49 protein-coding genes, 2 tRNA genes and 1 pseudogene are annotated in these 57,671 nt (G+C 71.3%); 34 read left to right on the top strand and 18 right to left on the bottom strand.

Annotated features, from left to right (window positions below; all coding sequences use genetic code 11):
• Positions 1-85 precede the first annotated feature (85 nt).
• The 5 genes from AC07DW_RS03195 to pepN (AC07DW_RS03175) all read right to left on the bottom strand — a co-directional run bounded on the left by AC07DW_RS03195 (position 86) and on the right by pepN (AC07DW_RS03175) (position 5,757).
• Entirely contained in the window at positions 86-706 is a 621-nt protein-coding gene (locus tag AC07DW_RS03195; RefSeq protein WP_478855883.1) for a GTP-binding protein, read from the bottom strand.
• Positions 687-1,064, bottom strand: a complete 378-nt coding sequence (locus AC07DW_RS03190; protein ID WP_478855882.1) for a DUF742 domain-containing protein — start codon at positions 1,062-1,064, stop codon at positions 687-689. Before AC07DW_RS03190 ends, AC07DW_RS03195 begins: the two co-directional genes overlap by 20 nt.
• On the bottom strand, positions 1,061-1,468 hold the full coding sequence (locus AC07DW_RS03185) for a roadblock/LC7 domain-containing protein (protein WP_478855881.1): 408 nt from the start codon (positions 1,466-1,468) through the stop codon (positions 1,061-1,063). The genes AC07DW_RS03190 and AC07DW_RS03185 overlap by 4 nt, the downstream gene beginning before the upstream one ends.
• Entirely contained in the window at positions 1,465-3,015 is a 1,551-nt protein-coding gene (locus AC07DW_RS03180; protein ID WP_478855880.1) for a sensor histidine kinase, read from the bottom strand. The genes AC07DW_RS03185 and AC07DW_RS03180 overlap by 4 nt, the downstream gene beginning before the upstream one ends.
• A 180-nt stretch (positions 3,016-3,195) precedes the next feature.
• Entirely contained in the window at positions 3,196-5,757 is a 2,562-nt protein-coding gene (gene pepN, locus AC07DW_RS03175) for an aminopeptidase N (protein WP_478855879.1), read from the bottom strand.
• Between the two features lie 112 nt (positions 5,758-5,869).
• On the opposite strand from pepN (AC07DW_RS03175), the gene AC07DW_RS03170 reads away from it, so the two are divergent.
• The gene (locus AC07DW_RS03170) at positions 5,870-6,373 is read left to right on the top strand and encodes a DUF1203 domain-containing protein (RefSeq protein ID WP_478855878.1); all 504 of its coding nucleotides are present in this window, start codon (positions 5,870-5,872) and stop codon (positions 6,371-6,373) included.
• A 77-nt stretch (positions 6,374-6,450) separates the two neighbouring features.
• Here the strand turns inward: AC07DW_RS03170 and AC07DW_RS03165 are convergent, their stop codons facing one another.
• Complete coding sequence (locus AC07DW_RS03165) at positions 6,451-7,470, bottom strand: aspartate-semialdehyde dehydrogenase (RefSeq protein WP_478855877.1); 1,020 nt, start codon at positions 7,468-7,470, stop codon at positions 6,451-6,453.
• A gap of 166 nt (positions 7,471-7,636) precedes the next feature.
• Here AC07DW_RS03165 and AC07DW_RS03160 point away from each other — a divergent pair, with 166 nt between their 5' ends.
• The 5 genes from AC07DW_RS03160 to AC07DW_RS03140 all read left to right on the top strand — a co-directional run bounded on the left by AC07DW_RS03160 (position 7,637) and on the right by AC07DW_RS03140 (position 10,846).
• Entirely contained in the window at positions 7,637-8,158 is a 522-nt protein-coding gene (locus AC07DW_RS03160) for an RNA polymerase sigma factor (RefSeq protein WP_478855876.1), read from the top strand.
• 23 nt (positions 8,159-8,181) lie between these two features.
• The gene (locus AC07DW_RS03155; protein WP_478855875.1) at positions 8,182-8,955 is read left to right on the top strand and encodes a hypothetical protein; all 774 of its coding nucleotides are present in this window, start codon (positions 8,182-8,184) and stop codon (positions 8,953-8,955) included.
• A gap of 228 nt (positions 8,956-9,183) precedes the next feature.
• Positions 9,184-9,888, top strand: coding sequence for a hypothetical protein (locus AC07DW_RS03150; protein WP_478855874.1), 705 nt, complete (start codon positions 9,184-9,186; stop codon positions 9,886-9,888).
• Positions 9,889-9,946: 58 nt separating this feature from the next.
• Complete coding sequence (locus AC07DW_RS03145) at positions 9,947-10,471, top strand: hypothetical protein (protein WP_478855873.1); 525 nt, start codon at positions 9,947-9,949, stop codon at positions 10,469-10,471.
• Between the two features lie 3 nt (positions 10,472-10,474).
• The gene (locus tag AC07DW_RS03140) at positions 10,475-10,846 is read left to right on the top strand and encodes a hypothetical protein (RefSeq protein ID WP_478855872.1); all 372 of its coding nucleotides are present in this window, start codon (positions 10,475-10,477) and stop codon (positions 10,844-10,846) included.
• A gap of 81 nt (positions 10,847-10,927) precedes the next feature.
• Here the strand turns inward: AC07DW_RS03140 and AC07DW_RS03135 are convergent, their stop codons facing one another.
• Positions 10,928-14,248, bottom strand: coding sequence for a S8 family serine peptidase (locus AC07DW_RS03135; RefSeq protein WP_478855871.1), 3,321 nt, complete (start codon positions 14,246-14,248; stop codon positions 10,928-10,930).
• 273 nt (positions 14,249-14,521) lie between these two features.
• Between AC07DW_RS03135 and AC07DW_RS03130 the strand changes: the two genes are divergently transcribed.
• The gene (locus AC07DW_RS03130; protein WP_478855870.1) at positions 14,522-14,977 is read left to right on the top strand and encodes an NUDIX hydrolase; all 456 of its coding nucleotides are present in this window, start codon (positions 14,522-14,524) and stop codon (positions 14,975-14,977) included.
• 14 nt (positions 14,978-14,991) lie between these two features.
• On the opposite strand, the gene AC07DW_RS03125 is transcribed toward AC07DW_RS03130, so the two are convergent.
• Together AC07DW_RS03125 and pepN (AC07DW_RS03120) are read right to left on the bottom strand one after the other, a co-directional pair.
• Entirely contained in the window at positions 14,992-15,981 is a 990-nt protein-coding gene (locus AC07DW_RS03125; protein WP_478855869.1) for a hypothetical protein, read from the bottom strand.
• A gap of 327 nt (positions 15,982-16,308) precedes the next feature.
• The gene (gene pepN, locus AC07DW_RS03120; protein ID WP_478855868.1) at positions 16,309-18,858 is read right to left on the bottom strand and encodes an aminopeptidase N; all 2,550 of its coding nucleotides are present in this window, start codon (positions 18,856-18,858) and stop codon (positions 16,309-16,311) included.
• A gap of 162 nt (positions 18,859-19,020) precedes the next feature.
• On the opposite strand from pepN (AC07DW_RS03120), the gene AC07DW_RS03115 reads away from it, so the two are divergent.
• Positions 19,021-19,662, top strand: a complete 642-nt coding sequence (locus AC07DW_RS03115; protein WP_478855867.1) for a mycothiol-dependent nitroreductase Rv2466c family protein — start codon at positions 19,021-19,023, stop codon at positions 19,660-19,662.
• 124 nt (positions 19,663-19,786) lie between these two features.
• On the opposite strand, the gene AC07DW_RS03110 is transcribed toward AC07DW_RS03115, so the two are convergent.
• The 4 genes from AC07DW_RS03110 to AC07DW_RS03095 form a co-directional block, all read right to left on the bottom strand.
• Positions 19,787-20,431 carry a superoxide dismutase gene (locus AC07DW_RS03110; protein WP_478855866.1) on the bottom strand — a complete coding sequence of 215 codons (645 nt, stop codon included), beginning with the start codon at positions 20,429-20,431 and terminating at the stop codon, positions 19,787-19,789.
• A gap of 76 nt (positions 20,432-20,507) precedes the next feature.
• Positions 20,508-21,557, bottom strand: coding sequence for a glycerophosphodiester phosphodiesterase family protein (locus tag AC07DW_RS03105; RefSeq protein WP_478855865.1), 1,050 nt, complete (start codon positions 21,555-21,557; stop codon positions 20,508-20,510).
• 146 nt (positions 21,558-21,703) lie between these two features.
• The gene (locus tag AC07DW_RS03100; RefSeq protein ID WP_478856047.1) at positions 21,704-23,116 is read right to left on the bottom strand and encodes an amino acid permease; all 1,413 of its coding nucleotides are present in this window, start codon (positions 23,114-23,116) and stop codon (positions 21,704-21,706) included.
• Between the two features lie 162 nt (positions 23,117-23,278).
• A complete protein-coding gene (locus tag AC07DW_RS03095; RefSeq protein ID WP_478855864.1) occupies positions 23,279-24,664 on the bottom strand; it encodes an amino acid permease in 1,386 nt (461 codons plus the stop codon).
• Between the two features lie 254 nt (positions 24,665-24,918).
• On the opposite strand from AC07DW_RS03095, the gene AC07DW_RS03090 reads away from it, so the two are divergent.
• Complete coding sequence (locus AC07DW_RS03090; protein ID WP_478855863.1) at positions 24,919-25,503, top strand: biotin transporter BioY; 585 nt, start codon at positions 24,919-24,921, stop codon at positions 25,501-25,503.
• Between the two features lie 297 nt (positions 25,504-25,800).
• On the opposite strand, the gene AC07DW_RS03085 is transcribed toward AC07DW_RS03090, so the two are convergent.
• On the bottom strand, positions 25,801-27,234 hold the full coding sequence (locus AC07DW_RS03085; RefSeq protein ID WP_478855862.1) for an amino acid permease: 1,434 nt from the start codon (positions 27,232-27,234) through the stop codon (positions 25,801-25,803).
• Positions 27,235-27,383: 149 nt separating this feature from the next.
• Between AC07DW_RS03085 and AC07DW_RS03080 the strand changes: the two genes are divergently transcribed.
• Entirely contained in the window at positions 27,384-27,878 is a 495-nt protein-coding gene (locus AC07DW_RS03080; protein WP_478855861.1) for a ribose-5-phosphate isomerase, read from the top strand.
• Positions 27,878-28,687 carry an Fpg/Nei family DNA glycosylase gene (locus AC07DW_RS03075; protein ID WP_478855860.1) on the top strand — a complete coding sequence of 270 codons (810 nt, stop codon included), beginning with the start codon at positions 27,878-27,880 and terminating at the stop codon, positions 28,685-28,687. Before AC07DW_RS03080 ends, AC07DW_RS03075 begins: the two co-directional genes overlap by 1 nt.
• Here the strand turns inward: AC07DW_RS03075 and AC07DW_RS03070 are convergent.
• Positions 28,675-29,904, bottom strand: coding sequence for a GNAT family N-acetyltransferase (locus AC07DW_RS03070; RefSeq protein ID WP_478855859.1), 1,230 nt, complete (start codon positions 29,902-29,904; stop codon positions 28,675-28,677). The genes AC07DW_RS03075 and AC07DW_RS03070 overlap by 13 nt on opposite strands.
• 107 nt (positions 29,905-30,011) lie before the next feature.
• On the opposite strand from AC07DW_RS03070, the gene AC07DW_RS03065 reads away from it, so the two are divergent.
• Together AC07DW_RS03065 and AC07DW_RS03060 are read left to right on the top strand one after the other, a co-directional pair.
• Complete coding sequence (locus AC07DW_RS03065; RefSeq protein WP_478855858.1) at positions 30,012-31,157, top strand: SpoIIE family protein phosphatase; 1,146 nt, start codon at positions 30,012-30,014, stop codon at positions 31,155-31,157.
• Between the two features lie 11 nt (positions 31,158-31,168).
• Positions 31,169-31,624 carry an HD domain-containing protein gene (locus tag AC07DW_RS03060; protein ID WP_478855857.1) on the top strand — a complete coding sequence of 152 codons (456 nt, stop codon included), beginning with the start codon at positions 31,169-31,171 and terminating at the stop codon, positions 31,622-31,624.
• A gap of 31 nt (positions 31,625-31,655) precedes the next feature.
• Here AC07DW_RS03060 and AC07DW_RS03055 read toward each other — a convergent pair whose 3' ends face one another.
• Positions 31,656-32,753 carry an acyltransferase family protein gene (locus AC07DW_RS03055; RefSeq protein WP_478855856.1) on the bottom strand — a complete coding sequence of 366 codons (1,098 nt, stop codon included), beginning with the start codon at positions 32,751-32,753 and terminating at the stop codon, positions 31,656-31,658.
• 399 nt (positions 32,754-33,152) lie between these two features.
• On the opposite strand from AC07DW_RS03055, the gene AC07DW_RS03050 reads away from it, so the two are divergent.
• Positions 33,153-33,347: a hypothetical protein gene (locus AC07DW_RS03050; protein WP_478855855.1), complete on the top strand. Its 195-nt coding sequence runs from the start codon at positions 33,153-33,155 to the stop codon at positions 33,345-33,347.
• A gap of 67 nt (positions 33,348-33,414) precedes the next feature.
• The gene (locus AC07DW_RS03045) at positions 33,415-33,780 is read left to right on the top strand and encodes a cupin domain-containing protein (protein WP_478855854.1); all 366 of its coding nucleotides are present in this window, start codon (positions 33,415-33,417) and stop codon (positions 33,778-33,780) included.
• Between the two features lie 93 nt (positions 33,781-33,873).
• Here AC07DW_RS03045 and AC07DW_RS03040 read toward each other — a convergent pair.
• Positions 33,874-33,947: transfer RNA gene (locus tag AC07DW_RS03040), tRNA-Gly, on the bottom strand.
• A gap of 132 nt (positions 33,948-34,079) precedes the next feature.
• Here AC07DW_RS03040 and AC07DW_RS03035 point away from each other — a divergent pair.
• The 5 genes from AC07DW_RS03035 to clpX all read left to right on the top strand — a co-directional run bounded on the left by AC07DW_RS03035 (position 34,080) and on the right by clpX (position 38,731).
• Positions 34,080-34,156 (top strand) — tRNA-Pro (locus tag AC07DW_RS03035).
• A gap of 174 nt (positions 34,157-34,330) precedes the next feature.
• Positions 34,331-35,719, top strand: a complete 1,389-nt coding sequence (tig, locus tag AC07DW_RS03030) for a trigger factor (RefSeq protein ID WP_478855853.1) — start codon at positions 34,331-34,333, stop codon at positions 35,717-35,719.
• A gap of 267 nt (positions 35,720-35,986) precedes the next feature.
• Positions 35,987-36,592: an ATP-dependent Clp protease proteolytic subunit gene (locus tag AC07DW_RS03025; RefSeq protein ID WP_478856046.1), complete on the top strand. Its 606-nt coding sequence runs from the start codon at positions 35,987-35,989 to the stop codon at positions 36,590-36,592.
• Between the two features lie 59 nt (positions 36,593-36,651).
• Positions 36,652-37,311: an ATP-dependent Clp protease proteolytic subunit gene (locus AC07DW_RS03020; RefSeq protein ID WP_039946446.1), complete on the top strand. Its 660-nt coding sequence runs from the start codon at positions 36,652-36,654 to the stop codon at positions 37,309-37,311.
• Between the two features lie 136 nt (positions 37,312-37,447).
• Positions 37,448-38,731, top strand: coding sequence for an ATP-dependent Clp protease ATP-binding subunit ClpX (gene clpX / locus AC07DW_RS03015; protein WP_031070473.1), 1,284 nt, complete (start codon positions 37,448-37,450; stop codon positions 38,729-38,731).
• A gap of 75 nt (positions 38,732-38,806) precedes the next feature.
• On the opposite strand, the gene AC07DW_RS03010 is transcribed toward clpX, so the two are convergent.
• Positions 38,807-39,763 (bottom strand): hypothetical protein, encoded by a 957-nt coding sequence (locus tag AC07DW_RS03010; protein WP_478855852.1) that lies wholly within the window; start codon positions 39,761-39,763, stop codon positions 38,807-38,809.
• 140 nt (positions 39,764-39,903) lie between these two features.
• Between AC07DW_RS03010 and AC07DW_RS03005 the strand changes: the two genes are divergently transcribed.
• The 14 genes and pseudogenes from AC07DW_RS03005 to AC07DW_RS02940 all read left to right on the top strand — a co-directional run.
• Positions 39,904-42,525 carry a valine--tRNA ligase gene (locus AC07DW_RS03005; RefSeq protein ID WP_478855851.1) on the top strand — a complete coding sequence of 874 codons (2,622 nt, stop codon included), beginning with the start codon at positions 39,904-39,906 and terminating at the stop codon, positions 42,523-42,525.
• Between the two features lie 95 nt (positions 42,526-42,620).
• The gene (gene folC, locus AC07DW_RS03000; protein WP_478855850.1) at positions 42,621-44,129 is read left to right on the top strand and encodes a bifunctional tetrahydrofolate synthase/dihydrofolate synthase; all 1,509 of its coding nucleotides are present in this window, start codon (positions 42,621-42,623) and stop codon (positions 44,127-44,129) included.
• A gap of 8 nt (positions 44,130-44,137) precedes the next feature.
• Positions 44,138-44,473 carry a DUF4233 domain-containing protein gene (locus AC07DW_RS02995; RefSeq protein ID WP_478855849.1) on the top strand — a complete coding sequence of 112 codons (336 nt, stop codon included), beginning with the start codon at positions 44,138-44,140 and terminating at the stop codon, positions 44,471-44,473.
• 122 nt (positions 44,474-44,595) lie between these two features.
• Positions 44,596-45,009 carry a nucleoside-diphosphate kinase gene (gene ndk / locus AC07DW_RS02990; protein ID WP_478855848.1) on the top strand — a complete coding sequence of 138 codons (414 nt, stop codon included), beginning with the start codon at positions 44,596-44,598 and terminating at the stop codon, positions 45,007-45,009.
• 263 nt (positions 45,010-45,272) lie between these two features.
• A complete protein-coding gene (locus tag AC07DW_RS02985; RefSeq protein ID WP_344355825.1) occupies positions 45,273-46,292 on the top strand; it encodes a rod shape-determining protein in 1,020 nt (339 codons plus the stop codon).
• A 144-nt stretch (positions 46,293-46,436) separates the two neighbouring features.
• Positions 46,437-47,384, top strand: a complete 948-nt coding sequence (mreC, locus tag AC07DW_RS02980; RefSeq protein ID WP_478855847.1) for a rod shape-determining protein MreC — start codon at positions 46,437-46,439, stop codon at positions 47,382-47,384.
• Positions 47,385-47,386: 2 nt separating this feature from the next.
• On the top strand, positions 47,387-48,052 hold the full coding sequence (gene mreD, locus AC07DW_RS02975) for a rod shape-determining protein MreD (RefSeq protein ID WP_478855846.1): 666 nt from the start codon (positions 47,387-47,389) through the stop codon (positions 48,050-48,052).
• 19 nt (positions 48,053-48,071) lie between these two features.
• Positions 48,072-50,258 carry a penicillin-binding protein 2 gene (gene mrdA, locus AC07DW_RS02970; protein WP_478855845.1) on the top strand — a complete coding sequence of 729 codons (2,187 nt, stop codon included), beginning with the start codon at positions 48,072-48,074 and terminating at the stop codon, positions 50,256-50,258.
• Positions 50,259-50,263: 5 nt separating this feature from the next.
• Complete coding sequence (rodA, locus tag AC07DW_RS02965) at positions 50,264-51,463, top strand: rod shape-determining protein RodA (RefSeq protein WP_478855844.1); 1,200 nt, start codon at positions 50,264-50,266, stop codon at positions 51,461-51,463.
• A gap of 38 nt (positions 51,464-51,501) precedes the next feature.
• The gene (locus AC07DW_RS02960) at positions 51,502-53,010 is read left to right on the top strand and encodes a CYTH and CHAD domain-containing protein (RefSeq protein ID WP_478855843.1); all 1,509 of its coding nucleotides are present in this window, start codon (positions 51,502-51,504) and stop codon (positions 53,008-53,010) included.
• A 91-nt stretch (positions 53,011-53,101) separates the two neighbouring features.
• Positions 53,102-55,027, top strand: coding sequence for a TIGR03960 family B12-binding radical SAM protein (locus AC07DW_RS02955; RefSeq protein WP_478855842.1), 1,926 nt, complete (start codon positions 53,102-53,104; stop codon positions 55,025-55,027).
• Positions 55,028-55,097: 70 nt separating this feature from the next.
• Complete coding sequence (locus AC07DW_RS02950) at positions 55,098-56,072, top strand: hypothetical protein (protein WP_478855841.1); 975 nt, start codon at positions 55,098-55,100, stop codon at positions 56,070-56,072.
• Between the two features lie 123 nt (positions 56,073-56,195).
• Positions 56,196-56,978, top strand: coding sequence for a TIGR03936 family radical SAM-associated protein (locus AC07DW_RS02945; protein WP_478855840.1), 783 nt, complete (start codon positions 56,196-56,198; stop codon positions 56,976-56,978).
• Positions 56,979-57,161: 183 nt separating this feature from the next.
• Positions 57,162-57,671 (top strand): annotated as a pseudogene (locus tag AC07DW_RS02940) (hypothetical protein); the annotation flags it as partial.

Below are 57,671 nucleotides of genomic sequence, written 5' to 3'. Positions count from 1 at the left end.
CCGGCGGGTGGCCGCGCACCGACCGCCCACCCGCCGGGCGGATCTCACCCTCCGCAGGCCGGCGCGGTACGGGGGGACGGCCCCGTCACGAGGCCCGCGGGGTCACGGCGAGGGAGTGCAGGTAGCGCATCAGCGTCATCAGGACGTCACGGCTGGAGTCGCGCCGCCGGGCGTCGCACACGACGATCGGCACCGGATCGGGCAGGTCGAGGGCGGCCCGCAGCTCCTCCAGGGGGTGCTCGGGCGCTCCGGGGAAGGAGTTGACCGCGACGACGAACGGCACGCCGCGCTCCTCCAGCCTGCCGATCACGTCGAAGCTGACCTCCAGCCGGCGGGTGTCGACCAGCACCACCGCGCCCAGCGCGCCTTCGAACAGCCCGCGCCACAGGAACCAGAACCGTTCCTGGCCGGGTGTGCCGAAGAGGTACAGGACCAGCTCCTCGTTGATGCTGATCCGGCCGAAGTCCATGGCCACGGTGGTGGAGCTCTTGCGCTCCACGCCCGCCGTGTCGTCGACGCCGACCCCGGCCTGGGTCATCGTCTCCTCGGTGGTCAGCGGCCGTATCTCGCTCACCGAGCCGACCAGGGTCGTCTTGCCCACCCCGAAGCCGCCGACGATCACCACCTTGACCGCGGCGGTGGCCGTCTCCGGCAGGGCGTCCGCGCGGGACGGCCCGGCGGGTGGCTCAGAGCTTCTGAAGTCCATCGATCACTGCCTCAATCAGTGCCAGGTCGGGGAGTTCGGCACGGGCGACGGGCGCGCGTGCCAGTACGTCCCCGTCGGTGAGCAGGTCACCCACCAGGACGGTCACCACGCTCACCGGCAGGGAGAGGTACGCGGAGATCTCGGCCACCGACAGCGGAGCCTGGCACATCCGCATGATCGCCGCGTGCTCCGGCTGCATACCGGGTCTGGGCGCCGACCTGGCCACGATCAGCGTGACCAGGTCGAGCGGGGCCGACCCTAACGAACCACTGCGGCCACCGGTGATGACGTAGAGCCGCTCGGGACCGCCGTCGTCCCAGCCGTGGCCCTCACGGTGCCGGTGGTCCGGGTCGCTCACGCGGGCTGCCCGTCGCGGCGGGGCGGGCTGCTGAGGTGCTCTCCGATCCGTGCCACCAGGTCGCGCATCCGCTGGCCCATCAGACCGGCGTCGACGCCCTCGTCGGCCAGGACGGCGAGGTAGGCCCCGGCGCCGGCCGCCATCAGGTAGAAGAAGCCGCCGTCCATCTCGATCACGACGAGCCGCATCCGGCCCTCGCTGTGCGGGAGTTCGGCGGCGACCGCGCCCGCGAGGCTCTGCAGACCGGCGCAGGCGGCGGCCAGCCGGTCGGCGGTGTCGGTCTCGGCGCCGTACTGGGCGATGCGCAGGCCGTCGGCGGAGAGCACGATGACGTGGCGGGTCTGCGGAACGCTCTCGGCCAGGTCCTTGAGCATCCAGTCCATGTCGGGCCGCTGCTGACTCATGGCTGTTCCCCCTTGCTCGCCGGGACCGGCGAGGCGTCGCTGTTCTGGTCTGCGCCGGTCTGGCTTTCCCCGGACAGGCCGCTCTGGAAGGCGGCCAGCCACATGCCGGGCTGCACGTGGGGTGCGGGCTCCGGTTCGGTGGCCGCGGTCCGGGTGGTCGTGGTGGCGCCCGCGGGCTCGGCGGACGCGGTGGGTGCCGCGGGTGCCGTCACGCGGGTCTTGCGGCGCCGCTGCGGCAGGCCGCTGGGCGTCCGCTCGGTCACCGCGGGCGCGTCGGCGCCGGACGGGCCGCTGACCGGGCGGGACGGGCCGGAGGGCGTCCTGTCCGTGTCCCGGGCGGCCGGGGCCACGGCGCCACGGGGCCCGGAGGAGGTGCCGATGCCGTGGGCGATGCCCGTCGCGGCCGAGGTCGTGGTGATCAGGCTCTGCGGGACGACGAGGACGGCGCGGACACCGCCGTACGCCGAGGACCGCAGCGAGACCTGGAAGTCGTACGCCTGCGACAGCCGGCCCACCACGGCGAGGCCCAGGCGCGGCGTCTCGCCCAGGTCGTTGAGGTCGATGCCCTGCTGGGCCTGACGGAGCATGCGCTCGGCCCGGTTGCGGGCCTCCTCGCTCATGCTCACGCCGCCGTCCTCGATCTCGATGGCGATGCCCGCGTTCACGTCCACCGCGGTCAGGTGGACCCGGGTGCGCGGCGGCGAGTAGCGGGTGGCGTTGTCCAGCAGTTCGGCCAGGGCGTGGATGAGGGGTTCGACGGCGGGGCCGACGACGGCGACCTCGGAGACCGAGTGGAGCTCGACGCGCTGGTAGTCGATGATCCGGGACATCGCCCCGCGCAGCACGCTGTAGAGCGGCACGGCCCGGTTCCACTGCCGGCCCGGCCGCGCGCCGCCGAGCACGGCGATGGAGTCGGCGAGCCGGCCGATGAGCGCGGTGCCGTGGTCGAGCCGCAGCAGGTCGCCGAAGACGCTGGGGCTCTGGCCGTGCCGGTCCTCCATGTCCCTCAGTTCCTGGGCCTGTTGGTGCACGATGGCCTGGACGCGGCGGGCGATGTTCACGAAGGCGCGCTGCGCCGACTCGCGCAGGTCCTCCTCGGCGACCACCGCGTCCAGCACGGAGCGCAGCACCGCCCGGTGGGCCGCCCGGAACTCCGGGGTGAGCCCTGGCCCGTAGGTGTCCTGGGCCTCCAGCGAGGCGAGGACGTCCTCGGGGAACTCGCCCTCGCGCAGCCGCCGCACCACGTCCGGCAGCAGGGTGTCGGCGAGCCGTACCGTCTCGGCCTCCTGGCGCGCGAGGGCCGTCCGCTGCTCGGCCGCCGTCGCCCGCAGGCGCGCCAGTTCCCGGCCGCGCCGGGCCGCCGCACCGCAGGCGAGGGCGACCGCGACGCAGGCGGCGGCCCCGAGCCAGGCGACCGGGGTGCGGGCCGGTGCGGAGACCAGGGCCACGGCGACGGCGGTGCCCGCTGCGATCACGACGGCGGGCAACGCCCATATGACGGGTGAGGCGGGCCCTGGACTACCGGGCGACGATCCCTCTCGAACCATCAGAACCCTCAAACGATCGAAAGCGAAAGATCAAAGGACACAACGGCCCGGAAGCTTATCGGTTGTTGTGCACGCCTCTTGACATCGGGTCAGCATGCGGACCGGCACCGGACGGCCCTTGGCGCAAAGACGCCCCGGACCCGGTCGACCCGGGTCCGGGGCGTTGTCGCCCTGCCGTCGTTACGCGTCGGCCGCCTGCGCCCTGAGCGCGCGCTCGACGCCCGCCCGCGACTCCGACACCAGCCGCCGCAGCGCCGCGTTCGGCTTCGCGCTCGCGAGCCAGGCGTCCGTGGCCTCCAGGGTTTCCGGGGACACCTGGAGCGCCGGGTACAGCCCGACCGCGATCTGCTGGGCCATCTCGTGCGAACGGGACTCCCACACGTCCTTGACCGCGGCGAAGAACCGCTCCGTGTACGGGGCCAGCAGCTCACGCTGGTCGGTCTGCACGAAGCCGCCGATCACCGCCTCCTGCACGGCGTTGGGGAGCTTGTCCGAATCGACCACCGACGCCCACGCCTCGGCCTTGGCCTCCTCGGTCGGCCGGGCCGCCCGCGCGGTCGCCGCGTGCCGCTCGCCCGCCGCCGTCCGGTCCCGCTCGTACTCGGCGGCGATCTCCGCCTCGTCGTACACCCCCGTGGCCGCCAGCCGCTCCACGAACGCCCAGCGCAGCTCGGTGTCGACGGCCAGGCCCTCGATCGTCACCGTGCCCTCCAGCAGGCCCGACAGCAGGTCCAGCTGCTGCGGCGTACGGGCGGTCGCCGCGAACGCCCGCGCCCACGCCAGCTGGTGGTCGCTGCCCGGCTCCGCGGTGCGCAGGTGGGCCAGCGTGGCCTCGGTCCACCGGCCCAGCGCGCTCTCACGCCGCTCGGGCGCCGCGTACAGGTCCAGCGCCAGCTTCACCTGCCGGTGCAGCGACTGCACCACACCGATGTCCGACTCCTTGCCGATGCCGGACAGAACCAGCTCCAGGTACGCGTGCGTGGCCAGCTCGCCGTCGCGCGTCATGTCCCACGCCGAGGCCCAGCACAGGGCGCGCGGCAGCGACTCGGTGAAGTCGCCCAGGTGCGCGGTGACGTTCGCCAGCGACAGCTCGTCCAGGCGCACCTTGGCGTACGACAGGTCGTCGTCGTTGAGCAGCACCACCGCGGGGCGCCGCTTGCCGACCAGCCCCGGCACCTCGGTCCGGTCGGTCGCCGTGACGTCCAGCTCCAGCCGGTCCGTACGCACCAGCTTGCCGTCCTGGAGCTCGTACAGGCCGATCGCGATCCGGTGCGGCCGCAGCACCGGCTCGCCCTTCGCGCCGGCCGGCAGCGCCGGGGCCTCCTGGCGGACCGCGAACGAGGTGATGACCCCGTCGCCGTCGACCTCGATCTCCGGGCGCAGGATGTTGATACCGGCTGTTTCCAGCCACGCCTTCGACCAGGTCCGCAGGTCGCGCCCGGAGGTCTCCTCCAGTGCGCCCAGCAGGTCCGACAGGCGCGTGTTGCCGAACGCGTGGCGCTTGAAGTACGCCTGCACGCCCTGGAAGAACGCGTCCTCGCCGACGTACGCCACCAGCTGCTTCAGCACGGAGGCGCCCTTGGCGTAGGTGATGCCGTCGAAGTTGACCAGGACGTCGTCCAGGTCGTTGATCTCAGCCATGATCGGGTGCGTCGACGGCAGCTGGTCCTGCCGGTACGCCCAGGTCTTCATCGAGTTCGCGAACGTCGTCCACGAGTGCGGCCAGCGCGAGCCCGGCGCCGCGGCCTGGCAGGCGATCGAGGTGTACGTGGCGAACGACTCGTTCAGCCACAGGTCGTTCCACCACTCCATGGTGACCAGGTCGCCGAACCACATGTGAGCCAGCTCGTGCAGGATGGTCTCCGCGCGCACCTCGTACGCCGCGTCCGTGACCTTGGACCGGAAGACGTACTGGTCGCGGATGGTCACCGCGCCCGCGTTCTCCATCGCGCCCGCGTTGAACTCCGGCACGAAGAGCTGGTCGTACTTGGCGAAGGGGTAGGCGTAGTCGAACTTCTCCTGGAACCAGTCGAAGCCCTGCCGCGTCACCTCGAAGATCGCGTCCGCGTCCAGGAACTCGGCGAGCGACGGACGGCAGTAGATGCCCAGCGGCACGACCTGCCCGTCCTTCTCGTACGTGCTGTGCACCGCGTGGTACGGGCCGACGATCAGAGCCGTGACGTACGTCGACATGCGCGGCGTCGGCTCGAACACCCAGGTGTCGTCCTTCGGCTCGGGCGTCGGGCTGTTGGAGATGACCGTCCAGCCGGCCGGAGCCTTCACGGTGAACCGGAACGTCGCCTTCAGGTCGGGCTGCTCGAAGCTCGCGAACACCCGCCGCGCGTCCGGCACCTCGAACTGGGTGTAGAGGTACGCCTGGTCGTCGACCGGGTCGACGAACTTGTGCAGGCCCTCACCGGTGTTGGTGTACGCGCAGTCCGCGACGACCGTCAGCTCGTTGCGCCCCTGCCTCAGGTGCTTCAGCGCGATCCGCGAGTCCCGGAAGACGGCCGCGACGTCCAGCGCGTGACCGTTCAGCGTGGCCTTGTGGACGGCCGGGGCCACCAGGTCGATGAACGTCTCCGCCCCCTCCTCGGCGGAGTCGAAGCGCACGGTGGTCACGGACCGGTAGGTCGCGTCCTCCTGCGCGCCACTGAGATCCAGGTCGATCTCGTACGAGTCCACGGTGAGCAGTTCCGCCCGCCGCTGGGCCTCTTCACGGGTCAGGTTCGTGCCAGGCACCCGGTCATCTCCTCGTTGTGTGACGTTTCCGGTCATCCTTCCACGGCGGGCGGGGCACGCGATGACCGATTACCGCCAGCGCCGCCGGGTGCCGCGGCCCCACGCTGGTCGCATGACGACCACGTACACCGCACGGCCCATCGATCCCGTCGCCCTGGAGGACCTGCGCCGGACCGACGACGCGGGCCGCCCCCGCGTCCCGTACGCCGACCGGGAGGGCGGCTCCCCGCTGCGCTGCTGCCTGCGGCTCTCCACGCCGGGGGAGCGCGTCGCGCTCGTCTCCTACGCCCCGCTGCGCCGCTGGGCCGCCGCGACGGGGGCGGCGCCCGGCGCGTACGACGAACAGGGCCCGGTCTTCGTCCACGCCGAGGCGTGCGCGGGGCCCTCGGGCGGGGGTGACGGCTACCCCTTCGCGCGCCCCGGCGCCCTGCGCGTCGTCCGCCGCTACGACGCGGCGGGCCGGATCGTCGGCGGCCGGCTCCTGGAGATTCCCGAGGACGCCACCGACGGCTTCGACCGGACGTTCGCCGAGGCCTTCGCCGACCCGGCCGTCGCCCTGGTCCACGTCCGGGCCGTCGAGTACGGCTGCTTCCACTTCGAGGTGCGCCGGCCCTGAGGACGCCGGGCGCGGGGTACGGCGGAGGGCGGCCACCCCCGTCGGGGTGGCCGCCCTCCGTCACGTACGTACCGGTGTCAGGCGCTCCTGAGCTCCTCGGCCACCAGCTCCGCGATCTGCACGGCGTTCAGCGCCGCGCCCTTGCGGAGGTTGTCGTTGGACACGAACAGCGCGAGGCCGTTCTCGACCGTCTCGTCGGCCCGGATGCGGCCCACGAAGGACGCGTCCTTGCCGGCCGCCTGGAGCGGGGTCGGGATCTCCGAGAGCTCCACGCCCTCGGCGTCCTTCAGCAGCTCGTACGCGCGCTCCACGCTGATCGGGCGCTCGAAGCGGGCGTTGACCTGGAGGGAGTGGCCGGAGAAGACCGGGACGCGCACGCACGTGCCGGACACCTTCAGCTCCGGGATCTCCAGGATCTTGCGGGACTCGTTGCGGAGCTTCTGCTCCTCGTCCGTCTCGAAGGAGCCGTCGTCGACGATCGCGCCGGCCAGCGGCAGCACGTTGAAGGCGATCGGGCGCTTGTAGACGGCGGGTTCCGGGTACGCCACGGCCTCACCGTCGTGGGTCAGCTCGGCGGCCTTCTCGGCGACGGCCTTGACCTGGCCGTCCAGCTCCGCGACGCCCGCCAGGCCCGAGCCGGACACGGCCTGGTAGGTGGTGGCGACCAGGGCGGTCAGGCCCGCCTCCTGGTGCAGCGGCTTCAGCACCGGCATGGCGGCCATGGTGGTGCAGTTCGGGTTGGCGATGATCCCCTTGGGGCGGTCCTTGATCGCGTGGGGGTTCACCTCGGAGACCACCAGCGGCACCTCGGGGTCCCGGCGCCAGGCGGAGGAGTTGTCGATCACCACGGCGCCCTGCGAGGCGACCTTCTCGGCGAGCGCCCTGGAGGTGGCGCCACCGGCCGAGAACAGGACGATGTCCAGCCCGGTGTAGTCGGCCGTGGAGGCGTCCTCGACCGTCACCCCGTCCAGCAGGGTGCCCGCCGACCGGGCGGAGGCGAACAGCCGCAGCTCGTCGACCGGGAAGTTCCGCTCGGCGAGGATCCTGCGCATGACCGTGCCGACCTGACCGGTGGCTCCGACGATTCCGACCTTCACGGGGACTCCTCCGTACACATGTGCGAGCTGGCGGGCCTGGCTGCCCCCACCCATCATGCGTATGACCGGGGCCTCCTTGTCCAATCGATTGTCCAGGTGCCGGACGGGCGAACGTTTTCCCGGACTCCCACGTCGTAGGGGAAAGACAATCGTCGGGAGGCAGTCCTTGCTGACCAGAAATGCCCCGGATCCCGGGGATGACCCGCTGGACCCCTCGCAGGTGAAGAGGGTGTGTGCCGTCCTCGCGCTCGGCGGGGTGCCGCAGGCCGACGTGCAGGACGGCCTCCAGCAGGTCCGGCTCCGCCTGCTGGAACGCGGGGCCGGCGGTGGCGAGCCGCCACGGGACGTGGGGGCGTGGGCCGCCGTGGTGGCCTCGCACATCGCGGCCGACTGGCACCGGGCCCGCAACCGGCTGGAGCGCACGGCGGCCCGGCTCGGCCGGCTCGGGCTGTGGAACGAGCGGATCCCCGGGGAGCAGGAGGCCCGGCTGCTGGCGCTCGCGGTCGCCGAGGGACTGGACGCGCTGCCGGCCGCGCAACGGCAGGTCATGGTGCTTCGCTTCTACGCGGACCTGACCGTGCCGCGGATCGCCGCGGAGCTGGGCATACCCGAGGGCACCGTCAAGAGCCGTCTGCACGCGGCGGCCAAGGCGATGCGTGCCCGACTGCGTGTGGACGAGGTGGTGTGACCGTGCGGGAAGAGGAGGTCGGCGTGGACGGGAACGGAAGGGACCGCCGTCACGAGGGCGGGGGAGCGGTGGACCGGCGCGGGGAGGACGGGAGAGGTATGGGGCGCAGCGGCGTGGAGGCGGAAGGAGGGGACGTGGCCGGCGGCGAGCTCATGGCGGTCCTGCTCGGGGAACCCCTGCCGGAGGGTGCGGACGAGGGTGCGCGGGCCCGGTACGCGGCCGCGGCCCGGGACGTAGAGGTCCTGCGGGCGCAGGTGCGGCTGATCGGCGACGCGCTGGCCGGTGAGGCGCCGGCCCGTGAAGCGGGCGGCGCCGGGCCCACCGCCTCGGCCGCGGGGGCCGGGCCCGGCGCCAAGAGGTGGCGGCGCCGGAGGTGGGCGCTGGCGGCCTCGGCCGCCGTGCTCGTCTCCGCCGCGGGCGCCGGGATGCTCCGTCTCGCCGCCGGCGGGGCGGACGAGGGCGCGGCGAAGTTGTCCTCCGAGGGCATCGTGGCCTGCGCGCGGGTCATCGCCGAGGGAACCGTCGCCCGTACCGAGCCGGACGGCGACCGCACCCGCATCGTGCTGGCGGTCGACCGGTACATCAAGCCGGCCAAGGGGCCGGAGGAAACGGAATTCTCAGTGCCGCGCGAGGAATCCGCCGTTTATCGCACCGGTGAGCGGATACTGGTGAGTATTTCCCGTTTCCCGGCGGAACCGGTGCTGTCTTTCACCGGAGCCGAGGTGGCTTCCACCCGCGAATGGATGCGGGCCGCGCTGCCCGCATCCCGAGACGTGGTGTGCGATTCACCCGCTTGATGGGAACAGGATTTCGAAGAGGAAGTGGTTTTTCTGCCATATCGGCCGAAAGGTTATGGCGGAAAAGCCTATGTGCGGCCTGTGGGGACCCGCCTACTGTCGGTCATCAAGATCGATGGCGCGGAAAGGTTTTCCGCGCCTCATTCATGGTGGGGGGTACCCGTGCGGGTCTCGAGAACGAGCCTTGCCCGAAGAATCACCGTTTGCGCGGCAGTCGCCGGGATCGTCGTGGGGGCGGCGGCCTGGAGCGGCGCGGACGACGGAGGCCCGGCGGCGCCGCACCGCGACGCCCAGGCGGAGCGCGTTCTGCACGGCCGTGAGGTGTTCGACTTCAAAACCCTGAACGAGCTGCTCGCGACCTCGCCCGTGGTTGTTCAGGCGAAGGTCACGGACGTGCGGCCGGGGCGGAGCACCGGCAGCGAGGAGACCGGTGGCGTCGAGCAGGCCCGGGACGTCACGCTCCAGGTCACGGACACGCTGAAGAACTACCAGGGTGCGACGGCCACCCTGGTCATGGAGGAGTACGGCTGGGACGCCGACGGCAACGGCTACCAGGTGGAGAACGTCGCGTGGAGCAACGTCGGTGACAGCGGCTTCTACTTCCTGCGCAAGACGGACGACGGGGAGCGCTGGCGGCTGGTGAACACCCAGGGCAGGGCGCTGGACAAGGGCGGCTGGCTGCAGTCCTCCGCCGATCCCGGATCCGAACTCGCCGCCGCCCTGACCGGTTACCAGCCGGACGAGCTGGCCTTCCACATCAGGTGGCTGCTCGACAAGAAGAACCAGCAGGTGCTGACGCCCCTGGCGGAGCCCACCGAGGTCAGCGGCCCGGCCGCGGAATCCCCCGCACCGGACGGTGGCGCCGAGGAGCCGATCCCGGACGACTCCACGAATGACGGTTCGGAGCCCACGCCGTACCCGTCGTCCAGCTGACCGTCCGCACCCTCCGCCCGTTCCCGGGGAATCCAGAACCCCAGAAAGAGGCATCCGTATGCCCTCCACCTCGCTCCGGCTCTCCGGCGCCGTCGCCATGAGTGCCGTGCTCCTCATGGCCTTCTCCACCACCTCGTACGCCGGTCACGACGACAACGGAACAGACCCGGACAACAGGAATCAGGCCGTCAAGGGATTCAGCCTGACGGCCAATGGGACGTCCGCGATGAATCACGGAAAGGCCGAACTCGAGCGCAGCGTGATCAGCACGTCGTGGGGCGGCGGTGACATCGAGGTCTACGACGGGTCGTACGGTGACACCGGCTGGCACGGCCGCACCGACTGCACCAACTGGAACGCGCTGTGGACCTCGTGCGACATCGTCCGCGTCCGGCTCAACCAGAGCTACAGCAAGTCCGCTTCCCAGTGGAAGAGCCTGGGTTGCCACGAGTTCGGGCACACCGCCGACCTCGGCCACCGCGCCCGGAGCAACGACACGGACAACAACTCGTGCATGCGGGTGGAGATCTGGCCGACCCGCTACGACCAGCACGACCTGAACGCCATCAAGGCGGGCACCTGAGCCATGCGCAGATCAGCCATCGCCATGGCGGCGGGCGTCTCGGCCGTCGCGCTCGCCGTGACCGGATTCCTGGTGACGCGGGACTCGGAGGAGGAGGCGTTCAGGAAATCCGCGCGCCACACGGAGTTCTGCCGGACGGCCGCCCCCCTGGACCTCCAGCACAACGAGGAACTCACCCCGCACAAGCGGCAGCACATCATCGAGGACCTCGGCAGGAGCGCCCCGGAGGGCGTCGCCCCGGCGTTCGACCGGCTGACCTCCTGGTACGGCCACCCCGAGCCGGAGGACGAGAAAGCGGCTCGCGCGTCCAGCCATGAGGTCGGGCAGTTCATCGAGCGTGTCTGCGACATCAACATCGGCGGCATCCGCTCCTGAGAACGTCCCGAGGACACGGAAGAGGCGCAGGCCACCGGCCTGCGCCTCGTCCGTTTCAGCCGCGGGCGTGCGCGGCCACGGTCACGGAGTGACCTTCCCGATCACGACGCTGCCCGTGCCCGCGGCCGTGCCGCGCGCCGTCAGCAGCGACACCTCGCCGAAGAACTGCCGTCCCTCGGGAGCCGCGCCGTTCACCAGGACCTCCGCCGAGACCTGCGCCGTGCCGCCGCTCGCCAGGGCGACCGGCTTGGCCTCGTCGACCTTCAGGGTGCCGAGCGCGGACGAGAAGTACACGTCCTTGTAGTCGTACGTGGTCGTGCCGGACGGGACCGCGTAGCCGTCCACGACGATCGTGTACGTGCCGGCGGCGGGCTTGACCAGCGAGACCGCCTCCTCCGAGTCGCCGTCGGCGGAGGAGCCCACCACCTTGCCGTCCTTCTTGACCGTCAGGTCCAGGTCGGCGCCCTTGTCGGAGGTGTTGCCGATCACCACGTCCAGGCGCTCCACGCCCTCGCCGACCGTCACCGTACTGGTCTGCGACGCGTGGTTCGCGATCGTCGGCGCTGCGACCTTCGCGGAACCGAGGGAGCCGCCCTTCAGCCTGCCGTCGATCGCCGCGAAGGCGTTGGTGACCTTCCAGTCGACCGCCGCCGGCGTGCCGATCCTCGCCTCCGGGACCGTCTTCACGGCCGGGTCGAAGGCCGCGCCCAGCAGCGTGACGTCCAGCTTGTACGGGTTGTCCAGGTCGGGCGACGTACGGCGCGACTCGACCTCGATCTCCCAGACGCCCGGCGCCGGGTCGGCGTACGAGCGCACACCCGGACGGCAGGTGTTCGCCGGGTTGTAGTGCGGGTAGCACAGGTTGGACGCGGTGTCCTCGACGGCCACGCCGTACGGGTGGATGGAGATGAACCGGGTCTGGCTCTTCTCCTTCAGCCCGCCGATCGCGACCTCCAGCGCCTTGGCGCCCTCGGGCACGGTCACGAAGTACGACGTGTGGCTGTTGCGCTGCACGCTGCCGCTCGCCGAGAAGGTGTACGGGGCCTTCGCCAGGTCCTGCGAGACGACCACGGTGGCGAGGATCTGCTTGTCCACGCCCTCGGTGTCCTCGTCGTCCGCCTCCAGGATCGCGCTGTGCACGCCGGCGGAACCGGGCTTGGCCTGCACCTTGACGGTGACCGGCTTGTTCAGCGGCAGGTCCACCTCGTCGTCGCCGAGGATGCGGAAGGTGCCGTCGTTGTACTTCAGGTCCAGCTCGTGCTCGACCGGCCGGTCCGGCCCGGTCGTGCGCGTGATGGTGACGTCGTAGACCTTCTTCTGGCCGGCCTTGAGACCGCCCTCACGGTCGTAGATGCCGGTGCCGGGCTTGGTCAGGTGCTGGTCCAGCGCGGTGTCGACGGGAGCGGCGACCTTGTAGTCGTGCGCGGTCGCCCCGTCCTTGATCGATTCCCAGGCCTCGACGACGTCGATCAGGCCGGCGCCCTGCTCGTGCGCGGCCACTCCGGAGATGCGGCGCGCGGTGCTGGTCAGCGCGGTGCGCAGGGTCAGCGGCGACAGCTCGATCTTCTTCTGCCTGGCCGCCGAGATCAGCAGCGCGCTCGCGCCCGCCGCCTGCGGCGAGGACATCGAGGTGCCGTTGAGCATCCCGTACCCGGCGGGCAGCTTGTAGGTGGTCTCGGGCACGCCGGCACCCGCCATCCACAGCGGGATGGTGTTGACCGCCGAGCCGGGCGCGGAGATCGTCGGGGTGAACCCGCCGTCCTCGCGCGGGCCGCGCGAGGAGAACGGGAACATGGCGTACTTCTTCTCGACGACCGAGTTGTAGTTGGCCGCCCAGGTCTCCCGGGAGATGGCCGCGCCGACCGAGACGACCTTGTCGGCCAGGCCGGGGTCGCCGATGGTGTTGATGCCGGGGCCCTCGTTGCCGGCCGAGATGACCAGCTGGACGCCGTAGGTGTCGATGAGCCGGCCGTACAGCTCGGCGCGCGCGTTGTCACCGGAGTTGAGCGCCGGCAGACCGCCGATGGACATGTTGACGATGTCCACGCCGCGGTTGATGACCAGGTCGGCCATGCCCTCGGTCAGGGCGGTGTTGGTGCAGCCGCCGGACCAGGTGCAGGCGCGCGAGGAGACGAGCTTCGCGCCGGGCGCGGCACCGTTCATCCTGCCGCCGAACAGCCCGTTGGCGGCGGTGATGCCGGCGACGTGCGAGCCGTGGTCCGACTCGATGACGCCGATGTTGACGTAGTCGGCCTTGTCCCCGCCGGCGTTGTACTCGACGTCCTTGCGGATCTCGACCACGAACGGGATGCGCTCGGCGACCTCGGTCGCCGGGTCGTCCGTACCGAAGTGGCCGATCTGGAAGCCGTCCTTGTACGGCTTCATCGCCACGTCGTCGGTGAAGTCGGCGTTGTCGTTCAGGTCGACCCGGACGGTGCCCGCGGCCGCGTCGTACAGCACGCCCCACGCGTCGGTGGTGTCACCGTCGCGGTTCAGGTCGCCGGCCATGTCGCCGCCGCGCGTGACGGCCTCCTCGAAGCGGCTGTAGGCATGCTTGCCGGCCGGAGCGGTGAAGGTGCGCCCGCCGGCGGTGAACGTGGGCCCCTCCACGGCCACGTCCATCCGGCGCCAGGTGCCGTCCCCGTCCGTGACCGGGTCGGTCGCGGTGACCCAGTCGGTGATCTTGCGCTCGCCCGTGGTGGTCCGCTGGAGCGCCGGGTGGTCCAGGTCGACGCCCGAGTCCAGGATGCCGATGGTCACCCCCCGCCCGTCGGCCTTGGGGTGGTCCCGCACGAACTCGACCGCGCCCGTCTCGAAGGACGGGTTGTACGGGTTCTTCGCCGGGGTCTTCGCGCTCGGGCCCGGGTACGTGGTCGTCGTACCGGGGGCGGCGGGGGCGGCGTTCCGCGCGGCGGACTGGCCGGCGTCGGGCGACGGGTCGTCCAGCTCGATCTCGTACTGGAGGTCGATGCCCTTGACGGAGGGCAGCTTCGCGGCGGAGGCGAGCGCGGACTCGGCCTTCACGGTGGGCAGGATGGCGCGGACGTAGCCGAGCTTGTCGTAGGTCGTGCCCAGCGTGGCGCCGGTGACGCCGTCCAGTTGCTCGGCGACCTGCTCGGTCTGGCCGGGCGCGGTGGCCACCATGACGGTGACGGTCTTCCTGCCCGCGGCCTCCGCCTCGGCCAGCCGTTCGGCGTCGGCCTGGCCGAGCTTGTCCGCGGTGGCGGACGACGGGGCGGGCTTGGGGGGTGCGGGGTTCGCCGGGTCGGCGGCGAGGACCGGGGCGGTGCCGGCCGCGACGAGCGCGGCCACCAGGCCCGCCGCGGCGGCCACGCGGGCCGCCCGTCTGCGGCCGGGGGCCGGGCGCCCTGATATGGAGCCCGGGGATTCGAGGGTGGTCATCAGCATCCCTGTATGTGAAAGAGAGAGTCCGGAATTCGGTGCCGGATGACCGCTCACCCTGTCGCAAGTCATGGGGTTTTGTGGAGGGTTGCCGGACGCCGGGATGCGGTCATGGCGCACATCCGCCACCGCGCGACGTACGCCATGAGGAACGAAACGGGCTCAAAGCCCTCAAGGTGATGGAGCGTTCGGCTTTCAGCTCTCGGCCCGCTGCGCTGGTTCGCCCCGGAACACTCCCCGGCGAACCCGGCCCTGCCGCACTAACCTCGCCGCATGAACCAGAGGTTGAGAGTCGCCGCCTACGCCGTGTGCGTCCGGGACGGACAGGTCCTGCTGGCCCGGGGCACCGCCGACGACGGCACCAAGGAGTGGAGTCTGCCCGGAGGCGGCATGGACCACGGGGAGGACCCCCACGACACGGTCGTCCGCGAGGTGGAGGAGGAGTCCGGCTACCTCGCCGAGGTGGTCGCGCTCCTCGGCCTCGACTCGATACGGCGCCACCGCCCCCGCCGCCTCGGTGGCGGCACCGACCTCCACGCCCTGCGGATCATCTACGAGGGCCGGGTCACCGGCGGTGAGCTGCGCCCGGAGGTGGGCGGCTCCACCGACCTGGCCGCCTGGCACCCGCTGGACGCCGTCCCGTCCCTCGCGCGAACCGCGCTCGTCGACGCGGGGCTGCGGCTCTGGCGGGAACGGCCCGCCGCGGGGCGCCTCGCGGACGCCGGCTGAACGAGCCGCTGCGCCTACCGCGGCAGGACCACCACGTAGGCGGCCGGGGCCCGGTCCCCGGCCGCCATCAGGGCCGTACGCACCACGACCGCCTGTTGGTCCAGGCCGTCCCGGAGCTTGCGCGGCGTGAGGTGGACGACCGTGATGCCGAGCCGCTCCAGGTGCTCGCGCTTGCGGGCGTACTCCGACCACGTCGCGTCGTCGTCGTGGCGCGGCGAACGGGTGTCGAGCTCCACGGCGACCGAGTGGTCGGGCCAGTACGCGTCCACCCCGCCCAGGTGCGGCCCGCCCGGCAACCGGAGATCGACGTTCCACAAAGGTTCGGGCAGGCCGTGCGCGCGCACCATCCGGTACAGCCGCTCCTCGGCCAGCGCCCGGCCCTCGGCGAGCAGCGAGTCGACGGCGCCCACCACGTGCGGCCGGGTCAGCAGCCGGAGCCGGTTCAGTTCGCGCACCACCGCCGCCGGTTCGCAGTGCCCGCCGCGCACGGCCTCCGTCAGCAGCCGCCGTACGGTCGGGGCGTCGTCGATCCGCGCGACGGCGTCCGCCAGCGCGCGGGCCACCGGGGCGACCGGCAGGCCGGTGACCTCCACCGCCCTCGGCATCTCCTGCGCCGCCCGCACGATCCGTACGTACCCGGTGGACCGCAGCCGCCGGGTGCGCGGGACCAGGACGTCGACGCGGTCCAGCGACGGCAGCGGCGGCGCGGCCGTGAACCGGTACAGCGCGAGGGCGGCGAGCCCGGTGACCATCGCGTCGGACGGCCGCGGCTGCCGGTCCGCGTACAGCAGGGCGGCGCGCAGCCGCTCCCCGCCGGTGGGCGGACCGGGGTGGAGCAGGTACACGCCCGGCAGGACCTGCTGCCAGGCCCCGCCGGGCCGGCACTGCGCGGCGGCCTCGGCGGCGGACACGCCGTGCGCCCGCAACTGCGCGGCGGACATCACCCGGCCGCGCTCGGCGGTCAGGTGGGACAGGGGGCGGGGGGAGAGCGGGGTGTTGGTCATGCCCGGGGGGTTCCCGTCCGACGCCGTGGCGCTAACCGCTGTTACACGTCCGTCGACAATCCGGGACGACCCCGTCCTAAAGTACGGGCGTTCGAGTGCCGATCAGGGACCCCGATCACGCCTCCCACCTGCGCGGCGACCAGCCCTGCGGACGAATGTACGACCAGGGGACGGGCGCCCGAATCCGGCGCGCGCCCGCCCCCCGCGCCGGCCCGCGCCCCTCCGCACCCGCTCGCGCCGCCGCACCACCCGCGCCCCCGGGCGGCGGACCGCCGGGGGCCGGGCACACGACGGCGCGCGGGTGCGCACGGGGCGGCGCGCCGGGCGTCAGCCCGCCGACGCGTCGCGGGCCTGGGCGCGCAGGGCGCGGGCCAGGTCGTCGCGGGCCTCCAGGACCAGCCGCCGCAGCGCCGGGGCGGCCGACTCGTGGGCGGCCAGCCACGCGTCGGTGGCCTCCAGCGTGGCCGGGTCGTCCTGGAGCGACGGGAACAGGCCCCGCACCACGTCCATGCCGATCTGGATGGACCGCTCCGCCCACACCCGCTCGATCGCCGCGAAGTACTTCGGCGCGTACGGAGCGGTCAACGCCCGCTGCGACGGCTGGACGAAGCCCGCGATCGTCGCCTCCACCAGCGCGTTCGACAGGGAGTCCGACTCGACGACCTGCGCCCACGCCTGCGCCTTGACCGCCTCCGACGGGCGGGACGCCAGAGCGCGCACCTGGTGCCGCTTGCCCGACGCCGTGTCGTCACGCGCCAGCTCCGCCGCGATCACCGCCTCGTCCGCCCGGCCGTGCGCGGCCAGCGGCTCCAGGAACGACCAGCGCAGCTCCTGGTCGACGTCCAGTCCGCCGATCTTCGCCGTGCCGTCCAGCAGCCCCTCCAGGAGCTGGAAGTCCTCCTCCGAGGCGGCCACCGCGGCGAAGAACCGCGCCCACGTCAGCTGGTGCTCACTGCCCGGCTCCGCCGCCCGCAGCTCCCGCAGGGCGCCCCCGGCCAGCAGCCGGCCGCCCTCCTCGCGCCACTGCGGCGCCGCGTAGTTCACCAGCGCGGACCGCGCCCAGGCGTGCAGCATCTGGAGCACACCGATGTCCGACTCGCGCCCCGCGAAGGCCAGCACCAGGGCCACGAAGTCCCGCGCCGGCAGTTCCGCGTCCCGCGTCAGGTTCCACAGCGCCGACCAGCACAGCGCCCGGGCGAGCGGGTCCGTCAGGTCGCCCAGGTGCGCACGGAGCGTGGCCAGCGAGTCCTCGTCGAAGCGGACCTTGCCGTACGTGAGGTCGTCGTCGTTGACGAGTACGAGGTCCGCCCGCTCCGCCCCCGCCAGTTCCGCCACCACGGTCCGCTCACCGGTGATGTCCACCTCCGCGCGGGCGTACCGCGCCAGCTCCCCTCCGGGCGACAGCCGGTACAGGCCCACCGCCGCCCGGTGCGGCCGCAGTTCGCCGCCCTCCTGGAGCACGGCGAGCTCGGAGATCCGGCCATCCGCGTCATGGGTGACGACCGGCGTCAGGACGTTGACGCCCGACGTCTCCAGCCAGGAACGGGACCAGGCCCGCATGTCGCGCCCGGACGTCTCCTCCAGCACCGACAGCAGATCGTCCAGGCGCGTGTTCCCGTACGCGTGCCGCTTGAAGTACCGGCGGGCGCCCTCCATGAACGCGTCCCGGCCCGCGTACGCCACCAGCTGCTTGAGCACCGCGGCGCCCTTGGCGTAGGTGATGCCGTCGAAGTTCAGCTTGGCGTCCTCCAGGTCACGGATGTCGGCCGTGACCGGGTGCGTCGACGGCAGCTGGTCCGCGCGGTACGCCCACGCCTTGCGGCTGTTGGCGAAGGTCACCCAGCTGTTGGTGAAACGGGTGGCCTCGGCCAGTGAGAAGGAGCCCATGAAGTCCGCGAAGGACTCCTTCAGCCACAGGTCGTCCCACCACTTCATGGTCACCAGGTCGCCGAACCACATGTGGGCCATCTCGTGCAGGATGACGTTCGCCCGGCGCTCGTACGCCGCCTGCGTCACCTTGCCCCGGTAGATGTACTCCTCGCGGAAGGTCACCATGCCCGGGTTCTCCATGGCGCCCAGGTTGTACTCGGGCACGAACGCCTGGTCGTACTTCCCGAAGGGGTACGGGTGGTCGAAGTTGTCGTGGAAGAAGTCGAAGCCCTGCTTGGTGACCAGGAAGACGTCCTCCGGGTCGAAGTGCTTCGCCAGGCTCCTGCGGCACATCGCGCCCAGCGGGATCTCCAGCTCACCGCGCCGGTAGGTGTCCGTCACATAGTGGTAAGGACCGGCCACGACACAGGTGATGTACGTCGAGATCGGCGCCGTCCGGGCGAACCGGCGGACCTCGCCGTCCCGCGACTCCTCCACCCCGTTGCTCCACACCGACCAGCCCTCGGGAGCCGCCACCTCGAACCGGAACGGCGCCTTCAGGTCCGGCTGCTCGAAGTTGGCGAACACCCGGCGCGCGTCGGCCGGCTCGTACTGGGTGTAGAGATAGACCTCGCCGTCCTCCGGGTCGACGAACCGGTGAAGGCCCTCGCCGGTCCGGCTGTACGCGCACTGCGCGTCCACCACCAGCACGTTCTCGTCGGCGATGCCGTCCAGCGCGATCCGGGAGCCGTCGAAGACCGCCGCCGGGTCCAGCTCCCGCCCGTTGAGCGTCACCGCGTTCACCGACGGGGCGATCAGGTCCACGAAGGTGGCGTCGCCCGGTGCGACGCGGCGGAACCGGATCGTCGTCACCGAACGGAACGTGCGCCGCTCGGCCTCGCTCCCCCCGACGGCGGACCGCAGGTCGAGCGCGACCTCGTACCCGTCGACGGACAGCAGCTCGGCCCGCGCGCGGGCCTCGTCGCGGGACAGATTCTCACCGGGCACGGGCGGCACTCCTTCGTGGCTCGTTGGTACAGGAGTGATCCTGCCATGCGGAACTGACACCCGGCAGCACGCCCCGGAGCGCCCGGGAATGCCCCGGTGGACGCCCGCGTTGTGCCCGGGGACGAGCACGGCCGATCACTTGCGCAGACCATGAGGAGTGACATGTCCGAGAGCAGGACCACCGCCGACTTCTGGTTCGACCCGCTGTGTCCCTGGGCGTGGATGACCTCCCGCTGGATGCTGGAGGTCGAGAAGGTCCGCCCGGTCGACGTGCGCTGGCACGTGATGAGCCTCGCCGTCCTCAACGAGGACAAGCTGGACCAGGTCCCGCCGGAGTACCGCGAGATGCTGGAGACCCAGGCGTGGGGCCCGGTCCGGGTCGTCGTCGCCGCCCAGCAGCTGCACGGCGACGAGGTGGTCGGCAAGCTCTACACCGCGCTCGGCACCCGCTTCCACAACAAGGGCGAGGGCCCGACCCAGACGGCGATCCGCGAGGCGCTGGAGGACGCGGGCCTGCCGGTGTCCCTCGCCGAGTACGCCGACAAGGACACCTACGACGCCGAGCTGCGCGCCTCGCACCACGAGGGCATCGGCAAGGTGGGCCAGGAGGTCGGCACCCCGGTCATCGCGGTGCCCGGCGCGGACGGCGAGCAGATCGCCTTCTTCGGCCCCGTCGTCACCCCGGCCCCCAAGGGCGAGGAGGCGGCGCGCCTGTGGGACGGCACGCTGATGGTGGCATCGATCCCCGGCTTCTACGAGATCAAGCGGACCCGCACCCAGGGCCCGGACTTCAGCAACCTCTGACACCCGGAGCCGACGGAAGGCCCCCCGCGAGTCATGTCCTCGCGGGGGGCCTTCCTCCATCCGCCTGCCCGGTGAAGGTTGAGAAGACGATCACGAGCAGGACGTCTCGGGGGCGCCGGGTGCGTCAGGGCGCGATCAGCGGGGTGCGCTCCTTGGCCCGGGCGTAACGCTTCGCCACGTCCTGCCAGTTGACGACCTCCCACATCGCCTCGATGAAGTCCACCTTCTGGTTCTTGTACTGCAGGTAGAAGGCGTGCTCCCAGGCGTCGAAGACCAGGATCGGCACCGAGCCCTGACCGACGTTGCCCTGGTGGTCGTAGACCTGCTCGACGATGAGGCGGCCGCTGACCGGCTCGTACGCCAGGACGCCCCAGCCCGACCCCTGGGTCGTCGCCGCGGCCTTGGACAGCTGGGTCCTGAACCTGGCGAACGAGCCGAAGGAGGCGGCGATCGCGTCGGCGAGCTCGCCCACGCCGTCCGCCGCGAGCGGCTCGCCACCGCCGCCGTTCCTCTTGCCCGTCATGTTGTGCCAGTAGATGGAGTGCAGGATGTGGCCGGAGAGGTGGAAGGCCAGGTTCTTCTCCAGGCCGTTGATCGCGCCCCACTGCTCCTTGTCGCGGGCCTCCTCCAGCTGCTCCAGGGTGTCGTTCGCGCCCTTGACGTAGGCGGCGTGGTGCTTGTCGTGGTGCAGCTCGATGATCTGCGGGTCGATGACCGGCTCGAGCTCCGCGTAGTCGTACGGAAGTTCAGGGAGTGTGTAGATCGCCATGTCCGAGCCCTCCGACTGCTGCTTATTGCGAACCATATGCAAATGCAGGCTAGCAGCAGTAAGCCGGGGTTGTTGATCAGTCCTTCGTCCGGGGACGCGCGTCGCGGGCGAACACCGCCAGATCGGGGAAGTCGGTCACCACCGCGTCCAACCCGAGCGCGATGTGCCGGTCGTACTCGGCCAGGGCGTCCCCGAAGGCGTCCGGGTCGGTGCCGCGCCGCAGCTCGGCCGGCAGGTACCGGTTCTCGGCGCGGAAGGTGTAGGCGCCCACCTTGAGCCCCGCCGCGTGGGCGTCCGCCACCAGCGTCGAGGGCGGCACCAGGGACGACTTGTCGGGCCCGATCCACCGCGCGTAACGGGCGATCGCCCGCAGCCCGGCCGGGGTCGACATGTCCTGGTACGTCAGGGGGTGCCCGTACGGGCCGCCGGTGGTGCCGAGGGCCTGCCAGAGGGGCACGCCCAGCCCTTCCGCGGCGAGCCGCAGCAGGCTCGACGGCTCGAAGGACTGGATCACGCACTCGCGCGGCCCCAGCCGGTTGCGGCGCACGCAAGCGGCGAGGACCGGCTCCAGGGGCAGGCCGAGGGAGCGGAAGTACGCCGGGTGCTTGGTCTCCGGGAAGACCGTGACGGTCCGCCCGTGGCGCCGGGACAGCCGCCGCGCCAGGTCGACCACCTCCTGGAACGTCAGCACTTGCTGGTGGCCGTCGAAGACGGTGTTCCTGTTCCGTACCAGGGGCAGCCGCTCGACCGCCCGGAGGGTCTTCAGCTCCGCGAGCGTGAAGTCCTCGGTGAACCAGCCGGTGACGGCCCGTCCGTCGACGGTCTTCGTGGTGCGGCGCCCGGCGAACCCGGGGTGGCGGGCGACGTCCGTGGTGCCGGAGATCTCGTTCTCGTGGCGGACCACGAGGTGGTGGTCCCGGGTCGCGACCAGGTCGGGCTCGATCCAGTCGGCGCCGGTCTCGACGGCGTACGTGTAGGAGGCGGCGGTGTGTTCCGGGCGCCAGCCGGCCGCGCCCCGGTGGCCGATCACCAGTGGCCCCGGGGCCGCCGAGGCGCGGGCGGGGGAGGCGGACAGGGAAGCGGCGGCGGTGGCGCCCGCCGCGAGGAGTACCGAGCGTCGTCTCATGGCCCCGGACGCTAGGCCCCCGGCGGTGGCGCCACCGGGTCGGTTCACCCCCCGTGCGGCCAGGTTTCACCTGCCGTACCGCACCGGACCGCGCAAAAGGAGGAGCCCCGGCGCACGACGCGCCGGGGCCCTTCCCACCGTCACCGTCAGACCTTCGCGGACTCCTTGCGGGTCACCTGGAGGACGTAGCCGCCCACCGCGAGCGCCAGCGTCAGCGCGCCCGTGGCGTACAGCTGGTCGCGCGTGCCCTCCTCGCGGGCCATCAGCACGAAGACCGCCGCCATGCCCGCCAGCGCCGCGTACGTCAGGTAGGGGTACGCCCACATCCGCACGACCAGCTTCTCGGGCGTCTCGCGCTCCAGCCGGCGCCGCAGCACCAGCTGCGAGACCGCGATGAAGATCCAGACGACCAGGATGATCGCGCCGATCATGTTGAGGAGCCAGAGGAAGACGTCGTTGGGGCGCCAGTAGCTGAGCAGCACGCACACGAAGCCGATCACCGACGACATCAGGACCGCGACGCGCGGCACTCCACCGGAGATCCTGCCGAGGGCCTTCGGCCCCTGCCCGCGGGCCACCAGCGAGTTGGCCATCCGGGAGGCGCCGTAGATGTTGGCGTTCATCGCGGAGAGCAGGGCGACCAGCACCACGACGTTCATGATCTGGCCGGCGTAGGGGATGTCCAGGTGCTCCAGCGTGGCGACGTACGGGCCCTTGGCGGCGACCGCCTCGTCGGTCCACGGCAGCAGGGTGACCACCACGGCCATCGAGCCGATGTAGAAGACGCCGATCCGCCACATCGCCGTACGGACGGCCTTGGCGACGCCCTGCACCGGGTGCTCGGACTCGGCCGCCGCGATCGTGACCGTCTCCAGACCGCCGTACGCGAAGACGGAGGCGAGCAGGCCGACGATCAGGCCCTCGGAGCCGCTGGGCATGAAACCGCCGTGCCCGGTGAGGTTCACCGTGCCGGGGGCGTCCGTGCCGGGCAGCAGGCCCGCGATCGCCAGGACGCCGATGCCGAGGAAGATCACGATCGCGCCGACCTTGAGGGCGGCGAACCAGAACTCGAACTCGCCGAAGTTCCTCACGGCCGCCAGGTTGGTCGCGCAGAACACCACCATGAAGAGGGCCACCCAGGCCCACTCGGGCGTTCCCGGGAACCAGCCCGTCATGATCTTCGCGGCGCCGATGCCCTCCAGGCCCACGGCCACGCAGAGCAGGAACCAGAACGACCAGCCGGCGGTGAAGCCGGCCCACGGCCCGATGGCCCGCTCGGCGTGCACGGAGAAGGAGCCGGACGCCGGGTTGGCCGCCGACATCTCGCCCAGCATGCGCATCACCAGCATCACGAGCGCGCCGGAGACCGCGTACGCGAGGACGATCGAGGGCCCGGCGGCGGCGATGGCGGTGCCGGAGCCGACGAACAGGCCGGCGCCGATGACACCGCCGAGGGCGATCATCGACAGGTGGCGTTGCTTGAGGCCGTGCGTGAGCGGCGCGTCGGCCGGCGCCGGCTCGACCGGGGTCGAGTCGGCGGGCGCGGAGGTCCGAGACATGGGCATGCCCTGTTCAGTAGCTGAGACGGGGTGCGGTGTGAGGTAGCGCCCGACGGGTCAGGGCGCGGCCCACAGTCTGGGCGGGCGCACCGTTCACAGGGAACAGCCGCCCGCTATACGGACACCGTGCTCACACAAAGTGAAGGTTCGCGCACACAATCCTCACACGGTCCGGGTGCGGGCCTCCCGCGCCCACGCCACCGCCAGCACGGCCCCGGTGGCCGCCGCCGACCACAGCACCTGCGGCCGCGACACGTCGTCCAGCAGCATCAGCACCAGGACCGCCGCCATCGCCGCGAGCGCGGCCCACGTCAGATACGGGAAGCCCCACATCCGCAGCGTCAGCCGCCCGGGCGCCTCGCGCTCGATCCGCCGCCGCAGCCGCAGCTGTGACACCGCGATCAGGCTCCAGACGAACAACAGCACGGCACCGACCGCGTTCAGCATGTAGAGGAAGACCGAATCCGGCCACTTCAGATTGAGCAGGACGGAGACGAAGCCGAACGCCACCGACGCCAGCACCGCCCTGCGCGGCACCCCGCCCTCCGACACCGCCAGCAGCCCCTTGGGTGCCTCGCCGCGCTCCGCGAGTGAGAAGACCATCCGGGAGGAGCCGTACAGGTTGGCGTTGAGCGCCGACAGCAGCGCCACGAACACCACGACGTTCATGATCTGCCCGGCGCCCGGCACCCCGATCGCGTCCAGCACCGCGACGTACGGGCTCTGCCCCGGCCGCATCGACGTCCACGGCAGCAACGTCACGATGACCAGCATCGAACCGACGTAGAAGAAGAGGATCCGCCACACCGCGCTGCGCACCGCCCGCGCCACGTTGCGCGCCGGGTCCTCGGACTCGGCGGCCGCGATCGTCACGACCTCCAGCCCGCCGAACGCGAACACCACCGCCAGCACCCCGGAGACGACCCCGTCCCAGCCGCTGGGCAGGAAACCGCCCCGCCCGGTCAGGTTCGCCAGGCCCACCGGCTCCGTGTCCGGAAGCCATCCGCCGACGGCGAGCACCCCGAGGACCAGGAACAGCACGATCGCGCCGACCTTCAGCGCGGCGAACCAGAACTCGAACTCGCCGAAGTTCTTCACCGCGGCCAGGTTGGCGGCCGTGAAGACCACCATGAAGACCAGCACCCAGGCCCACTGCGGCACCCCGGGCACCCAGCCGTTCGCGATCCTCGCCGCACCGGTGGCCTCCACGGCCAGCACGACGACCAGCAGGAACCAGTACAGCCAGCCGACCGAGAACCCCGCCCACCGGCCGAGCGCCCGCTCCGCGTGCACCGAGAAGGCGCCCGACGCCGGCATCGCCGCCGACATCTCCCCGAGCATCCGCATGATCAGCATCGCGAGCGCACCCGCGATCAGGTACGACAGCACGATCCCCGGCCCGGCGACCGCGATCCCCGCGCCCGAGCCGACGAACAGCCCGGCGCCGATCACCCCGCCCAGGCCGAGCATCGTCAGGTGCCGCTGCTTCAGCCCGTGCGACAGGGGTTCGGGCGCCGGGGCGAGCGGCGGGGTCGGGGCATCGGGCATGGGGCACTCGTACTCTCGCGTCATTGGAAGGACCCCACAGTCTCTCCACTCGCGCCCCGCCGACGCAAAAGGGACCGTTCACCCGGCCTCCCCAGTGACGAGCATCACGCCGATCGGCGTGTATCCGGCCTCTTTGTGCGAACCCCACCAATGCCCCGTCGGTCGCTTGTGGTCGGGGGACGGTGATCGGGCGTTCACCCGTGGGCTACGGTCAGCCTGTTCCGTACCGCCCTTGAGCCCCCGCCGGAGTCCCGATGAGCACTGCCGCCGCCCCCGCCCGCCACGGAGTGGTCCTCGCCGACCTGCTCCCGGCCACCCGCGCCCGCGACATCGCGCTCGTCGCCGGTGGCGCCGTGCTCACCGGCATCGCCGCCCAGATCGCCGTGCCGGTCCCCGGCTCGCCGGTCCCGGTGTCCGGCCAGACCTTCGCCGCCCTGCTCGTCGGCACCGCGCTCGGCGCCCGCCGCGGCTTCCTGTCCCTCGCCCTGTACGCGGTGGCGGGCGTGGCCGGCATGCCGTGGTTCGCCCAGGGGACGTCCGGGTACGCCATGCCGTCCTTCGGCTACATCCTCGGCATGCTGCTCGCCGCCACCGTCGTCGGCGCCCTCGCGCGGCGCGGCGCCGACCGCTCCGTGGGGCGGATGGCCGGCACCATGGCGCTCGGCTCGCTGATCATCTACGCGGTCGGCGTGCCGTACCTGGCCCTGGCGACCGGTATGACGCTGCCGCAGGCCGTGGCCGCGGGCCTGACGCCCTTCCTGATCGGCGACGCCCTCAAGGCGGCGCTGGCGATGGGCGTCCTGCCCACCGCGTGGAAGGCCATCGGCCGGAAGGGCTGACGCCGTAGTTCCGCGTTCCGCGAGAAGAGGCTCGCCGGGTCCTGCCGCACCGTGACCCGGGCGAGCCTCTTCGCCGTTTCCGGGGCGTACGAGCCCGTCGTGGCCGCCCCGCCGCGGCAGAGCCCGGTCACCGGCCCGCGTCACCGGCCGCGCCGGGGAGCCCGGCCGGCTCCGGCGGCGTGCGGCGTCGCCGGGGCCGCACGCGGTCATGGAAAAGGCCCTCCGCGCACGCGGTGTGCACGGAGAGCCTCCGCCGGTACCCGACGCGAACCGCCGGGTACCGCGACCACTGTTCACTCAGCCCCGCAGCCGCGCCCCGCGCACGCGGTCGAGCACCACGCCGATGGCCACCACGACCGCCGCGACCAGCGTCGACAGCAGGACGACCTCGCGGTTGTCCTTGTCGTAGACCATGTAGACCAGCACGAAGGTGATCATCGCGGCGGTGGCCCACGTCAGGTACGGGAAGAGCCACATCCTCACCGTGAGCTTCTCGGGCACCTCGCGCAGCAGGATCCCGCGCATCCGCAGCTGCGTGAAGCAGATGACCAGCCAGACGAACAGGGCGACAGCGCCGGAGGAGCTCAGCAGGAAGTCGAAGACCGTGTCCTTGAAGGCGTAGTTGAAGTAGACGGCGGCGAACCCGAAGGCGACCGAGGCCAGGATCGCAGCGGTCGGCACACCCTTGGCGTTGGCCCTGGCGAACATCTTCGGCGCGTCACCGCGCTCGCCCAGCGAGAACGCCATGCGGGAGGCGGTGTACAGGCCGGAGTTCAGACAGGACAGCACGGCCGTCAGCACGATCACGTTCATGATCTGGCCGGCGTGCGGGATGCCGATGGAGTCCAGGGCGGCGACGTACGAGCCCTTCTCGACGATCGACTCGTCGTTCCAGGGCAGGAGCGTCAGGACGACGAAGATCGAACCCAGGTAGAAGACGGCGATGCGCCAGATCACGCTGTTGGTGGCCTTGGTGACCGCGCGCCGGGGGTCCTCGGACTCGCCGGCGGCCAGCGTGACGATCTCGCTGCCCATGAAGGAGAAGACGACCATCAGGACGCCGGTGAGGATGGCGCCCGCGCCGTTCGGCATGAAGCCGCCGGCGTCCGTGAGGTGGGCGAGACCCGCGCCCGGGTTGTCGGAGCCGGGCAGGAAGCCGAACACGGCCAGCAGGCCGATGACGACGAAGGCGCCGATGGCGACGACCTTGATGCCCGCGAACCAGAACTCGAACTCGCCGTACGACGAGACCGAGGCGAGGTTGGTGGCGGTGAGCACCACCATCACGATGAGCGCCCAGGCCCACTGCGGCACGGCCGGTACCCAGCCCTCCAGGATCACCGCGCCCGCGGTCGCCTCGACCGCCAGCACGACCACCCAGAAGAACCAGTACAGCCAGCCGATGGAGAAGCCCGCCCAGCGGCCGAGCGCCCGGTCGGCGTACGCCGAGAAGGAGCCCGAGTTGGGGCTCGCGGCCGCCATCTCGCCGAGCATCCGCATCACGAACACGACCATCGCGCCGACGAGCAGATACGACACGAGGATGGCGGGGCCGGCCTTGGCGATGCCGCCGGAGGACCCGACGAACAGGCCCGCGCCGATCACTCCGCCAATGGCGATCATGGACAGGTGGCGGTTCTTGAGCCCCGCCTTGAGACCGTCGGAGGACTGCGGAGTACCGGGTTCGCCGGCCGTCCCGCCTTCCTTATGCAGGGTCTGCTGCGTCGTCATGAACGATTCCTTACGTCTGGGGTGCACTCGGGTCACGAGCCCGTGCATGCAAACACGAGAACGGGAGAGGCCGAAAGACCCGATTCCGGATCGTGATGCGAGGGCCCCGCCGAACCGCCCCGCACCGCGCGCGTGCCACACTCGGACCCATGCGCGTGTACCTCGGCTCCGACCATGCCGGCTTCGAACTCAAGAACCACCTCGTCGAGTGGCTCAAGGCCCATGGCCACGAGCCCGTCGACTGCGGGCCCCACATCTACGACGCCCAGGACGACTACCCGCCGTTCTGCCTCCGCGCGGCCGAGAGGACCGCCGCGGACCCGGACAGCCTGGGCATCGTCATCGGCGGCTCCGGCAACGGCGAGCAGATCGCCGCGAACAAGGTCAAGGGCGTACGGGCCGCGCTCGCCTGGAGCGAGCAGACGGCGGCGCTCGGCCGCGAGCACAACAACGCCAACGTCGTCGCGATCGGCGGCCGCATGCACTCCGTGGAGGAGTCCACGAAGTTCGTGGAGACCTTCCTCAGCACCCCGTACTCGGGTGAGGAGCGTCACACCCGCCGCATCGAGATGCTCTCGGCGTACGAGACCACCGGCGAGCTCCCCGCGATCCCCGCCCACCACCCGCAGGAGCCGACCGCCTGATGCCCGAAGGGCACACGATCCACCGACTGGCCGCCGACCACCGGGAACGGTTCGGCGGCCGGTCCGTGCGCGTGACGAGCCCGCAGGGCAAGTTCGCCGACGCCGCCGCCCTGCTCGACGGCACGGTGCTGGAGGCCACCGAGGCCCATGGCAAGCACCTCTTCCTGGGCTTCGGCGGGGACGAATGGGTCCACATCCACCTCGGCCTCTTCGGCAAGGTCACCTTCGGCGGCGCGCCCGCCCCGCCGCCCACCGACACGGTCCGGCTGCGCATCGCCGCCCCCGACGCGTACATGGACCTCCGCGGCCCCACCACCTGCGCGCTGATCACCGATCCCGAGAAGGCCGCGATACACGACCGCCTCGGGCCCGACCCGCTGCGCGACGGTGACGACCCCGGCAAGGCGTGGCGGCGGATCTCCCGCAGCCGCACCACCATCGCCGCCCTGCTCATGGACCAGAAGGTCATCGCCGGCGTCGGCAACGTCTACCGCGCCGAGGTCCTCTTCAGGCACGGCATCGACCCCTACCGCGCGGGCGAGGACCTCACCCGCGACGAGTGGGACGCGATCTGGGCCGACCTCGTGACGCTCATGCGCGAGGGCGTACGCGCCAACCGCATCGACACCGTCCGCCCCGAGCACACCCCCGAGGCCATGGGCCGCCCGCCGCGCGTCGACGACCACGGCGGAGAGGTCTACGTCTACCGCCGGGCGAACCTGCCCTGCCACGTGTGCGGCGGCGCGATCCGCACCGCCGGCCTCGCCGCCCGCAACCTCTTCTGGTGCCCCGCCTGTCAGAAGCCGTGAGGCAGCCAGGGCGCGACCGCCGAGCCGAAGGCCAGTGACGCCTCCGCCAGCGCGCCCCGCCGCAGCTCCCGCACCAGACCGGCGCCCGCCAGCGACGCGAGCGACACCCCGCCCAGGTACGCCGCGCCCAGCTCCCGCACCGACAGGGCCAGGTCCGCGGCGTCGTCCGTACGCGAGCACGCCGCGCCCTTGGGATCGCCCGACAGCCGCCACCGCCCCGTGTTCCAGGGGCAGAAGGCGTCGTCCACCTCCAGGACCACGTCCACCGGCGCCCGGTACGCGCGTGCCTCCAGCGCGGCGGGCAGGTCCACCAGCCGCGCGTGCAGGCCGTCGCGCTCCCGCAGGTCGCAGCGCCGGAGGTCGGACACCAGGTGCTGCCACGGGTCGTCCACCGGGCAGTTGCCCACCTGGAGCGTCGAGGTCAGGTCGATCCCGCACAGGAACCGCCACAGCGCCGCGTACGCCACCGGGTCCAGCGCCCCCAGGTGCCGCAGCCGCACCGTCCCCTTCGGCCCCGCGGGCTCCCAGTCCGGCTTGACGCTGTACAGCGCGAACCCGGCCACCTCGCCGTCCCGCTCCGCCAGGACGCAGTTCAGCGGCGACCCGCCCTCCCGGCTCCCCGGCGGGTCCAGCAGCGGCAGCCGCTCCCAGCCGGGACGGCGGGCGATCATCCCCGGCCGCCGCGGGACCAGCCGCCCGTACACGGACTCGCACGCGGCGCTCGCGTCCTCCGGCGCCACGAGCCGCAGCGCCACGTCGTCCGTCCCGTCCGGTACGGACAGACGCACCCGATCCGTATCGATCTGCGCGCGCAACTGCCGGGTGGCGATCCCGTACCCGAACCGCCCGTAGATGCCCGGCTCCGACGCCGTCAGCACCGCCAGCGGCTCGCCCCGCGCGAACACGTCGTCGAGCTGACGCCGCATCATCGACGTGAGGATGCCCCGCCGCCGGTGCGTCGGCACCACGCCGACCATCGTCACGCCCGCCGCTGGTACCAGCGCGCCACCGGGCACCGACAGCCGGAACGAGAACGCCCCGGCCGTACCGACGCACACGTCCCCGTCCCAGACGCCGATCGAGCGCTCGCACTCGGTGAACGCGTGCCACAGCGCACGTTCCTCGGGCCCTTCCGGCACCCCGCCGAACGCCATCTCCAACTGCCCGTACCAGTGGTCCCATTCGGCCGCACGCAGCACGCGTAGGTCTGTCGTCATATGCCATGCGTACCAGGGCCTCCACCACCGGGGCGACCCAATTTCGAACGCAATGTCGCAGGGGTCCCCCTGCACGGGGCCCGGCCGGGTGGATAAGGTCCAGCCCAATGGCCCGAGACGCACGACTGGACGCGTACCCGGCCCGGCTGCGGAGGTCCGTCCGCCGGGTCAAGGTCGGCCTGCGCAAATCCGGCGTCGACTACTTCCGCGGCGACGGCTCCGACTGGATCGCCCTGGCCGGACTGCTCCTCACCGTCCCGGCGATCACGCTCCTGACCATCGCCAACCCCGTGTGGGCGGCCCCGGCCGCTCTCGTGCTGCCCATCGTGGCCGGTGGCCTGCTGCTGCGCCCGGCGAGCCTGCTCGCCCTGTACGCGGCGGCCGCCGGCGCCCTGATCGTCGAGTCCGCCGTCCTCGGCCCCTACCCGGAGGGCGCCGCCCGCGTCACGCCCGGCACCGTCCTGGTGGTCGCCGCGTGCGGGCTGTTCGGGCTGCTGATCGCCCAGTTCCGCGCCAGGGTCGGCGTGCCCTGGCGGCGGGGCGGGACGATGCTGTTCGACCTGCGCGAACGCATCCGGGTGCAGAGCGCCCTGCCCCGGCTGCCCAAGGGCTGGCACCACGAGATGGCGCTGCGGCCGGCGGGCGGCCAGTCCTTCTCGGGCGACTTCGTCGTCGCGGCCCGGACGCACGGCGGCCGCACCCTGGAGGTCGTCCTGACCGACGTGTCCGGCAAGGGCATGGACGCCGGCTCCCGCGCCCTGCTGCTGTCCGGTGCCTTCGGCGGGCTGCTCGGCTCGCTGCCGCCGCACGGCTTCCTGCCGGCCGCCAACGGCTACCTGCTGCGCCAGGACTGGGACGAGGGCTTCGCCACCTCGATCCACCTGGTGCTGGACCTCGACTCGGGCGATTACGAACTGCTGTCGGCGGGCCACCTCCCCGCGCTCCAGCTGCACGCCGGCAGCGGCCGGTGGGAGGAGAAGTCCGGCGAGGGCCCGCTGCTGGGCGTGTACGACCGTGCCGAGTTCCACCCGGTCAAGGGGGCGTTGCGGCCCGGGGACGTCCTGATGCTGTTCACCGACGGCCTGGTGGAGGCCGCGGACCGGGACATCGCCGAGGGCATCGACCGGCTCACCGGCGAGGCCGACCGCTGTGTGGCGTCCGGCTTCGAGGGCGCGGCCTGGCACCTGATCGAGGCGTGCGCGAAGGACGTCAACGACGACCGCGCGCTGCTGCTCATCACCCGCGAACCGTAGGGAGCGCCCCCATGCCGTACCTGACACCGGACGAGGTCGAGGCGATCGCCGTGGAGGCCCACGCGGGCCAGACCGACAAGGCGGGCCGCCCCTACGCCGAGCACCTCCGGGCGGTCGCCGAAGGTGTACGGGCCCGGGGCGGCGGCGACGACCAGGTGTCCGCGGCGTGGCTGCACGACGCGGTGGAGGACGACAGGCTGCCCGAGTCCTGGCTCCGGGCCGCCGCCCTGCCGCAGGCCGTCAAGGACATGGTGCTGGCGCTCACCAAGCGGCCCGGCGAGGACCTCGAGGCGTACACCGCCCGGGTCCTGGCCGTGCCGGGCGCCCTCCTCGTCAAGGAGGCCGACCTGGCGCACAACGCCGACCCGGACCGCCTGGCCGTCCTGGACGAGGCGACCCGGGCCCGGCTGGCGGCCAAGTACGCGCGCACCCGCGCCCTGCTGGGGCTCGGCGGCCAGGCGTATTGAGCCGCGCGATCGTTCACGCGGGTCGACACACCTAGGGCGTGCCCCGCCGGAAGGCCCACTCCAGCCGCGGCTCGGTCACCCACCGCAGCGCCCGCCGCACCGGCGGGGTGCACAGGGCCGTCACCGCGGCGGCGGCGACCACCGTGACGGCCACCCTGCCGAGCGGGGTGCCGAGCCCGTACCCGGGCACGAGCGCCCAGTAGTCCATGGCCTTGACCAGGAACCCGTGCAGCAGGTAGCCGCAGATGGTGCCCGCCCCGAGGACGGTGAACCAGGTCCGCCGGCGCGGCACCCAGGCGAGGAACGCCGCGGTGAGCACCAGGGCGCAGCCGAACAGCGCGAAGGTCATGACCGGCCCCGCCCACCAGGGCGCGCCCAGCTCCTCGGCGCTGGTGCTGCGGTAGAACCAGCCCATGCGGAGGTCCGGCGCGATCCAGTAAGTGAACGCCAGGGCGCCCAGCGCCACCGGTACGGCCGCCGCCCGGACCGCGCGGCGCCGCACGAGCTCGAAGTGCCCGGGCTCCAGCGACAGGCCCAGCACGAAGAACGGCAGGAACTGCAGCACCCGCTGGAGGTCCAGGTCCTGGCCGATGCCGGGGGTGAGCGAACCGAGCGCCGCGACGGCCAGGGCGACGGGGAGGGGGTGGCGCAGACCGCGCCACAGGGGCGTGGAGAGCCGCCAGACGAACAGGGCGATCAGGAACCAGGTGAGGTAGATCGGGTCGGTCAGGCTGATGGCCTGGTCGGGCGTGTGGCCGGCCCAGCGCCGGTAGAGCGAGTACGCCACCTCGAACACCAGGTACGGCACGACCAGACCGGTGACCAGGCGCCTCAGTTGGTCGGGCCGGCCGGTGAAGCTCCGCGAGAAGTACCCGGAGATCAGGATGAACGCCGGCATGTGGAACGTGTAGACGAACATGTACAGCGCCCGGGTGGCCCGGCTGCCGTCCATGACGGGCTCCCAGGCGTGCGCCATGGCGACGAGCACGATCGCCAGGTACTTGGCGTTGTCGAAGAACGCGTCCCGGCCGGGTCTGTCCGCCCCGCCTCCGCGGGCGCTCCTGGTGGTCTCGGGCTCCCTGACCGGGGGGAGCAGGGTCTGCTGATTTCCATGCGGCGCCTGGAACATCTGAGGCACCCTAGCCACGCCTCCGGCCATGCGTAAAACCCGGGGAAACCCCGCTGCATTCATATCTGACACCACCCTAGACCGCATGATATGCCCCGATTAATCCCCCACAAATAGGGCAAATTCTTATGCCGTCTTCGACGGAGAATTACTGGCCGGACACGCTGAGAATTTCCTGTGACCAATATGTGTGCGGCAAGGGACGGGTCCACTGAATTCACCGTCCGTCTTTCCGGACGCCCACCGGGGCGGCCGGAGCCCGTCCGCGAACTCGTGCGAACGATGTGTCAGCGGGCCCCACACGGGGAGATGTTGATGGCACGATGGACCGAACGGGGGGCGCCGAGCAGCGCACCCCGGGGCCGGCAAGGCGGACCGACCGAGGGTGTGTGATCAGTTGTGGCCATTTCACTGTCCGTGGTGGTGCTGTTGGCGGTCATCCTCGTGGTGCTGATCCGCGGCGGCTCCCTCAAGGCCGGGCCGGCGGTGGTCGCCGTGCTTTTCGGCTTCTTCCTCGCCTCGTCCGGCATGGCGCCGTCGATACAGCGATTCCTCGACTCGGTCGCGGCCACGATCAACCAGATCAGTTTCTGAGGGGGCTCCGGTCGCCGCGCCTCCCCGACCGGCCGAGACTGGAAGGGAACCCGTGCGAGGAGGAGCCATGACGGCGACGACACGCGCCGACACCCCGGTCGCCATCGAGGGCGGCGGCGTGGAACTGCGGATGCGGGAGGTCGGAGGCGACACGACGGCGGCCTTCGTCACCCTTCCCGGAGGCACCGACATGCGGCCGGCCCTCAAGGGCATGCCGGACGACCTGTGCCAGTGCCCCCACTGGGGCTACATGTTCAAGGGCCGGCTGCGGATGTACACCAAGGACGGCCACGACGACTACGAGGCGGGGCAGGCCTTCTACTGGCCGCCCGGCCACGCCCCCGAGGCCCTGGAGGACTGCGAGTACCTCGACATCTCGCCGAGCGGCGCGTTCCACGAGGTGATCGACCACCTCAAGGCCAACATGGCCTGACGCTGAGCCCCCGCTTCCGGGAGCCCGGAAGCCCCGCGCGCCGGAAACGGAGACGGCCCGGGGAGAGACGTCTCTCGCCGGGCCGCGGCCGGATGGAGCGGGCGACGGGAATCGAACCCGCGTAGCTAGTTTGGAAGACTAGGGCTCTACCATTGAGCTACGCCCGCGAGCAACGCACCGAGGGTCACCGACCCCGGCGCGAACGCATGGTCATCGTAGCGGGTCGGGCCCGGTCGTCGCACACCCCTCGATCGTGCCGACTCAGCGCCGTGGGGCATGTACCCTACGTGTCGCACCGACGGGGTGTGGCGCAGCTTGGTAGCGCGTCCGCTTTGGGAGCGGAAGGCCGTGGGTTCAAATCCCGCCACCCCGACCACACCGGAAGCGCCGGATTATGTGCGCTACCAAGATCACATTGTGGGCCTCATCCCGCTTGCGGTTACTATGCAAGCTGCGTGCCCGTGTGTCTCTCTGACCGGGCCGAATCGGCCGGAACCGCCGCAAGCGGCACCGGCAGAATCCAAGAATCAGCCACCAAGGAGACCGAACCGTGAAGAGCGCCGTGGAGACCCTGAACCCGACCCGGGTTCGGCTCACTGTCGAGGTGCCCTTCGAGGAGCTCAAGGACAGCCTCGACGCGGCGTACAAGAAGATCAACCAGCAGGTCACGGTCAAGGGCTTCCGCAAGGGCAAGATCCCGGCTCGTGTCATCGACCAGCGGTTCGGCCGTGGTGCGGTGCTGGAGGAGGCCGTCAACGACGCCCTCCCGAAGTTCTACACCGAGGCCGTCAACGAGGCCGAGGTCAACCCGCTGGGTCAGCCCGAGGTCGACATCACCGAGCTGAAGGACGGCGAGCTGCTGGCCTTCACCGCCGAGGTCGACATCCGCCCGTCGATCGAGATCCCGGACTACTCCGGCATCGAGGTCACGGTCGACGCCGTCGAGGTGTCCGACGAGGACGTCGAGAAGTCCGTGGAGCAGCTGCGCGACCGCTTCGCCTCCACCAACCCGGTCGAGCGCGCCGCCGCCGAGGGCGACGTCGTGACGGTCGACCTGGAGGCCAAGGTCGACGGCGAGGTCCTCCCGGACGGCGTCGCGAGCGGCGTGCAGTACACGATCGGCTCCGGTGAGCTCCTCGACGGCATCGACGAGGCCGTCACCGGCCTGGAGGCCGGCGGCGAGGCCACCTTCACCTCCGAGCTGAAGGGCGGCTCCGCCGAGGGCAAGGAGGCCGAGGTCACCGTCAAGGTCACCCAGGTCGCCGCCCGTGAGCTCCCCGAGCTCGACGACGACTTCGCCCAGATGGCGTCCGAGTTCGACACCCTCGAGGAGCTGAAGGCCGACAGCCGCAAGCGCCTCGAGAACATGAAGCGGTACGACCAGGCCACCCAGGCCCAGGAGCGCGTCCTGGACGAGCTGCTGAAGCTGGCCGAGGTGCCGATCCCCGAGAAGCTCCTCGAGGACGAGGTCAACACCCGCAAGCACAACCTGGAGCACCACCAGCTCGGTCAGATGGGCCTGACCCTGGAGAAGTACCTGGAGCTCCAGGGCAAGACGGTCGAGGAGTTCGAGACCGAGACCCGCGAGCAGGCGGTCAAGGGCATCAAGACCCAGTTCATCCTGGACGAACTGGTCAACAAGGAGAAGCTCAACGTCAACCAGGAGGAGCTCACCGAGCACCTCATGCGGCGTGCGGCCTCCTCCGGCATGAGCCCCGACCAGTTCGCCAAGGCCGTCGTCGAGGGCGGCCAGGTGCCGATGCTCGTCGGCGAGGTCGCCCGCGGCAAGGCCCTCGCGGTCGTCGTCGAGGCCGTCAAGGTCGTCGACACCAACGGTGAGCCGGTCGAGCTCGACGACGACGAGGACGAGACCGCCGAGACGGCCGAGGCCTCCGCCGAGGAGTCCGAGGACAAGGCCGAGGACAAGACCGAGGCCTGACACAGCCCGGACCCGGCACGAACGGTCCGACGGGCCCGATCCGCACCCGCGTGCGATCGGGCCCGTCGCCGTACGGGCCCCGGCCGTCCCTCGTCGGCCCAACTACCTTGCGCTCCCAGCGAACAGTTCGGGAACCGGGATGGCGTTGTCCGACCTGCGCGTTAGGGTCCATGAATACGAGGGCAGGGGAGTACCCGCCCCCAGTACGCAACACGCTGAGACGGCCGGAGCCGTCAGAGACGAGCAGGTGGATACGTGACGAATCTGATGCCTTACGCCGCGGGTGAGCCGTCCATCGGTGGTGGCCTCGGCGACCATGTCTACAACCGGCTGCTCGGCGAGCGGATCATCTTCCTCGGCCAGCAGGTCGACGACGAGATCGCCAACAAGATCACCTCGCAGATGCTTCTCCTTGCCGCCGATCCGCACAAGGACATCTACCTGTACATCAACAGCCCGGGTGGCTCGGTGACGGCCGGCATGGCCATCTACGACACCATGCAGTACATCCCGAACGACGTCGTCACCATCGGTATGGGCATGGCGGCCTCCATGGGCCAGTTCCTGCTCACCGGCGGCACCCCCGGCAAGCGCTTCGCGCTGCCGAACACCGACATCCTGATGCACCAGGGCTCCGCCGGCATCGGCGGAACCGCCTCGGACATCAAGATCCAGGCCGAGTACCTCCTCCGTACGAAGAAGCGCATGGCCGAGATCACCGCGCGCCACTCCGGCCAGAGCGTGGAGACGATCATCCGTGACGGTGACCGCGACCGCTGGTTCACCGCGGGGGAGGCCAAGGAGTACGGCCTGATCGACGACATCATGTCTGCCGCCGCGGGCGTTCCGGGCGGTGGCGGCACCGGCGCCTGAGCCGGCCCGCCCCCTGCCTCCCAGCCCCGCCGAACGCCACCAGGATGGTGAACACCCTTATGAGCAACTTCTCCGCGAGCGGCCTCTACACCGGCCCGCAGGTGGACAACCGGTACGTCGTCCCGCGCTTCGTCGAGCGCACCTCGCAGGGCGTGCGTGAGTACGACCCGTACGCGAAGCTCTTCGAGGAGCGCGTGATCTTCCTCGGCGTGCAGATCGACGACGCCTCCGCCAACGACGTCATGGCGCAGCTGCTGTGCCTGGAGTCGATGGACCCGGACCGCGACATCTCCATCTACATCAACAGCCCCGGTGGCTCCTTCACCGCGCTGACGGCCATCTACGACACGATGCAGTTCGTGAAGCCGGACATCCAGACGGTCTGCATGGGCCAGGCGGCGTCCGCCGCGGCCGTGCTGCTGGCCGCCGGCACCCCCGGCAAGCGGATGGCCCTGCCGAACGCGCGCGTGCTGATCCACCAGCCGTCCGGCGGCACCGGCCGCGAGCAGCTCTCCGACCTGGAGATCGCGGCCAACGAGATCCTGCGCATGCGTACGCAGCTGGAGGAGATGCTGGCCAAGCACTCCACCCAGCCGATCGAGAAGATCCGCGACGACATCGAGCGCGACAAGATCCTCACGGCCGAGGACGCCCTGGCGTACGGCCTGGTGGACCAGATCGTCTCCACCCGCAAGAGCACCGCAGCGGCGGCAGCCTGACGCCCCCACCTTCCCTTGGCACGGTGTGAACCGTGCCAAGGGGGGCCCGAACACGGGGCCCGGCAAGGTACCGTCGAATATGAGGCACCAGGAGTCGGCTGAACCAAGCCGCTCCCAGGCGAAGGGGAAGCACCTCGTGGCACGCATCGGTGATGGCGGCGACCTGCTCAAGTGCTCGTTCTGCGGAAAGAGCCAGAAGCAGGTGAAGAAGCTCATCGCAGGTCCCGGTGTGTACATCTGCGACGAGTGCATCGACCTCTGCAACGAGATCATCGAGGAGGAGCTCGCCGAGACCTCCGAGGTTCGGTGGGAGGAACTTCCCAAGCCGCGCGAGATCTACGAGTTCCTCGAGGGGTACGTCGTCGGGCAGGAGCCCGCGAAGAAGGCCCTCTCCGTCGCTGTGTACAACCACTACAAGCGCGTCCAGGCCGGTGAGAACGGCGGCGCGCAGGGCCGGGACGACGCGATCGAACTCGCCAAGTCCAACATCCTGTTGCTGGGCCCCACGGGCTCCGGCAAGACGCTCCTGGCCCAGACCCTGGCCCGGATGCTCAACGTCCCGTTCGCCATCGCCGACGCGACGGCGCTCACGGAGGCCGGGTATGTGGGCGAGGACGTCGAGAACATCCTGCTGAAGCTCATCCAGGCCGCCGACTACGACGTCAAGAAGGCCGAGACGGGCATCATCTACATCGACGAGATCGACAAGGTCGCCCGTAAGAGCGAAAACCCGTCGATCACCCGCGATGTGTCGGGCGAGGGCGTCCAGCAGGCCCTGCTCAAAATCCTCGAAGGCACCACGGCCTCGGTCCCCCCGCAGGGCGGGCGCAAGCACCCGCATCAGGAGTTCATCCAGATCGACACGACGAACGTGCTGTTCATCGTGGGCGGCGCCTTCGCCGGTCTGGAGAAGATCATCGAATCGCGAGCGGGCGCCAAGGGCATCGGCTTCGGTGCGACGATCCGCTCGAAGCGGGAGATCGAGGCGAGCGACCAGTTCCAGGAGGTCATGCCGGAGGACCTGGTGAAGTTCGGGATGATCCCCGAGTTCATCGGCCGGCTCCCCGTCATCACCTCGGTCCACAACCTGGACCGCGAGGCGCTCCTGAAGATCCTCGTCGAGCCCCGCAACGCGCTGGTCAAGCAGTACCAGCGCCTGTTCGAACTCGACGGCGTCGAGCTGGACTTCGACCGCCCGGCCCTCGAGGCCATCGCCGACCAGGCCATCCTCCGCGGCACCGGCGCGCGCGGCCTGCGGGCCATCATGGAGGAGGTCCTGATGTCGGTGATGTACGAGGTCCCGTCCCGCAAGGACGTGGCCCGCGTGGTCATCACGGAGGACGTCGTCCACAACAACGTCAACCCGACCCTGGTCCCGAGGGTCGTCAAGGACCCGGGCCGCCACGAGAAGTCCGCGTAGCGGCCACGCACACCGAAGGGCGCCCCGCCGGTTCCAGCGACCGGCGGGGCGCCCTTCGATGTGTCGCGCGGGGCATCAGGCCTTGACGCGGACCTCCTTGCGGAGCTTCGCGGTCGTGTCGGCGGCCGCGGCCGGGTCGCCGCCCTTGCCGGTCATGGCACTCGCCATGTCGATCGGCATCACCATGCCGAGGGTGCTGTGGTCGCCCCAGACGCACACGGTGAGCGTGACGTCCTTGGGACCCTCACCGGACGAGGCGCCCGTGAGGCCCTTCATCTGCTGGCACTTCAGGACGGCGTTCTCCAGCCCCGCCGGCTCGTAGGCCTGCGGGCTGCCGACCAGCTTGGCGTCGCCGTCGGCGTCCTTCTCGGACTCCGCCTTCATGTGGGCGAAGAAGGCGTCCACCACCTTCTCGGGGTCCTCGATCTGCCCGTAGACGCCGCCGAACTGAAGCATCTTGGAGGCGAAGGGGTTGCTCTCGTCGCCGGCCTGGTACCCCGCCTCGACCTCCTTGGCGTCCTTCACACCCCACGCGGCGGCTTCCTTGAGCAGGTCCTCGTCGTCGGACGAACCGCCGTCGCTCTTGCCCTTCTTGTACTCGCCGAGCACCTTCTCCGGCGTCACCAGCTTGTGCGGGCCGTCGTCCGCGAGGTCCGCGCCGCCGCCCGAGCCGCCGAGGACGAAGTACGCGCCCACGGCGATGGCCGCCACCGCCGCCACGGCCCCGAGGATCAGGCCCGTCTTCTTCCTGCCGCCGCCGGGGGCCGGCGGGGGCGGGGGGTAGGCGCCGGGGCCCGCGCCGTAGGGGGGCTGCTGCGGGGGCTGGCCGTAGGGGCCCGGCTGGCCGGGCTGGCCGGGCTGCTGGGGGTAGCCGTAACCCTGCGGGGGAACGCCCTGCGGGGGCGGGGCCTGCTGGGGATAGCCGTAGCCGGGCTGGGGCGCCTGCGGCTGCTGGCCGTAAGGGCCCGGCTGACCGTACGGTCCGGGCTGCTGGGGCTGTCCGCCGTACGGGCCCGGCTGGTTGTGACTCATTTAAGGGGTTCCCCCATCCGAATGCTTATGCGTTCCTCACATCCTGACCGAAAGCCCTGCCGGGCGGGGCGGCGGGGGTCACACCGTTACCGAACATTCCCGTTTCAGTACGGGCCTGTGACACCTCTAAACTGTGGCCCGTGACCGAGAACACTCAGCAGCCGCCAGCATCCGTCCCCGAACTGCCGACCCAGTACGCGCCGGCCGAGGTAGAGGGGAAGCTGTACGAGCGCTGGGTGGAGCGCGGTTACTTCACGGCCGACGCGAAGAGCGAGAAGCCCCCGTACACCATCGTCATCCCACCGCCGAACGTCACCGGCAGCCTCCACCTGGGCCACGCCTTCCAGCACACGCTGATGGACGCCCTCACCCGCCGCAAGCGGATGCAGGGCCACGAGGCGCTGTGGCTGCCCGGCATGGACCACGCCGGCATCGCCACCCAGAACAAGGTCGAGCAGCAGCTCGCCGAGGAGGGCAAGTCCCGCCACGACCTGGGGCGCGAGGAGTTCGTCGAGCGCGTCTGGCAGTGGAAGGAGGAGTACGGCGGCAAGATCCTCGGTCAGATGCGCCGCCTCGGCGACGGCGTCGACTGGTCGCGCGAGCGGTTCACCATGGACGAGGGCCTGTCCAAGGCCGTCCAGACCATCTTCAAGCGGCTGTACGACGACGAGCTCATCTACCGCGCCGAGCGCATCATCAACTGGTGCCCGCGCTGCCTGACCGCCATCTCGGACATCGAGGTGGAGTACCAGGAGGACGACGGCGAGCTCGTCTCCATCCGGTACGGCGAGGGCGACGAGACGCTCGTCGTCGCCACGACCCGCGCCGAGACGATGCTCGGTGACACCGCGGTCGCCGTCCACCCGGACGACGAGCGCTACCGGCACCTCGTCGGCAAGCGCATCAAGCTGCCGCTGACCGACCGCACCATCCCGGTCGTCGCCGACACGCACGTCGACCCCGAGTTCGGCACCGGCGCCGTCAAGGTGACCCCCGCGCACGACCCGAACGACTTCGCCATCGGCCGGCGCCACGGCCTGGAGTCCATGACCATCATGGACGAGCGCGGCGTCATCACCGTCCACGGTCCCTTCCAGGGCCTGGACCGCTTCGAGGCGCGCAGCGCCGTCGTCCGCGCGCTGCGCTCGCAGGGCCGGATCGTCGCCGAGAAGCGCCCGTACGTCCACTCCGTCGGCCACTGCTCGCGCTGCAAGACCACCATCGAGCCGCGCCTGTCGATGCAGTGGTGGGTCAAGGTCGGCCCGCTCGCCCGGGCGGCCGGTGACGCGGTCCGCGACGGCCGGGTGAAGATCCACCCCGAGGACATGTCGAAGCGGTACTTCGACTGGGTCGACAACATGCACGACTGGTGCATCTCGCGCCAGCTGTGGTGGGGCCACCGCATCCCCGTCTGGTACGGCCCGGACGGCGAGGTCGTCTGCGTCGGACCGGACGACGAGCCGCCCACCGGCGAGGGCTGGACCCAGGACACCGACGTCCTGGACACCTGGTTCTCCTCCGGCCTGTGGCCGTTCTCCACGCTCGGCTGGCCGGAGCGGACGCCGGACCTGGAGAAGTTCTACTCCACCGACGTCCTCCTCACCGGCCACGACATCATCTTCTTCTGGGTCGCCCGGATGATGATGTTCGGCCTGTACGCGATGGACGGCGAGGTCCCGTTCAAGACCATCGCGCTGACCGGTCTCGTCCGTGACGAGCGCGGCAAGAAGATGTCCAAGTCGTTCGGCAACGTCGTCGACCCGCTGGACTGGATGGACGCCTACGGCTCCGACGCCGTCCGCTTCACCCTGGCCCGTGGCGCCAACCCCGGCACCGACGTGCCGATCGGCGAGGACTGGGTCCAGGCGTCCCGCAACTTCGCCAACAAGATCTGGAACGCCACCCGCTTCGCGCTGATGAACGGCGCGACGGTGGACGGCCCGCTGCCGGAGCCGTCGCAGATGTCGGCGACCGACCGGTGGATCCTCTCGCGCCTGGGCGCCACGGTCGCCGAGGTCGACGCGTTCTACGAGGACTTCCAGTTCGCGAAGCTCTCCGACGCCCTCTACCACTTCGCGTGGGACGAGGTCTTCGACTGGTACGTCGAGCTGTCGAAGACCACGTTCTTCGGCGGCGGCGAGCCCGCCAAGGTCTCGGCCCGCGTCCTGGGCGAGGTCCTCGATGTGACGCTGCGGCTGCTCCACCCGGTCGTCCCGTTCGTCACCGAGACGCTGTGGACCTCGCTCACCGGCAAGGAGTCCCTGGTCATCGCCGACTGGCCGGCCGACTCGGGCTTCCGCGACGAGGCCGCCGAGAAGGAGATCGAGCTCGTCCAGCGGGTCGTCACCGAGGTCCGCCGCTTCCGCTCCGACCAGGGCCTCCAGCCCGGCCAGAAGGTCCCGGCCCGTCTGGACCTCACCGGCACGGCGCTCGCGCCGCACGAGGCCGCCATCCGCCAGCTGCTGCGCCTCCAGCCGGAGGGCGAGGGCTTCCACGCCACCGCCTCCCTGCCCGTCGCGGGCGCCACCGTCGCGCTCGACCTGTCGGGCACCATCGACGTGGCGGCGGAGCGCAAGCGCCTCACCAAGGACCTGGCGGCGGCCGAGAAGGAGCGCCGGCAGGCGGAGGCCAAGCTCGGCAACGAGGCGTTCCTCGCCAAGGCGCCCGACCAGGTCGTCGACAAGATCCGTACGCGCCTGGCCAAGGCCGACGAGGACATCGCCCGCATCGAGAACCAGCTGGCGAACCTCCCCGAGGCGTGACCCGTACGGCGGGGGCGCGGGGGGCACACGCCCCGCACTCCCGCCGTCGCGGCACCGGTCCCGGTGTTGTCGGCGGGGCTCCGTAGACTGGCCCCGTGAGTGAGCAGCCCCCGTCCAGCGACAGCGACGACTTCGACGACATCGTGGAAGCCGAGACCCACCGAGATCCCGACCTGGCGGTGATCGAGGCCGGCAGCCGTACGCTGCGCACCCAGGCCGGTCCGCCCGACGCCGCCGAGGCGGTGCCCTCGCGGCCCGCCGACCCGGAGGTCGACCAGGCGCTGCGGGTGGTGGAGCAGGAGCTGGCCACCCGCTGGGGCGAGACCAAGCTGGAGCCGTCGGTGTCGCGGATCGCGGCGCTGATGGACGTGCTGGGCGAGCCGCAGCGCGCGTACCCGTCGATCCACATCACCGGGACCAACGGCAAGACGTCCACCGCCCGGATGATCGAGGCGCTGCTGGGCGCGTTCGACCTGCGCACCGGGCGGTACACCTCGCCGCACGTGCAGTCGATCACCGAGCGGATCAGCCTGGATGGTGCTCCGATCAGCCACGAGCGGTTCATCGAGACGTACCGGGACATCAAGCCGTACGTCGAGATGGTCGACGGCTCGCAGGAGTACCGGCTGTCCTTCTTCGAGGTCCTCACCGGTATGGCGTACGCCGCGTTCGCCGACGCACCCGTGGACGTGGCGGTCGTCGAGGTCGGCATGGGCGGCAGCTGGGACGCGACAAACGTGATCGACGGCGACGTCGCCGTCGTCACCCCCATCGACCTGGACCACACGGACCGGCTGGGTTCGACGCCCGCGGAGATCGCCGGCGAGAAGTCGGGGATCATCAAGCAGGGCGCCACCGTCGTCCTGGCGCAGCAGCCGGTGGACGCGGCGCAGGTGATGCTGAAGAAGGCCGTCGAGGTGGACGCGACGGTGGCCCGCGAGGGCATGGAGTTCGGCGTCGTCTCCCGTGAGGTCGCGGTCGGCGGGCAGCTGCTCACCCTGCGCGGGCTCGGCGGCGAGTACGAGGAGATCTTCCTGCCGCTGTACGGCGCGCACCAGGCGCACAACGCGGCGGTGGCGCTGGCGGCGGTCGAGGCGTTCTTCGGCGTGGGCGCCCAGGAGGCGCGGACGCTGGACCTCGACCGGATCCGCGGGGCGTTCGCCTCCGTGCTCTCGCCGGGCCGCCTGGAGGTGGTGCGGCGCAGCCCGACCGTGGTGCTGGATGCCGCGCACAACCCGGCGGGCGCGCGGGCCACGGCCGAGGGCATCAGCGAGGCGTTCGGCTTCTCCCGGCTGGTCGGTGTCGTCGGCACGAGCGGTGACAAGGACGTCCGGGGCCTGCTGGAGGCGTTCGAGCCGATCTTCGCGGAGGTCGTCGTCACTCAGAACTCCAGCCACCGCGCGATGGACGCGGACGAGCTGGCCGCGATCGCCGTCGAGGTCTTCGGCGACGAGCGGGTGGTGGTCGAGCCGCGGCTGGACGACGCGCTGGAGGCGGCGATCACCCTGGCGGAGGAGGAGTCCGAGTTTGCGGGGGCGGGCGTCCTCGTGACGGGTTCGGTGATCACGGTCGGCGAGGCCCGGCTGCTGCTCGGGAAGGGCTGAGGTCTCTGATGCGTACGCTCTGTGCTTCCACGCTGATCGGCGAGTTCTTCGTGATCGGCTTCGCCGGCCTGGTGGCCATGAAGGACGACAGCCTGTCCATGGGCACCGTCTGGACGGTGTGCGGCGTCCTCATGGTCCTGAGCGTGCTGCTCTGCGGCATGATCACCCGGCCGGGCGGGACACAGCTCGGATGGGCGCTCCAGGTGGCGCTGATCCTGAGCGGTTTCGTCGTGCCGGTGATGTTCTTCCTGGGCGCGGTGTTCGCGGGGCTGTGGTGGGCGTCGGTCCACTTCGGCCGCAGGATCGACGAGGCCAAGGCCAAGTGGGCGGCCCAGGCCCCCTGACGCCCACCCCGCCAGGGGCGGTGGCGTACCGCCGTGGAACCCGGGACCCCGTGCCGGGCCGGGCCGCCGTCCCTGTAGCCTCGGCTCACCGCACATGTATGCCTGCAAGGAGCCGTACACACATGACCCAGCGCACGCTCGTCCTCCTCAAGCCCGACGCCGTACGCCGCGGCCTGATCGGCGAGATCATCGGCCGCATCGAGCGCAAGGCGGGATGGGCCATCACCGCGCTGGAGCTGCGCCACCTGGACCAGGAGACGCTGGAGCAGCACTACGGCGAGCACAAGGGCAAGCCGTTCTACGAGCCGCTGGTGGGGTTCATGTCGTCCGGGCCGGTCGTCGCGCTGGTGGTCGAGGGCGAGCGGGTCATCGAGGGTGTACGCCGACTGGCGGGACCGACCGACCCGATTGCCGCGGCACCCGGGTCCATCCGTGGTGATTTCGGCACCATCGTCCGGGAGAACCTGATCCATGCCTCGGACTCCGAGGAGTCCGCCATTCGGGAACTGAAGATTTTCTTCCCCGGCATTTCCTGAGCCGCTGTCAGCCATACAGCGCTCATGACCTGGGGCGACCGAAGGAATTTCGGTCGCCCTTCGGCATATGAACGTGCCGACCGGGAACGCATCGCTCCGTCACATCGTCACCTATACAGAGGCGGGCCACCGCGCCGTGTCCGCGCAGGCGGGACTACGATGTGAATCTCCTCGCCACACCACCCACCTCGCCGACCTGAGAAGCCGTCAACGCTCTAATTGGGAAGGCCCGACGCATCCTCATGGGAAACAAGGGGAACTCAATGTCGTTCATCGGCCGTGACATGGCTGTCGACCTCGGGACCGCCAACACGCTGGTGTACGTGAGGGGTCGCGGCATCGTCCTCAACGAGCCGTCCGTCGTCGCGATCAACACCAACACCGGCGGCATCCTGGCGGTCGGCGCCGAAGCGAAGAAGATGATCGGCCGGACGCCCGGCAACATCGTGGCCGTCCGCCCGCTGAAGGACGGCGTGATCGCCGACTTCGAGATCACGGAGCGCATGCTCCGCTACTTCATCCTCAAGATCCACAAGCGCCGCTACCTCGCCCGCCCGCGGGTCGTCGTCTGTGTGCCCTCGGGCATCACCGGCGTCGAGCGCCGCGCCGTCATCGAGGCGTCCACGCAGGCGGGCGCCCGCCAGGTGCACATCATCGAAGAGCCCATGGCCGCCGCCATCGGCTCCGGCCTCCCGGTCCACGAGGCCACCGGCAACATGGTCGTCGACATCGGTGGCGGCACCACCGAGGTCGCCGTCATCTCGCTCGGCGGCATCGTCACGGCACAGTCCATCCGGGTGGCCGGTGACGAACTGGACAACGCCATCATCCAGCACGTCAAGAAGGAGTACAGCCTCCTGCTCGGCGAGCGGACCGCCGAGCAGATCAAGATCACCATCGGCTCGGCGTACGACCTCGAGACCGACGAGCACACCGAGATCCGCGGCCGGGACCTGGTCTCCGGGCTCCCCAAGACGGTCGTCATCTCGGCCGCCGAGGTCCGCAAGGCCATCGAGGAGCCGGTCAACGCGATCGTCGACGCCGTGAAGACCACCCTCGACAAGTGCCCGCCGGAACTGTCCGGCGACGTCATGGACCGCGGCATCGTCCTCACCGGCGGCGGCGCCCTGCTGCGGGGCCTCGACGAGCGGCTGCGCCGGGAGACCGGCATGCCGATCCACATCGCCGAGGACCCGCTGGACTCGGTGGCGCTCGGCTCCGGCAAGTGCGTCGAGGAGTTCGAGGCGCTCCAGCAGGTGCTGGACGCCCAGCCGCGCAGGTAGCGGAGCCCACGAGTCAGCCGTACGGGTGCTGTCGGACCCGTACGGCTGCTCGTTGAGCCGGTTGCTCCGGTTGGTATAACGGCACATACATTTCCTACGAGCATTTCCTGCGAGATTCCTACGAGGAAGGCACGGCCGCCCCACGTGAGGGACACACGAGAGAGCCGGCTGCTCCTGGTGCTGCTGGTCGCCATCGCGTTCGCGCTGATCACGGTGGACATCCGCGGCGGCGAGGAGTCACCCGTCGACGGCGCCCGGCGGGCAGCCGCCACGGTCTTCGGCCCCGTCGAGAACAGCGTCGCGTCCGCCGTCAACCCGGTCGGCAACGCCATCGCCGCCGTACGGGACTCGGGCGAACGCCACGACCGCATCGCCGAGCTGGAGCGGCAGAACGCCGCGCTCAGGGCCAAGCTCGGCAGCGACGACCGCAACCGCAGCCGCGTGCGCGAACTCGACAACCTGCTGAAGAAGGCCGGCGCCGGCCAGTACGGCATCAAGGCGGCGGAGGTCATCGCCATAGGAGCCGCCCAGGGCTTCTCCTGGACGGTCACCATCGACGCCGGATCCGACGACGGCATCAAGCGGGACATGACCGTCATCAACGGGGACGGGCTCGTCGGCCGCGTCACCACCGTCGGCCCCGGCACCTCCACGGTCCTCCTCGCCAGCGACCCCGACTTCACCGTCGGCACCCGTATGGAGCGCTCCGACGAGCTGGGCTTCGCCACCGGCCAGGGCGACCGCCCGCTGTCCGTGCAGCTCCTCAACGGCAAGGCCAAGGTCAAGCCGGGCGACCGGCTCGTCACCTTCGGCTCGCGGGCCGACAGACCGTTCGTGCCCGGCGTCCCGGTCGGCGAGGTCATCCGCGTCGACCCGTCCACCGGCAACCTCACCCGCAACATCTTCGTGCGCCCGTACGTCGGCTTCAGCAAGCTCGACGTCGTCGGCGTCGTCGTCCAGGCCCCGCGCACCGACCCCCGCGACACCGTGCTGCCGCCCAAGCCCACACCCGAGCCGACCGTCACGGTCACGGTGACCCCGTCCCCGGCCGCGCCCAGCGGGGCCCCGAGCGGGCAGCCGGAGGGGGAGTGACCATGCGCTTCAACCGGATCCTGCTCTCCACGACGCTCGTCGTCGTCGCCCTCGTCGTCCAGGTGTCGATCCTGGCGCGCCTCCAGCTCCCCGGCGCCGTCCCCGACCTGCTCCTGCTCGTCGTCGTCGGCCTCTCCCTGGTCTACGGGCACGTCAGCGGCGCCCTGATCGGCTTCGGCGCCGGGCTCCTCGTGGACCTCGCCCCGCCCGCCGACCACGCCGCCGGGCGGTACGCCCTGGTGCTGTGCGTCATCGGCTACCTGGTGGGCCTCGCCAAGCCCGGGAACGGCCAGCTGCGCTCCGCCACCGGCCCCATGGTCATGGTGGTCGTCGCGGCCGCCGGCTCGACCCTGCTGTACGCGGGCGTCGGCGCCCTCGTCGGCGACACCGCGGCACGCCACGTCGGCCTGGTCTCCCTGCTGGCCACCGCCGTCGTCTACGACCTGCTGCTCGCGCCCTTCACCGTCCCGCTGATCATGGCGCTCGCCAGACGCGCCGAGAACGACCCCCTCGCCGAGTCCCCCGGCACCGGCGCCGACGTCGCCTCGGGCTTCATGGCGAACGGCACCGGCCTCAGGATCGGCGAGCAGCGCGGCGTACTGCGCATGAGGGCCGCCCGCAACCGGGCGGCGCGAGCCGGACGCATCAAGGGCGTCAAGCGACTGTGACCCAGGGGGCAACCGCGTCATGAGCAACATCCCCGAGACCGGGCGGACCCCCCGGGTCCAGATCCGGCTCATCGTCATCCAGGTCCTGGTCTTCTCCCTGCTCCTCACCCTCGGCGGCCGCCTCTGGTACCTCCAGATCCGGCAGGGCAAGGAGTACACCGACGAGGCGAAGAACAACCACGTCCAGCAGGTCGTCCAGCCCGCCGTGCGCGGCGCCATCCTCGACGCCCGCGGCGTCCCGCTCGCCGACAACGAGACCCGCCTCGTGGTCTCCGCGTCCCGCACCGAGCTGCTGAAGATGAAGGACGACGGCAAGGGCGTCCTCACCCGGCTGGCCGGGGTCCTGGGCATGAAGCCCAAGGAGGTCATGGACAAGATCCGCCTCTGCGACTCCAAGACCCCGCAGCCCTGCTGGAACGGCTCGCCCTTCCAGCCGATCCCCGTCACCGACGAGGCCACCACCCAGCAGGCCCTCCAGATCCGCGAGCGCGCCGAGGACTTCCCCGGCATCACCGCCGAACCCACCGCCGTACGCCGCTACACCGCGCCCGGCGGCGCCCGCACCGCCCAGGTCCTCGGCTACCTCTCACCCGTCACCGACGAGGAGATCGAGAAGGCCAAGGACTCCGACTCGCCGTTCCTCCGCTCCGACATGGTCGGCCGCTCCGGCCTGGAGCGCACGTACGACAAGGCGCTGCGCGGCAAGGCCGGGGTCACCCGCTACGAGGTCGACAACCTGGGCCGGGTCCTCGGCGAGGCGGAGAGCGACCCCGGCCGGCCCGGCTCCACGGTCGTCACCAGCATCGACGCCCGGGTCCAGGCCGTCGCCGAGTACGAACTGCACCAGGCGATGAAGACCGTCCGCAAGGAGACCGACCGGATCACCGGCCGCCCGTACGAGGCCGACTCCGGCGCCGTCGTCGTCATGGAGTCCAAGACCGGCCGCGTCGTCGCGATGGCCTCGCAGCCCGACTACGACCCCAACGCCTGGGTCGGCGGCATCTCCGGCAAGGAGTACGCCAAGCTCACCGGCAAGAACTCCAACTACCCGCTGCTCAACCGGGCCATCCAGGGCCAGGCACCGGCCGGCTCCATCTTCAAGGTGGTCTCGGCGAGCGCCGCCGTGCGGGCCGGCTACCCCTTCGACGGCAGCTACAACTGCAGCAGCTCCTACAGCCTCGGCAGCCGCAGCTTCGCCAACTTCGAGTCCAAGGGCCACGGCCCCATCTCACTCGGCGAGGCACTGAAGTTCTCCTGCAACACCGTCTTCTACGCCCTCGGCCACAAGGAGTGGCAGCGCGACGGCGGCCTCAAGCCCAAGAAGAACGCCCACGACTGGTTCTACCGGACCGCCCGCGAGTTCGGCCTCGGCTCGGAGACCGGCATCGACCTGCCGAACGAGGTCAAGGGCCGGATCCCCGACCGCCGGTGGAAGCAGACGTTCTGGGAGGCCAACAAGGACGCCTGGTGCAAGCAGGGCAAGAAGGGCGGCAGCTACGTCGAGCAGATCGCCTACGAGAGCTGCCTGGAGGGCAACCAGCTCAAGGCCTTCGACAGCATCAACTACGCCATCGGCCAGGGCGACGTCCTGGTCACCCCCATCCAGATGGCCACCGCCTACGCCGCCATCAGCAACGGCGGCACCCTCTTCAAGCCCACCATCGGCAAGGCCGTGATCAGCCCCGACGGCAAGAAGGTCGAGGAGATCAAGCCCCGGGCGGGTGGCCGGCTGCCGGTCGACGCCGAGACCATCAGCAACCTGGACAAGGGCCTGCGCTCCGTCGTCGAACCCGGCGGCACCGCCGCCTGGCGGTTCGGCGGCTGGCCGCAGGACAAGATCCCCATGCGGGCCAAGACCGGCACCGCCCAGGTCTACGGCAAGCAGACCACCTCCTGGTTCGCGACGTACACCGACGACTTCACCGTCGTCATGACGATCTCCCAGGGTGGTACGGGCTCCGGCGCCTCCGGCCCCGCCGTGCGCAACATCTACGACGCCCTCTACGGTCTCGACGACGCCGGCAACCAGGACCTCAAGCGCGCCCTGCTGCCCAGGCCGCAGGCCGCCCTGCCCAAGGTCCAGCCGGACGGCTCCATCGAGGCTCCGCCCGTCACGCCGTACGACCCCGAAGCCCAGAAGGTCGACCCGGGCGAGGGCGACGGGGAGCAGCAGCTCGCGGGTCCGCCCCCGCACCGGAGGGACTGACCACGATGGCCGGAACCAACAACTTCTCCGTCGCCCGCTACGCGCCCGACCGCGGCGTCTGGGGCAGGCTCACCGCCCGCGACTCGATGGTGCGCAGGCTCGACTGGCCGCTGCTGTTCGCCGCGATCGCGCTGTCCTTCATCGGCTCGCTGCTGGTGTGGTCGGCGACCCGGAACCGCACCGAACTCACCGAGGGCGACCCGTACGCCTTCCTCTTCCGCCACGTCCTCAACGCCGGAATCGGCATCGTCCTGATGATCGGCACCGTCTGGCTCGGCCACCGCACCCTGCGGGGCGCGGTGCCGGTCCTGTACGGACTGTCGGTGGTGCTCGTCCTGCTCGTCCTCACCCCGCTCGGCGCCACCATCAACGGCGCCCACGCCTGGATCGTCATCGGCGGCGGCTTCTCCCTCCAGCCGTCCGAGTTCGTCAAGATCACGATCATCCTGGGCATGGCGATGCTGCTGGCCGCCAAGGTCGACGCGGGAGACCAGCTCCACCCCGACCACCGCACGGTCGCCAAGTCCCTCGGCCTCGCCGTCCTGCCGATGGCCATCGTCATGCTGATGCCCGACCTGGGGTCGGTGATGGTGATGGTCGTCATCGTGCTGGGCGTGCTGCTCGCCTCCGGCGCCTCCAACCGATGGATCTTCGGGCTGATCGGCGCGGGCGTCATCGGCGCGGTGCTCGTCGCCGCGCTCGGCGTCCTCGACCAGTACCAGATCAACCGGTTCGCCGCCTTCGCCAACCCCGAGCTCGACCCGGCCGGCGCCGGCTACAACACCAACCAGGCACGCATCGCCGTCGGATCCGGCGGCCTGTACGGGGCGGGGCTGTTCAACGGCCACCAGACCACCGGTCAGTTCGTCCCCGAGCAGCAGACCGACTTCATCTTCACGGTCGCCGGCGAGGAGCTCGGCTTCATCGGCGGAGTCACGATCATCGCGCTCCTCGGCGTCGTCCTGTGGCGCGCCTGCCGGATCGCCCGCGAGACGACCGAGCTGTACGGCACGATCGTCGCCGCCGGGATCATCGCCTGGTTCGCCTTCCAGTCCTTCGAGAACATCGGCATGACTCTCGGCATCATGCCGGTCGCCGGCCTGCCGCTGCCGTTCGTGTCGTACGGCGGATCGTCGATGTTCGCGGTCTGGGTGGCGATCGGGCTGCTCCAGTCGATCAGGGTGCAACGACCGCTCACCGCGTAGACCGCATGAACGTCGCTCCCGTGGGCACTTGAATGCGAATGAGGGCGGACACGAAGCGCGAGATCGAGCGGAAGTACGAGGCGGACCCCGACACCCGGCTCCCGGACCTCACCGGAGTACGCGGCGTCGCGGCGGTCCTGGACCAGGGCGTCGTCGAGCTGGACGCCGTCTACTACGACACCGAGGACCTCCGCCTCGCCGCGGCGTCCCTCACCCTGCGCCGCCGCACCGGCGGCGACGACGCGGGCTGGCACCTGAAACTGCCGGTCGCCCCCGGCGTGCGGGACGAAGTGCGCGCCCCGCTGGAGGACGACGTACCCGGCTCCCTGGCCGGCCTGGTCCGTGCCCGGACCCGCGGCGCCCCGCTCGTCCCGCTGGTGCGGCTCCGGTCCCGCCGCGAGGTGCGCCACCTCGTCGACGGCGACGGCACCCTCCTCGCCGAGGCCGGCACCGACACGGTCAGCGCCGAGCGCCTCTCCGGCGGGGACGGCGGCACCGCCGAGTGGACCGAGATCGAGGTGGAGCTCGCCGACGACGGCGACCCCGCCTTCCTCGACGCCGTCGACAAACGGCTCCGCAAGAAGGGCCTCAAGCCCTCCCGGGCGGCGTCCAAACTCGCCAGGGCGCTCCAGGCCACCGGCACCCCGCCCCCACCGGCCCCCGCGAAGGACGGCACCGCCGGCGGCCGCATCCTCGCCCACCTGCGCGAACAGGCCGACCAACTGGCCACCTACGACGCCGCCGTACGCCGCGACCTGCCCGACTCCGTGCACAGCATGCGGGTCGCCACCCGCCGCCTGCGCAGCGCTTTCCGCACGTACCGGAAGGTCCTCGACCCGGCCGCCACCGGGCCCGTCGCCGACGAGCTGAAGTGGCTGGCCCGGGAGCTCGGCGTCGACCGCGACCAGGAGGTCCTCACCGAGCGGCTCACTGCCCGCGTGGACGGGCTGCCCGTCACCCTGCTCCTCGGCCCCGTCCGGGGCCGGCTGCGCGCCTGGGCCGGCGCCGGCCGCGCCGCGGCGCGCGAACGCACCCTCGCCGTCCTCGACAGCGACCGCTACACCGCCCTGCTGGACTCGCTGGCCGCCCTCCTCGCCGACCCGCCGCTGCGGCCCGCCGCCCGGAAGGACGCGGGCCCGGTGCTGGCCCGCGCGCTCGTGAAGGACCACGAGCGGCTTGCCGTCCGCGTCGACCGCGCGCTCGCCCTCCCGGCCGGCCACGACCGCGACGTCGCCCTGCACGAGGCCCGCAAGGCCGCCAAGCGGGTCCGGTACGCCGCCGAGACGGCCGTACCGGTGCTGGGCGGGCCCGCGCGGCGGTTCGGCAAGCGGGTGAAGGCCGTGCAGAAGGTCCTCGGCGACCACCAGGACAGCGTCGTCGCCCGCGACACCCTGCGCGACCTCGCCGTCCAGGCCCACCTGTCCGGCGAGACCGCCTTCACCTGGGGCCTGCTGTACGGCCAGGAGGAGGCATGTGGGGCCCAGCGCGAACAGGAGCTGCCCGAGGTGTGGGCGAGGGCCTCGCGGCCGGGCAGGCTGCGGGCCTGACCGTACCGGCGTTCCGTGATCGCCGTCGGGAGGGTGACTCCGAGCGGGTTACGCTTGAGAGTCGCCCTGCCAGCTCACGAAGGTTCGCCAGATGCCTGCCGAGTCCGTCTTCCCTCAGCTCGAAGCTCTGCTTCCGCATGTGCAGAAGCCGATCCAGTACGTCGGCGGTGAACTCAACTCCACGGTCAAGGAGTGGGACGACTGCGACGTGCGCTGGGCGCTCATGTACCCGGACGCCTACGAGGTCGGGCTGCCCAACCAGGGCGTCATGATCCTCTACGAGGTACTGAACGAGCGCGAGGGCGTGCTCGCCGAGCGCACGTACAGCGTGTGGCCCGACCTCGAAGCGCTGATGCGCGAGCACCGGGTGCCGCAGTTCACCGTGGACAGCCACCGGCCGGTCAAGGCGTTCGACGTGTTCGGCCTAAGCTTCTCCACCGAGCTCGGCTACACCAACATGCTCACCGCCCTCGACCTCGCGGGCATCCCGCTGGAGTCGAAGGACCGCACGCTCGACGACCCGATCGTCCTCGCGGGCGGCCACGCGGCCTTCAACCCCGAGCCGATCGCCGACTTCATCGACGCCGCGATCATCGGTGACGGCGAGCAGGCCGTGCTCGACATGACCTCGATCATCCGCGCCTGGAAGGCGGAGGGCCGCCCCGGCGGCCGCGAGGAGGTCCTCCTCCGCCTCGCGAAGACCGGCTCCGTGTACATCCCGGCGTTCTACGACGTCGAGTACCTCCCCGACGGCCGCATCGGCCGCGTCGTACCGAACAGGTCCGGCGTCCCGTGGCGGGTGTCCAAGCACACCGTCATGGACCTCGACGAGTGGCCGTACCCGAAGCAGCCGCTCGTCCCGCTCGCCGAGACCGTGCACGAGCGGATGTCCGTCGAGATCTTCCGCGGCTGCACCCGCGGCTGCCGTTTCTGCCAGGCCGGCATGATCACGCGCCCCGTGCGGGAGCGAAGCATCACCGGCATCGGCGAGATGGTCGAGAAGGGTCTCAAGGCGACCGGCTTCGAGGAGGTGGGCCTGCTGTCGCTGTCCTCCGCCGACCACTCCGAGATCGGTGACATCGCCAAGGGCCTCGCCGACCGGTACGAGGAGGACAAGGTCGGCCTGTCGCTGCCGTCCACCCGCGTGGACGCCTTCAACGTCGACCTGGCCAACGAGCTGACCAGGAACGGCCGCCGGTCCGGCCTGACCTTCGCCCCCGAGGGCGGATCCGAGCGCATGCGCAAGGTCATCAACAAGATGGTCTCGGAGGAGGACCTGATCCGCACGGTCGCCACCGCGTACGGCAACGGCTGGCGCCAGGTGAAGCTGTACTTCATGTGCGGCCTGCCCACCGAGACCGACGACGACGTCCTTCAGATCGCCGACATGGCGATGAGCGTCATCCAGAAGGGCCGCGAGGTCTCCGGGCAGAACGACATCCGCTGCACGGTCTCCATCGGCGGCTTCGTGCCCAAGCCGCACACCCCCTTCCAGTGGGCGCCGCAGCTGTCCGCCGAGGACACCGACGCCCGCCTGGAGAAGCTCCGCGACAAGATCCGCGGCGACAAGAAGTACGGCCGCTCCATCGGCTTCCGCTACCACGACGGCAAGCCCGGCATCGTCGAGGGCCTCCTCTCGCGCGGCGACCGCCGCGTGGGCGCCGTCATCCGCGCCGTCTACGAGGACGGCGGCCGCTTCGACGGCTGGCGCGAGCACTTCTCCTACGACCGCTGGATGGCGTGCGCCGAGAAGACGCTGCCCTCCTTCGGCGTGGACGTCGACTGGTACACCACCCGCGAGCGCACCTACGAGGAGGTCCTGCCCTGGGACCACCTGGACTCCGGTCTCGACAAGGACTGGCTCTGGGAGGACTGGCAGGACGCCCTCGACGAGACCGAGGTCGAGGACTGCCGCTGGACGCCGTGCTTCGACTGCGGTGTCTGCCCGCAGATGGACACGGCCATACAAATTGGCCCCACCGGCAAGAAGCTGCTTCCGCTGACCGTCGTCAAGTAGCCGCGTAACGTCCGCGCAACGGCCCGGCCCGGGAAGAACCCCAGGCCGGGCCGCTTGCGTCCTGTCGGGCATGGACGTGGAGAAGCGTGAACCCGAGGGGTGCCTGACGGCGGCCATCAGGATCCCGGTGCGGATCGTGGTGCTGCTCGTCGTCCTGCCCGTGCGTGTGGTGTGGGACGCCCTGGCCGTGTGCGGCCGGGCACTCGACCGGGTCGTGCTGAGGCCGCTCGGCCGGATGCTGTACCTGCTGCTGGTCGTCCCCGTGGTGTGGCTGTACGCGCACGTCCTCGCGCCGTTCGCGCGGGGGCTGGCGTGGCTGGCGGGGGCGCTGGTGACGTACGGGCTGGTGAAGCCGGCCGGATGGCTGTACCGGTGGGTCCTCGCCCCGCTCGGGCGCGCCCTGCTGTGGCTGGCGGACACGCTGGTGGTGGTACCGGCGCGGTGGCTGTACCGGTGGGCGCTCGTCCCGCTGGGGCGGGCGCTGCTGTGGCTGGCGAAGGCGCTGATCGTGTGGCCCTGGGTGGCGCTGTGGCGGTACGTCGTCGTGCCCGTGGTGCGGTACGGGATCGTCGTCCCGCTGGTGTGGCTGTACCGGTGGGTCCTCGACCCGTCCGCGCGGTGGCTGTACCGCTGGGTGCTCTCCCCGGTGGGGTGGACGTTCGTCATGGCCTGGCGGGGCGCCGGGTACGTCTCGCGGGCCCTGGGGCGCGCGCTGAAGTGGCTGGGCCGGAACCTGGTGGGCCGGCCGCTGGTCTGGTGCTACCGGAACGTGTGCGCCCCGGTCGGGCACGCCCTGCGCGACCACCTGTGGCGGCCGGTCCGCGACGCGGCAGTCACGGCGGGGCGCGCCACCCGGGTGGCGCTCGCCTCGGCCGCCGAAACGGTGCGCCGGGCCCGCCGGGACGCGTGGCGGGCGCTGGTCGGCGGACCGGCGGTGGGACGGGCCGGGGAACCGGCAGGTGCTCCGGCGCGTAGTCTGGGTAGTACAACGACTGCGCCCGGCGTGGCGCCCGCACCCGAGATCTCCCTGCGCAAGCGGGGGTGAGCCGGGCGGGACCCCCGGGAGCCGCCCGAATTTCGTGGGCGGAGCGCCACCGCGCCCGCCCCGCACCGAGGAGAAGAACCACTGGGCAAGCGACAGCCCGAAGGCCCGCCGCCCGCACCGGCAGTGCAGCGCGTTCGTCTGCGCTACACCAAGCGCGGCCGCCTCCGGTTCACCAGCCACCGCGACTTCCAGCGCGCCTTCGAGCGCGCGCTGCGCCGCGCCGAGGTGCCCATGGCGTACTCGGCCGGCTTCACACCGCACCCCAAGGTCTCGTACGCCAATGCCGCCCCCACCGGCACGGGCTCCGAGGCCGAGTTCCTGGAGATCGCGCTCACCGAGCGGCGCGACCCGGAGAAGCTGCGCGAACTGCTCGACGAGTCGTTGCCGGACGGACTCGACATCACCGACGCCGTCGAGGCACGTACGCCGGGTCTCGCCGACCGGCTGACCGCCTCCGTCTGGGAGCTGCGCCTGGAAGGGGTGGCGGCCGAGGACGCCGAGCGCGCCGTCGCCGCCTTCCTCGCCGCCGACGCCGTCGAGGTGCAGCGCAGGACGAAGAACGGGATGCGCACCTTCGACGCGCGGGCCGCCGTGGCAGGACTGGAGGCCACTCCCGCGCCGTCCGATAGGCCGGGGCAGGGGCCCTGTGCGATACTGCGGCTGGTTGTTCGGCACGTGACACCTGCCGTGCGACCCGACGACGTCCTGTCCGGTCTCCGAGCTGTGGCCGACCTGGCGCCGCCGGTCCCCGCAGCGGTGACCAGGCTGGCGCAGGGGCTCTTCGACGAGGAGTCCGGCACGGTGACCGACCCGCTCGCGCCCGACCGCGAGGCAGTCACGGCCGCCCCACAAAAGGCCGCCGGACCCGCCGCCGCCCCGGAGCCGACAGGTGCAGGTTCCGCGTAGGGCTGTCGTCATAGCGCGGCCCTGGCACTCGGGAGCCACCTGGGTCGGGCCGCGTACACCCACAGGAGACTTTCGCCAGGCCGTGCGTACAACGCGTACGGAACCGGCGAGCCAGACATAACAGCTCCCGTGCGGCGCCGCGCCAGACGCGGCGCCCGGGAGCGTGACGGGAGAACCGCCCGCATGCTCGAGCCGAACGAAACCGGCGCCACCGCCGGTAACCACAACGAGGACAACGCCTCTCCCAGCGACACGCTGCCGCCGCGCCGCCGTCGCCGCGCCGCGTCGCGCCCCGCCGGACCGCCGGTGACGGCGGCCGCCGGGGACGCCCCGGCCGGTGAGGTCGTCGTCGGGGCGCCCGCGGCCGAGGTGGCCGATGTGGCCTCCCTCGCCGAGGCGTCCGGCGAGGCCGCCGAGGCCGCTCCGGCGCGTCCGCGCCGCCGCGCCACGCGCAAGGCGACCGCCCCGGCGGGTGCCCCGCAGGTGGCGGAGGCTCCGGTCGAGGAGCCGCAGGCCGCCGCGCCCGTCGCCGCCCCCGCCGTCGAGGCCCCGGTCGCCGAGGCGGCTCCGGCCCGTACGCGTCGCCGCGCCACCCGTAAGGCGACCGCCCCGGCGGGTGCCCCGCAGGTGGCGGAGGCTCCGGTCGAGGAGCCGCAGGCCGCCGCGCCCGTCGCCGCCCCCGCCGTCGAGGCC

The sequence above is a fragment of the Streptomyces sp. NPDC045701 genome, from assembly GCF_056432045.1.
The sequence above is the reverse complement of the archived record's forward strand: the minus strand, read 5'-3'. Positions and strand labels throughout refer to the sequence as shown.

Coding starts and splice junctions, on each gene's coding strand:
- AC07DW_RS03085 (WP_478855862.1), bottom strand. CDS start 27,234: ATGACGACGCAGCAGACCCTGCATAAGGAAGGCGGGACGGCCGGCGAA.
- AC07DW_RS03125 (WP_478855869.1), bottom strand. CDS start 15,981: ATGACCAACACCCCGCTCTCCCCCCGCCCCCTGTCCCACCTGACCGCC.
- AC07DW_RS03095 (WP_478855864.1), bottom strand. CDS start 24,664: ATGCCCGATGCCCCGACCCCGCCGCTCGCCCCGGCGCCCGAACCCCTG.
- AC07DW_RS03045 (WP_478855854.1), top strand. CDS start 33,415: ATGACGGCGACGACACGCGCCGACACCCCGGTCGCCATCGAGGGCGGC.
- AC07DW_RS03140 (WP_478855872.1), top strand. CDS start 10,475: ATGCGCAGATCAGCCATCGCCATGGCGGCGGGCGTCTCGGCCGTCGCG.
- AC07DW_RS03135 (WP_478855871.1), bottom strand. CDS start 14,248: ATGACCACCCTCGAATCCCCGGGCTCCATATCAGGGCGCCCGGCCCCC.
- AC07DW_RS02995 (WP_478855849.1), top strand. CDS start 44,138: ATGCGTACGCTCTGTGCTTCCACGCTGATCGGCGAGTTCTTCGTGATC.
- AC07DW_RS03105 (WP_478855865.1), bottom strand. CDS start 21,557: ATGAGACGACGCTCGGTACTCCTCGCGGCGGGCGCCACCGCCGCCGCT.
- AC07DW_RS02950 (WP_478855841.1), top strand. CDS start 55,098: ATGGACGTGGAGAAGCGTGAACCCGAGGGGTGCCTGACGGCGGCCATC.
- AC07DW_RS03020 (WP_039946446.1), top strand. CDS start 36,652: ATGAGCAACTTCTCCGCGAGCGGCCTCTACACCGGCCCGCAGGTGGAC.
- AC07DW_RS03195 (WP_478855883.1), bottom strand. CDS start 706: ATGGACTTCAGAAGCTCTGAGCCACCCGCCGGGCCGTCCCGCGCGGAC.
- rodA (WP_478855844.1), top strand. CDS start 50,264: ATGGCCGGAACCAACAACTTCTCCGTCGCCCGCTACGCGCCCGACCGC.
- AC07DW_RS03115 (WP_478855867.1), top strand. CDS start 19,021: ATGTCCGAGAGCAGGACCACCGCCGACTTCTGGTTCGACCCGCTGTGT.
- AC07DW_RS03090 (WP_478855863.1), top strand. CDS start 24,919: ATGAGCACTGCCGCCGCCCCCGCCCGCCACGGAGTGGTCCTCGCCGAC.
- AC07DW_RS03100 (WP_478856047.1), bottom strand. CDS start 23,116: ATGTCTCGGACCTCCGCGCCCGCCGACTCGACCCCGGTCGAGCCGGCG.
- AC07DW_RS02955 (WP_478855842.1), top strand. CDS start 53,102: ATGCCTGCCGAGTCCGTCTTCCCTCAGCTCGAAGCTCTGCTTCCGCAT.
- AC07DW_RS03010 (WP_478855852.1), bottom strand. CDS start 39,763: ATGAGTCACAACCAGCCGGGCCCGTACGGCGGACAGCCCCAGCAGCCC.
- AC07DW_RS03060 (WP_478855857.1), top strand. CDS start 31,169: ATGCCGTACCTGACACCGGACGAGGTCGAGGCGATCGCCGTGGAGGCC.
- AC07DW_RS03070 (WP_478855859.1), bottom strand. CDS start 29,904: ATGACGACAGACCTACGCGTGCTGCGTGCGGCCGAATGGGACCACTGG.
- AC07DW_RS03130 (WP_478855870.1), top strand. CDS start 14,522: ATGAACCAGAGGTTGAGAGTCGCCGCCTACGCCGTGTGCGTCCGGGAC.
- mrdA (WP_478855845.1), top strand. CDS start 48,072: ATGAGCAACATCCCCGAGACCGGGCGGACCCCCCGGGTCCAGATCCGG.
- AC07DW_RS03025 (WP_478856046.1), top strand. CDS start 35,987: ATGCCTTACGCCGCGGGTGAGCCGTCCATCGGTGGTGGCCTCGGCGAC.
- AC07DW_RS03180 (WP_478855880.1), bottom strand. CDS start 3,015: ATGGTTCGAGAGGGATCGTCGCCCGGTAGTCCAGGGCCCGCCTCACCC.
- AC07DW_RS03145 (WP_478855873.1), top strand. CDS start 9,947: ATGCCCTCCACCTCGCTCCGGCTCTCCGGCGCCGTCGCCATGAGTGCC.
- ndk (WP_478855848.1), top strand. CDS start 44,596: ATGACCCAGCGCACGCTCGTCCTCCTCAAGCCCGACGCCGTACGCCGC.
- AC07DW_RS03110 (WP_478855866.1), bottom strand. CDS start 20,431: ATGGCGATCTACACACTCCCTGAACTTCCGTACGACTACGCGGAGCTC.
- AC07DW_RS03055 (WP_478855856.1), bottom strand. CDS start 32,753: ATGTTCCAGGCGCCGCATGGAAATCAGCAGACCCTGCTCCCCCCGGTC.
- AC07DW_RS03185 (WP_478855881.1), bottom strand. CDS start 1,468: ATGAGTCAGCAGCGGCCCGACATGGACTGGATGCTCAAGGACCTGGCC.
- AC07DW_RS03075 (WP_478855860.1), top strand. CDS start 27,878: ATGCCCGAAGGGCACACGATCCACCGACTGGCCGCCGACCACCGGGAA.
- AC07DW_RS02960 (WP_478855843.1), top strand. CDS start 51,502: ATGAGGGCGGACACGAAGCGCGAGATCGAGCGGAAGTACGAGGCGGAC.
- AC07DW_RS03170 (WP_478855878.1), top strand. CDS start 5,870: ATGACGACCACGTACACCGCACGGCCCATCGATCCCGTCGCCCTGGAG.
- AC07DW_RS03065 (WP_478855858.1), top strand. CDS start 30,012: ATGGCCCGAGACGCACGACTGGACGCGTACCCGGCCCGGCTGCGGAGG.
- AC07DW_RS03080 (WP_478855861.1), top strand. CDS start 27,384: ATGCGCGTGTACCTCGGCTCCGACCATGCCGGCTTCGAACTCAAGAAC.
- mreD (WP_478855846.1), top strand. CDS start 47,387: ATGCGCTTCAACCGGATCCTGCTCTCCACGACGCTCGTCGTCGTCGCC.
- AC07DW_RS02985 (WP_344355825.1), top strand. CDS start 45,273: ATGTCGTTCATCGGCCGTGACATGGCTGTCGACCTCGGGACCGCCAAC.